A 57385-nucleotide genomic window follows, 5' to 3' on the forward strand; every position below is an offset into this window, starting at 1 on the left:
ACGGCGTCACCGATCCCCAACTCGGCGGCGCGATCGCGCAGGTTCTGCTCCCACCAACCACCACCGATGACGTCGAGATGGATGTCCGGAAGCGTAGGCCGCAGGGCTGCGACCGCTTCGAGTGCGTCCTCGATCTGCTTGTGGGGCACCAGCCGTGAGAGAACCGAGATGGTGGGACGCTCGGCCCTGGTGATCGATCCACCCGCGTCGACGCCGACGGGGAGCCGATCGGCACCGTTACGCACCACGGCAATTCGTTCGCGCTCGACACCGAGGTCCACCAATTCTTCCGCTGAGGGAAGCGACACCGTCAGATACTGACTACGTCGATGGGTGCGCGGTGACAATCGCGATTCGACCCACCAGCCGATCCGGCCGACGAGCTTGCCTGCCACCGGCCACTGTTCACGATGGCAGTGATGGACCAGAAGCGTGACCGGCGCACCCGCCACGGTCTTGGAGAAGAAGGGGATGCCGTTCTGAGTGTCGATCACCGCGTCGGGGCGAATGCCCTTGAGCGATCCGAAACCCAGACGTCCGGCGGCAATGGCGGCCAGAGCGCGGGGGTACACGCTGAAACGTCCACCGGCCCGGCTGATCGTGATGCCGTCTCGAACCTCCGACGCGGGCGCCCCGGGATACGACGCCGTCCGCAGCGTCACCTTGATACCGCGCTCGGCCAACTGGGATCCGACCTGCTCGAGGTAACGCTCGCTTCCACCGCCCTGGGGATGCCCGGTATCGCGCCAGCAGAGCAACAGAACCTCGCGCACGTGCGTTACTCCCTGAGTTGGTCGGTGGCCACCCCGGTTCGGGCGATCCTGCGGGATGCCCCGCCTGACCGGCCGGTAACCCTGCCGAACACCCTAACTGTTCGAGCGTCCGTATTGCCGCGCTCCTGACGGTGTTCGTGGACCGGGTGCCCCAGTGGCTAAAGTTGCTACCCGTGACCAAGCCCGCAGTGACCCGCATTTTCGGCCGACGGGCAACCCTGAAACGCTCGTTCGGCCTGCTCAGCGACTTCCGCCACGAGCAGTCCGCGCCCGACATCTTCTACGGCGCGCTCGCGCGCGACTCCGTCGAATTGATCTCGGACCTGCACGAAGGTCACACCGGACGATCCCTCGACGGTCTCACCGTCCTCGACGTGGGCGGCGGTCCGGGCTATTTCGCGGAGGTCTTCCAGGCCGCAGGTGCCCGCTACATTCCCGTCGAACCCGATCCGTCGGAGATGCACGCAGCAGGTCTGACGGTGGGCGGCGCGGTGCGCGGATCCGGTTTGGCACTGCCGTTCCTGGACTCGTCCGTGGACATCTGCTTCTCCTCCAACGTGGCCGAACACGTCAGCGAGCCCTGGCTGATGGCCGAGGAAATGCTGCGCGTGACCAAGCCCGGCGGCTTGATGGTTCTCTCGTACACCCTGTGGTGGGGTCCGTTCGGCGGCCACGAAACCGGACCGTGGCACGCGCTGGGGGGCGAGTACGCAGCCAAGCGGTACCTACGCAAGACCGGACGCGAACCGAAGAACAGATTCGGGGTCTCGTTGTTCAAAGTCGGCGCCACGGACGGCTTACGCTGGGCCCGTGGAACCAGCCAGGGCACATTGCTCGCCGCGATCCCGCGCTACCACCCGTCGTGGGCGTGGTGGATGGTCCGAGTCCCCGGTCTGCGGGAGTTCCTGGTGAGCAACCTCGTCGTGGTTCTCGAAAAGCGATAGCGACATGCGCCTCGCAGTCGACATCGGTGGTACCAAGATGGCTGCCGGGGTCGTGTCCGAGGACGGCCGCGTTCCCGTGTTCGACAGCGTTCCGACGCCGCAGACCGACCCGTGGGGATCCTGTGCGGCGCTGCTCGAACGAGTCGCAGACGGCCGAGAGGTCGACGGTGTCGGCATCGCGTGCGCCGGGCCGGTGGACACCGTCGCCGGCGTCGTCGCTCCCATCAACATCACCGAGTGGGCACAGGGATTCGAGCTCGTAGCGGGCGTCCGCAGCGTCTTTCCCGATGCCGGAACCGCCCTCGCAATGGACGGAGCCGCAGCGGCATTGGCGGAGTTCCACCACGGCGCCGGACGCGGAACCCCGAACCTCCTGAGCCTGGTCGTCTCGACGGGAATCGGCGGAGGAATCGTTCTCGGCGGTGAGATTGCTCGGGGTCGCACGGGGAACGCCGGTCACATCGGCCACATCGTCGTTCCAGGATCTGCCGAACCGTGCAGCTGCGGGGGCGTCGGCTGCCTCGAGACGGTGGCAAGTGGACCGTCCGCGGTGCGATGGGCTCGTAGCCAGGGCTGGTCGGGGAACACCGGCCGTGAACTAGCCGAGGGTGCACGCAGCGGCGACGCGATCGCCGTGGACGCGCTTCACCGTGCAGGCACGGCGCTCGGTGGCGCCATCGCCTCGGCGGCTGCCCTCCTGGACGTGGACCTCGCGGTGATCGGCGGCGGTTTCGCCCAGTCGGGTACACCGCTGTGGGAACCGATGCTCGACGCGGCTGCCCGACATGCCCGTTTGTCGTTCGTCGCCGGGCTCCGGATCGTTCCCGCCGAGCTGGGTGGCGCCGGAACTCTGACCGGTGCGGGCTTGCTCGCGCTCACCGCCGTTATCTGACACGCGTTCTTCCCCGATAAATCCGCAGGGAGTCCCACTAAACGGGTGCCACCTGTTCCCAATTTCTGTAACGTGTTTTAGTGTTCTGACTCACACCGTTACGGGCATCGCACGTGACGCCTACGGGAAGGAGGTGACCGTGAGCCCAGACGCTTCCTCATCTGACGTTGCCTCGACTGCTTCTTCGTCAGATGAAACCGAGCATCACGCCCAGGTCGCCCGACCGAGCGATTCCCTCCGCGACACCGAAGACCTCCGTGAGCGCCTGGAACGGTGGATGGCCGGCAAGGTGCCGAGCGGATCCACTGTGACCGTCGCCGACGTCACCTTGCCCGCAGCCAACGGCATGTCCAGCGAAACCATCCTCTTCGACGCCACCTGGGACGGCGAACATCATCCCTTGGTCGCTCGGGTGGCACCGACGGAATCGACCATGCCGGTCTTTCCTGCCTACGATCTCGAATCCCAGTTCCGCACCATGGCTCAGGTGCGCGAGCACTCGGCGGTACCTGTGCCCGCGGTGTACTGGTCCGAATCCGACCCGCACGCGTTGGGTGCGCCGTTCTTCGTGATGGAACGCATCTCCGGCGACGTGCCGCCAGACGTCATGCCGTACAACTTCGGATCGTGGGTCACCGAAGCGTCCCCCGAGCAGCGAAAGACCCTCCAGCGCAGCTCGGTCGACGTCCTGGCTAAGTTGCATGCCATCGACAAACCTGGTGAGCGTTTCGACTTCCTCCGACTCCCGAATTCGGGAACGACTGCACGAGAAGCATTCACGGCGCACATCGCCGAGCAGCGCGCGTACTACGAGTGGGTGGTCTCCGACGGGATCAGATCACCGCTCATCGAACGTGCCCTCGACTGGATCGAGGAGAACAATCCCGCGGACGATTCGCCGGCGGTGCTCTGTTGGGGCGACTCGCGCATCGGTAACGTCATGTACCAGGACTTCGCGCCGGTAGCCGTACTCGACTGGGAAATGGCAACTCTCGGCCCACGAGAGATGGATCTGGGCTGGATGGCGTTCCTGCACAGGTTCTTCGAGGACATCGCCGGACTGGCGAACCTACCCGGCCTTCCCGACTTCCTGAGACTGCCGGATCTCGCGCAGACCTACGCCGAGATCACCGGCCACACCCCACACGATCTGGAGTTCTACGTTACCTATGCCGCACTGCGTCAGGCGGTGATCATGTGGCGAATCCAGGCCCGCGCCATAGCCTTCGGCCAGTCGCAGCGACCCGAAGACCCTGACGACATGATCATGCACCGCGCTTCGCTCGCCGCGATGCTCGACGGTACCTACTGGGAGAGGTTGGCCTGACATGCTGTCACCGATGGACGACTACCCCGTTCACCAGATCGCCGAACCGATCCGTCACGTAGCCACCTCGGATCGAAACTTCTACGACCGCTACTACTTCAACTGCTACCCCACCGAATCCCCCGACGTGTTCCTCATCGTCGGACTCGGCCAGTACCCCAACCTCGGCGTCATGGACGCCTTCGCGGTACTGCGCCGCGGTGACGACCACATCGTTGCCCGTATGTCGAAGGCACTGGGCGCCGACCGTACCGACACCACCGTCGGACCTTTGCGCATCGAAGTGCTGGAAGGACTGCAGAAGCTCCGCGTCGTCCTCGAACCGGGCAGCGAATACGATCTCTCCTTCGACATCACCTTCGACGCCACCATCCCGGCGGCGCTCGAGCCCAAGCACTTTCGTCGCCAACTCGAACGGGTCACGTTCGACACCTCGCGCTTCCTGCAGACCGGAACCTGGACCGGATCGCTCACCGTCGACGGGGAGGAGTTCGCGATCGACCCGAAGACGTGGCGGGGAAACCGCGACCGCTCGTGGGGTGTGCGTCCGGTCGGTGAAGCCGAACCGCAAGGCAGACGCGCCGTCGACGGAATCCAGAACTTCTTCTGGATCTACGCGGTCATGCAGTTCGACGAGTTCACGATCTCGGTGATCATGCAGGAAGACGAGCAGGGCAGGCGCATAGTCGAAGAGGCCATGCGAGTGTGGCCGGACGAAATCAGGGACAACGAATGGCTCGGCCGGCCCGAACACGAACTGACGTTCTGCCCCGACACCCGCGACGTCACCGGAGCAACCATCACCTTCCACCGGCCAGGCGGTGAAGTCCTGACCGTCACCTGCGAACTGTTGCTGGCCAACTACATCGGAATCGGCACCGGCTACGGACTCGAACAGGACTGGCGTCACGGAATGTGGCAGGGCGAACTCGTCGTACAAGGGCTCCGCCACAAGGTCCACGAGATCGAACCGTTCCAACGCATGTTCTCCCCCGTCGACAATCTCGCGTCCTTCACTCTCACCGAAGGCACGAACACCAACACCGGCACCGGCCTTTTCGAGGTAGCCGCCATCGGACCGCACGAGAAATACGGATTCACCAGTTTCACCGACACCGCACAGGCAGACGACGCGTATGCCCTCGCGGCGACCGACAACACCGAGGAATGAATTGATGACTGACTACGACAAGCTCTACATCGGTGGAGCATGGGTGGCCCCGGCCACCGACCAGGTACTCGAAGTGTTCTCTCCCGCAACGGAGGAGCGCGTCGGCAGCTGTCCCATCGCAGCACCGGCAGACATCGACGCGGCCGTGTCCGCAGCCCGCGCGGCGTTCGAGGGACCGTGGTCACGCACCACCCCCGCCGAGCGCGGCGCGATCCTCGCCAAGGCCGCCAAGCTGATCGAAGAGCGCAGCGCGGAAATCAACCAGCTCATCTCCAACGAGATGGGCCAGCCGCCCGCCATGGTCGGCATGATGCAGCAGACCCCGTCGATGGCGACGCTGGGCTACTACGCCGAGCTGGCCGACAAGTTCGCGTGGGAAGAGAAGCGCACCGGCGCATTCGGGCAGACCAAGGTGACCCGTGAGCCCGTCGGCGTCGTCGCCGCCGTGCTGGCCTGGAACGTCCCGCTGTTCCTGGCGATCAACAAGCTGGCCCCCGCGCTGCTCGCCGGCTGCACCGTACTGCTCAAGCCCGCACCCGAATCCCCTCTCTCTGTCCACGTGATCGCCGAGATCTTCACCGAGGCAGGCGTTCCCGAAGGCGTCATCTCCGTGCTCCCCGGCGGAGCCGAGACCGGCGAATACCTGGTCTCTCACGCGGGCATCGACAAGATCACGTTCACCGGATCCAGTGCCGTCGGCCGCAAGATCGGTGCCATCGCCGCACAGAACCTCAAGCGCTGCTCCCTCGAACTGGGTGGCAAGTCCGCCGCGATCATCCTCGAGGACGCCGACATCGCCGCCGGAATGCCGATGCTCGTCATGTCCGGCCTGATGAACACCGGTCAGGCCTGTGTCGCTCAGACCCGAATCCTCGCTCCCCGTTCGCGTTACGACGAGGTCATCGAGGGAATGAAGACCGCCGCAGGCTTCATGACCGTCGGCGATCCGTCCGATCCCGCAGCACAACTCGGCCCGCTGATCTCCGAGAAGCAGCGCGAGCGCGTCGAGGGTTACATCGCCAAGGGTAAGGAAGAAGGCGCGCGCGTCGTACTCGGTGGTGGACGCCCCGCCGGCCTGGACAAGGGCTGGTATGTCGAGCCGACGATCTTCGCCGACGTGGACAACTCGATGACCATCGCACGCGAGGAGATCTTCGGACCCGTTCTCTCGGTGATCCCGTACGACTCCGAGGACGAGGCCATCAAGATCGCCAACGATTCGGATTACGGCCTCGCCGGATCGGTGTGGACCACCGACATCGATCACGGACTCGAAGTTGCCGCGCAGATCCGCACGGGTACCTACGCGATCAACTGGTACGCCTTCGATCCCGGATCACCGTTCGGTGGTTACAAGAACTCCGGTATCGGTCGCGAGAACGGACCTGAGGGTCTCGAAGCCTTCTGCGAGACCAAGTCCGTACTCATGCCGCCCGGCTACGTGGGCTGACCCACCCGGGAGTTGGCACCCTTTGCTGACAGTTGGCACCCGTTCCGACCTGCCGGAACGGGTGCCAGCCCCATGAAATGGGTGCCAACTCCCAGCGAATCCACAGATCCACCCGGTACCGTCGAAAACGAATCAGTCATCTCACAAAGGACATTCATATGCTCACCAACGCCATCAACGCTTTCCTCGCACTCTGGGGCAGCGCCTCCGTCGGCAGCAGTGGATACCAGATCCCGCCGGGAACCCTTCCCTTCGGTTCCTGAGACAGGACAACAGAACCCGCTGAGCGCACTTCGCGCTCAGCGGGTTCTCTGTTTCGCCGACCTATATCTACCGGTCCAGAACGTGATCCTCCAATTGATTCTCCTGACCTGCGACCAATGCTTCAGCGTCACCGGCGTCCACGTGCCCGAACCAGGTGCCGCCGGGGTTCGCGATCACCAACGGCCCCAGGTTGCACGGGCTCAGACAACCGGTTCCGGTCACCTTTGCCGAAGTGCCTTTGGCCGCCGCACTCATGGCCCGGTGAAGCGGTCCTGCTCCGTACGCCATACAGCGGGGGCCCTTGCACACCAACAGATGCCTATCGTGCTGCTCGATCACGGACCACGCCGGACTGCGATACGACGCCGGACTGGCAGTGATCGGCTTTCCGGCCGCGCCGAGTTCATCGATCACCTGCGCGGCCACCGCACCTTCGAGCGTTTCCGATTCGTGGAGCGTCACTTCCAGTTCGGCGTCGATTCGGGTTTCGCGCCAGTTCGCAACCGCCTTGCTTGTCCACGTGAGCAGGTACCGATCCCTCGGCACCGCAACTGGAATCAACACGACCTTGTCGACGTCATCGACATGGGCTCGATCGAGTTCCTCGTGAAGGCTCGGCGAGGAGACATCGAGGTACGCAATACGAACGTCGGCGTCGGTGCCGGCCCGAACAGCGTCGAACATCCGTCGCGCGGCCGACTCGTCCAGGCCGCTGACAGTCGGCCGTAAGACGACAATCACCCGACGCGAGCATTGGTTGTTGCTCATGCCGACGGCGCGGTTGTCCAGTCGATGCTGCTCGACGGAGCCAGCCCGAACTCTTCGATCTTCGCGCGCAACTGTTCCGCGCCGTAGATATTGGGGAACCCACTGGTGAACATGGCGAGCGGGAGTACGACGAAACGGTTCTGCTTGACTGCGTCGAGGTCACGCAGGCCTTCTCGGCTCTTGATCGCGTCGATCTTGCCCTGTACTTCGTCGGCACTCTTCTTGTAGTCCATGATCACGATGATGTCGGGTTCTGACTTCGCGACGGTCTCCCAGCTCGCTTTGAACCAGGTGTTGTCGACGTCGGCGAACACATTGGTTCCCCCGGCGACGTCGATGATTCCGTTGGGGGCTCCGTTGCCTCCGCTGGTGTACAGATCTTCTTCACCGCTGTCGTAGATCAGCACCTTCGGCTTGTCGGCGGCATCTGGCGCGGACTCCAGACGTGCCAAACGTGAATCCAATTCGGTCAATGCCTCGGCGGCGGTGTCCTCGGTTCCGAACAGCTTTCCGTAATTGGTCACGTCCGCACGAAGGGCATCCCACGGACCCATCGTGCCGAGCGCGGAATCCGCTGCGGCACTCTGCCGACAACTATCGGAGATCACATATGCATCGATGTTGTTGCTCTGCAGCGATTCCGGCGTCACACCGGAGGCTCCCTTGAACAAGCCACTGTAGGAGCCGACCACCAGGTCCGCCTGCTTACCCAGAATCGTCTCCATCGTGATCGTTCCGTCCAGGTGTGGGACATCCGCAATTCCAGGGCCGAACATCGACTCCATGACCGCGTCGTTGTTCGTGTTCAACACGACTGCCGCGAGACGATCCAAACCGCCGACTCGGAGAATGGTGCCGATATTGGCCGCATTGCTTGTCGCAACGACGTTCTCGATCGGAAGCTGGAAAGTGCTTTCGGTCCCGCAGTTCTCCAATGTCACCGAAGTCTTGTCTGCAGCTTCGTCCACCGGTGCAGTTGCCGAGCAGCCGGCAACTGTCAACAACGCTGTCGCGGCTACAACCGCACCGAACGACGCGCGGGTCTTGACATGTATCAAAGTGCACTCTCCGAAAATGATTGTTGTAGTTGAGAATTTCGTGATTCGAATACGAGGTGTGAACGGCCTGTCGCGGGGTTCACGAGCTCGAAAGTCTCGACGCCGAAGACAGTTGCCACCACCGAGGTGGTGAGTACGTCGGATGGATGTCCGAACGCCCTGGCCACTCCATCCGCGAGCACGAGCACCCGATCGCACACTGCCGCAGCCAAATCGAGGTCGTGCAGTGCCATGATCACCGTCCGGTCCAACGACCGGACCAGATCGAGCAGTTCGAGTTGATGCCGGATGTCGAGATGATTGGTCGGCTCGTCGAGGATGAGCACACCGGCATCCTGCGCGAGACCTCGGGCGAGAAACACCCGCCGACGCTCACCGCCGGAAAGCGTGTCCATCGAAGAGAACCGGTGCTCGATCATTCCGACCTCGCCCAGAGCACGATCGACGACGGCATTCTCGTGCTTTCCACCGACGCTCCAGGGCTTTGCATGTGGCGTGCGGCCCAGACTCACGTACTCGTGAACCAACAAATCGGCGGGGCTCTGCTCTTCCTGCGCCACAAAGGAAATGGCTTTGGCCCTCGACCGCGCGGACATCGCGTGCACGGACTCGCCGCCGACACGAATGTCACCGCCGGCGATCGGCCCGAGACCGGCGAGAGCACGCAAGAACGTCGACTTGCCCGAGCCGTTCGGACCAACCACGCCGACCACTGCGCCGGCGTCGGCCGCGATGTCGACGCCTTTGACGATGGTTCGACGGTCGATGCGGACAACGACTCCGGACGCGGTCAGCGCCAGGGCTCGGGCGCTCACGAACTGCCACCGAATCGGTAGCGCCGACGGCCGAGAAGCAGGAGAAACAGTGGGGCCCCGATCACCCCGGTCACCACGCTCAGCGGGATCTCGGTCGGCCGCAACGAGGTCCGCGCCACGACGTCGACCCATACCAGGAAGGACGCGCCGATCAGTGCTGCCGCCGGTAACACCACTCGATGTCTGGCTCCGACGAGCATGCGTGTGACGTGCGGTATGACCAAGCCTACGAAGGCAATCGCGCCGGACACTGCAACCATCGTGCCGACCAACGCTGCCAGCACGCCGAACAGCACGTTTCGCAGGGTTCGGACGGGAATACCGAGCGAAGCCGCGACGTCCGGTCCGGCCGCCAGCGCATCCAGCCAACCGTGCAGGGCGAACACCGCTGCCGTCAGCAGGAACACAACGATGACCGGCGCCCACAACTTGTCCCAGGATGCCCCGGCCAAACTTCCCAGGAGCCAGAACAATACGGACTGCGCGGCCTGGGAATCATTGGTACGCAGCACCAGAAAACTCGCGATCGCCGACAGGGCGGATGCGGTAACGGTGCCGGTCAGAACCAATCGCAGTGGAGTGATACCGCCTTGCAGCGTCGCGATGGTGAAGACGAGAATCGCAGCTCCCAACGCCCCGATCATCGCGCCGAAACTGAGCGCCCACACTCCCGCGCCGGCGAACAGTCCGGTGGTGATGACGGCGGTGGCACCGACACTCGCGCCGGACGACACTCCCAGCAGGTGGGGATCGGCAAGAGCGTTACGGACGAGGGTTTGCACCACCGCGCCGGCGACGGCAAGACCAGCGCCGACGGCCAGACCGAGCAGTACCCGAGGTGCTCTGATCCCCCACACGATCGCAAGTTCGGAACGCGTGACGGGTGGGCCTCCGAAGCGCGAGTGCACCACGTCCACCACAGTGGACACGGGGAGCATCTCGGATCCGAATGCCAACGCGCACACAGCAGAGAGCACGGTGACGACCAGCAGAGCGGGCAGCACGATACCCGGACTGAGCCGTCCTCGCGGCGCACCCGCCTTCGGCGGAGGCAGGTGGGTAGGTGGAGACAGAGCTCCGCCAACAGCATTCATGGTGTGACCGATCCATCCTCGTGGCATGACACAACGTCAACGAGGGTGGTATCTGGCTACGGTCGACGCAGGGACGACCTCACAGTGGCGGGACCGCGCCGGAATTGCACCGACTTCCCATTACCTCGATGATGACGTCAGAACCATAACGGACTGTGGTCACCATTCCGCACACCGGATCAGGATTCCGACGCGATCATCGATCTCGTCTGCCGCACGACGGCTTCCGTTCGCACTCGAAGTTCTTCGGGTGAATCCGATTCCAGCACAACCCGATGCACCTGACTGTCCACGGCAGTCACGGTCAGCCGCGATGTCAGCAACGCATCCTCCGCACTGAAACCGTGGCTCTGGAGGCACTCCGAAAAGCCTAGTACCAGTTGACGATTCATTTCTTCGACCTGCTCGATGAGCTCACGCGTACGCGGAACCTGATCGTAGAGCAGGTGAAAGAACTCTCGCGGCTTACTGTTCACTTCGACCGCGCACTCCACCAACATCCGGACGGCCTCGTCCGGGGAGAGCTCACGCTCGACGATGTCGGCAAGGCAGAGCGCAAAACTCTCCCGCGCAGCACTCACGTGACGGTTCGCCAACTCCGAGAGATCTCGTACTTGTCGCCGAAATACTGGTAGAGCGAGCCCACCGACACCCCTGCTTCGTCAGCGATCCGGTTGGTGGTCGCTGCGATGGCTTCCGAAGCGAAAACGCGAGTAGCTGCCTCCAGGATCGCGTCGTAGGTAGCCCTCGAGCGCTGCTGGGAGGGCCTTTTCCGCCGAGTCGACACGGTCCTCCGATGCGAGTTGTCAGCCGCGACGCCGATACCGAGAATTGTGTAGGTGACCAGCGCCGATTACTCGAAGTTTATGCCCGACCGGTACACCGACCACATGCCGGCGCCGACCCCGACGTGGTGGGAGTGGAACGGCAACACCGTCCACGTCGCACGGGCCGTGGTTCCAGACGCGCCGGTTCGTGTTCTCGGCATCCACGGCGCCGGCGGCTACTCGGGCGCGTTGTGGCCGTTCGCCGGGATCGGCGTGAAACTCGGAGCCGAAGTCCTCTTCCCTGACCTTCCGCTGTACGGCGACACCGTCGTAGCCGATCCCGCCGGCGTCCGGTACGAGCAGTGGGTCGATCTCCTCTGCGATCTCGTCCGGGCCGAGAAGGCAGCCGACGATCGGCCGCTGGTGTTGTTGGGAGCCAGCATCGGCGGTCTGCTGGCCTACGAGGTAGCCGCGCGGACCGGTCTGGCCGACGCCGTCGTCGCTACCTGCCTGCTCGATCCCTCGGATCCATCGGCCAGAGCTGCCGCGGCGCGGTTCGGCCCGATGGGTGTCTACGGCGCTCCCCTGATGCGGCGCACCGAACGACTGGTGGGCCGTATCCGCGTGCCCATCCGTTGGGTCGCCGACGTGGCGAACATGAGCAGCAATCGGGAGCTCGCAACGCTGTGCGCAACCGATCCGCGCGGTGGCGGTGTTCGGGTGCCACTCGGATTCCTCAGCAGCTACTTCTCGTTCGAGCACACCGCACCCGAAGCATTTCGGACGACGCCCGTTCTGCTCACCCACCCGGCCGACGACCGATGGACGCCACCCGAACTGAGCCTGCAGTTCCTCCGCCGCATCAACGCACCCACCGAATTCGTGATGCTGGACGGGTGCGGGCACTTTCCCGTCGAAGAGCCGGGCCTGACGCAGTTCCACGACGCCGTCGCCACACTGCTGCACTCCGTCGCCGAGCGTCACCGCACGAAACCGTCGTCACCCGCCTAGCCTGAGAATCGTGAGCACCGAAACGGAAGCATCGGCCGACGAGAGCACCACGACGGTCGTACTGGCGTTTGCGGCGAACGCGCTGATCGCCGGTGCCAAGACGGCGGCCGCCATCGTCACCGGATCTGCATCGATGGTCGCAGAGGCCACCCACTCCTGGGCCGATACCGGCAACGAAGTGCTGCTGCTGATCGCGAACCGCCGCTCGAAACGGGTTCCCGACCGAGACCAGCCACTCGGGTACGGCCGGGAGGCATACATCTGGTCAATGTTCGCCGCCCTCGGACTGTTTGCACTCGGCGCAGGTGTCTCGATCACTCATGGCATCCAGGAACTGTTCCATTCCGAACCGGCGTCCGACTTCGCTGTCGCCTACGCCGTCCTCGGCGTCTCGTTCATCCTCGAAGGCATCTCGTTCCGGCAGGCGTACAAACAACTCCGAAACGAAGCGTCCGCCGTGAACCGCGACGTCATGACCCAGGCACTCAACACATCCGACCCGACGACTCGGGCCGTGTTCGCCGAAGATGCTGCGGCACTTATCGGTTTGGTCATCGCGTTCGTCGGTGTTCTGTTGCACCAGGTCACCGGTTCGCCGATCCCCGACGCCCTCGGCTCCATCTTCGTCGGCATTCTCCTCGGGGTCATCGCAATCATTCTGATAGATCGGAACCGCCGCTTCCTGGTCGGCGAAGAGGCCTCACCGACGCTGCGGGCAGCAGCCGTCGAAGCTCTCACTCAACTACCCGAAATCAACCGAATCACGTTCCTACGCATGGAATACCTCGGGCCGCGGCAGGTCTACCTGGTGGCCAGCGTCGATCTGGTCGGTAACTACGCGGAATCCCGAGTGGCCCACACGTTGCGCGAACTCGAACGCTCACTCGAGCAGAGCCCACGCGTCGTGCGGGCGATCCTGACCCTCTCGACGCCCGAAGAACCGTCGATCGCAGTCTGAACTTTCGGCTGGGCGATAGGCTCTTTCGATGCGCGCACTGATCGTGATTCTGATGGTTCTGGGATTTGCAGTCGGGGGAATTCCCCTGGTGGGCAGTCTGATCGACGTGATGACCAGTCCTGACGACACCATTGTCTATCAGGGTGCGTACGAACCGATCCGGGGTGTGCAGATGAGTCGCGACTACGAGTCGAGCCTGGACATCTCCTACATGGCGCTCCCAGACAAATCGCCCCAGTGGTTGATTCTCGCCTGCTACCCCCTGATCGGAGCAGCACTGGGCGCTCTGACGGCGGCCGTACTGGGACGTCTCGGGTGGCGCCTGACACGCGCCTGAGCAGACGCCGATGGCCACCCGTCGTCTACACGAGGGGTGGCCATCCGAGGAATACGTTCAGATGTACATCGCAGGGTCGATGTAACTGTTCGGGTCCACCAGTTTTTCCTTGGTGGTCCGTGGCCGCGCCACCGCCGGGATACCCGTCGCGATGGATTCGGCCGGAACATCTCTGGTGACAACGGCATTGGCGCCGATAGCGCTACCTTCACCGATGACGACAGGTCCGAGGATCTTGGCACCAGCGCCGACGGTGACCCGGTCTCCCAGCGTCGGGTGACGCTTGACCTGTTCGAGCGAGCGACCACCGAGAGTGACGCCGTGATAGAGCATCACGTCGTTACCGACCTCGGCCGTCTCCCCGATCACGACGCCCATGCCGTGATCGATGAAAAACCGCCGACCGATGGTGGCACCGGGATGAATCTCGATGCCGGTGACGAAGCGTGTCAGCTGCGAGAGCACTCGCGCCGGGCCGCGTAGCGCAGGGACGGCCCACATGCGATGTGCAACCCGATGCGCCCAAATAGCATGCAGCCCTGAATAAACGAGCGCGTTCTCCACATTGCTGCGCGCGGCAGGATCCTGACCGCGCGCAGCCTGCAGGTCCTCGCGAATTGTCCCGAGGATACTCACAAGTCTCAGTCCCGGATGTGTTCGAACAGCGGGGTGGAGATGTAACGCTCGCCGAAGTCGCACACGACAGCCACGATCAGCTTGCCGGCGTTTTCCGGACGCTTCGCCAACTCGAGTGCTGCCCAGACGATGGCGCCGGACGAGATGCCGCCCAGGATGCCTTCCTTGGTGCCGAGTGCGCGAGCGACCTCGATGGAATCGGGGAACGAGACGTCGATGATCTCGTCGTAGATCTCGCGATCGAGGACGTCGGGCACGAAGTTCGCGCCGATTCCCTGGATCTTGTGGGGGCCGGGCTGGCCACCGTTGAGGATCGGCGAGTCGATGGGCTCGACGCCCACGATCTTGACCTCGGGCTTGTACTTGCGAAGGGTGCGTCCGACGCCGGTGATGGTGCCGCCGGTGCCGATGCCGGACACGAAGATGTCGACGGCGCCGTCGGTGTCGGCCCAGACCTCTTCGCCCGTCGTTGCCTCGTGGATGGCCGGGTTGGCCGGGTTCGCGAACTGGCTGGCCGAGACAGCGTTCTCGGTCTGCTCGACGATTTCCTTGGCCTTGGCGACCGCACCGGCCATGCCCTCGGATCCCGGGGTCAGCACGATCTCGGCGCCGTAAGCACGCAGCATCACGCGACGCTCGGTGGACATGGTCTCGGGCATGGTCAGGATGACCTTGTAGCCACGAGCAGCACCGACCATGGCGAGTGCGATACCCGTGTTACCGCTGGTTCCCTCGACGATCGTGCCACCGGGCTTGAGTGCTCCGGACTTCTCGGCGGCGTCGATGATCGCCACGCCGATCCGGTCCTTGACGCTGTTGGCCGGGTTGTAGAACTCGAGCTTGACGGCGACCTGTGCGCCCAGGCCCTCGGTCAGACGGTTGAGCCGCACGATCGGGGTGCGCCCGACCAATTCGGTCACGTTGTTGTAGATCCCGCTCATATCTGGTCCTCCTGAGGATCGAGTGTGTCGACCCGCTCGCTGATCACTGCTTTACGGCTGAACTGCTTAACGGCTACAGGCAAGGGCATACAGACGACCGATGCCGCATCGGTTCATCAAATTGAACCAATGCGGCATCAGGCCACTACATACGGGGGCGGTTTATCAGGCCAACCGCTGCTTCAGAGCTTCGAACTCGTCGCGAATGCCGGTCGGCAGCTTCTCGCCGACGAAGTCGAACCACTCTTCGATGAGCGGGATCTCGGCCTTCCACTCGTCGATGTTGACCGCGAGGGCCTCGGTGATGTCGGCGTCCGACACGTCCAGGCCTTCGATGTCGAGTGCCGATCCGGTGGGAACGACGCCGATCGGGGTGTCGATACCGGCAGCCTTGTGCTCGATACGCTCGACGATCCACTTCAGGACGCGAGAGTTCTCGCCGAAGCCTGGCCACAGGAAGCGTCCGTCGTCGCCGCGGCGGAACCAGTTGACGTAGAAGACCTTGGGGAGCTTGGACGCGTCCGCGGACTTGCCGAGGTCGATCCAGTGCTGGAAGTAGTCACCGACGTTGTAGCCGAGGAACGGCAGCATTGCCATCGGATCGCGGCGAACCGTACCGACCTGGCCTTCGGCTGCTGCGGTCTGCTCGGAGCCGACCGTTGCACCCATGAAGACGCCGTGCTGCCAGTCGCGAGCCTCGGTGACCAGCGGAACCGTCGTCTTGCGGCGTCCGCCGAACAGGATTGCCGAGATCGGCACGCCCTTCGGGTCGTCCCACTCGGGAGCCATGATCGGGCACTGCGACATCGGGGTGCAGTAACGCGAGTTGGGATGAGCCGCATGGGTGCCCGACTCGGGCGTCCACTCATTGCCCTTCCAGTCGATCAGGTGCTGCGGGTCGCCTTCGAGGCCTTCCCACCAGACGTCACCGTCGTCAGTCAGAGCGACGTTGGTGAAGACCGTGTTGCCCTGGTCGATGGTGCGCATGGCGTTGGGGTTCGAGGACCAGTTGGTGCCGGGAGCCACGCCGAAGAAACCGAATTCCGGGTTGACGGCGTACAGCTGTCCGTCCTCACCGAAACGCATCCAGGCGATGTCGTCACCGAGGGTCTCGGCGCGCCACCCGGGGATGGTCGGCTGGATCATCGCGAGGTTGGTCTTGCCACAAGCGGAGGGGAATGCCGCCGCGATGTAGTAGGCCTTGTCCTCGGGCGAGATGAGCTTGAGGATGAGCATGTGCTCGGCCAGCCAGCCCTCGTCGTGCGCCATTGCCGAGGCGATACGCAGCGAGTAGCACTTCTTGCCCAGGAGAGCGTTTCCGCCGTAGCCGGAACCGAAGCTCCAGATCTCACGATCCTCGGGGAAGTGGGTGATGTACTTGGTGTCGTTGCACGGCCACGCGACGTCTTCCTGGCCTTCGGCCAGCGGAGCGCCCAGCGAGTGCAGCGCCTTGACGAAGAATCCGTCGGTGCCGAGCTTGTCGAGAACCTTGCTGCCCATGCGGGTCATGACGCGCATGGATACGACGACGTACTCGGAATCGGTGAGCTCGACGCCCAGCTTCGGGTCCTCGGCGTCGAGGGGGCCCATGCAGAACGGCACGACGTACATGGTGCGTCCACGCATGCAACCGCGGTACAGGTCACCCATGAGGGTGCGCATCTCCGCCGGGTCCATCCAGTTGTTGGTGGGACCTGCGTCGATTTCTTCCTTCGAGCAGATGTACGTACGCGATTCGACTCGCGCGACATCGGACGGATCGGAGTTGCCGAGGAAAGAGTTCGGCTTCTTCTCGTCGTTGAGGCGGGTGAAGGTTCCTGCCTCGACCAACTTCGTTGTCAGTCGGTCCCATTCTTCGTCCGAGCCGTCTGCGAAGACGACGCGATCAGGCTGGGTGAGTTCGGCAACCTCTTGCACCCATGCAAGCAGTTCCTTGTGCTGCGTGGGGGGCGTGCCGTCAGTTCCATTGAGACCGGGAATGGTCGCTGAGGTCATCAAACTCTCCTGGGGTGAGCCGGAACCGGGTTCTCGTGACACCGGATGCGAACTGCAGCGCCCCGATACCAGTCGATCCCGGTGTCCCCCTCTCGACGGGGTCCAGCCGCGTCATCCACTCACGTGGATTTCACGGACGCCGGGTGTCCTATGTATTGAGGTTAACGCTGGCTGTTCACCTGCAGGTAATCGGGTGCGGTCAGAAATGTCACAGAAACGATTCAGTTGGTGTGTTCAGGTGCCTACCCGGCGCTCAGAGCACATAAACGGAAGCTTTTCAGAGCGCTCCGGCATCGATTTTCTGCCACACGAGGGCGCCTTCGTCGTCTCGACTGCATTCCCAGGCCGAGTAGTCGCCGTCCGAGTCGATCATCGTGAGGCGATCGGCGCTACCGTCGCGATCGAAATCGGACACGATCACGACGGCGTCGTCGGAGTGGACGACACGGCTGTCGACCGTTCCGTCACCGTCCAAGTCGAAGGCGTCGAAGTTCAGGTCGCCGGCATCGACCGGTCCCGACGCGGGCCCGAAGGTCTCGGGCTCGATACGCCCAGGATCGAGCGCTTCGGCTTCGTGCCCGTCGATGTGTCCGGCCGTGATCAGAAATGCTTCCATTACTCCCCCTACTGGATGGTGACCTACTGCTTCGGCAACCCCTACCGAAACCGTCCGCTCAGTATTACCAGACCCCGACGATCAGTCGTGGCCGAAATTGCCGCACTGTGGAGAACTCTGCACTCGCGAAATGATCAGTAGGCGGTGTTCAAAACGGCGAGGTCGCGCTCGCACGACGCGAGCTGACCCGATCTGGCCGCGGCGAGCTCACGAAGTTCACCGTCGATCTCCACGATTCGAGCCTGCGCCGACGCCAACTGCTCGCGACTCTCCGCCATGATCGCCGCTCCCAGATCCGCCTCGGCCTCGAGCAGCACGCTCTGCACTCGCTGCTCCCACTGAGCGCGAACCGCCGACATCGATTCGACGATCCACGACCTGGAGTGGGCACGATCGGCCGTCAGCCCGCGAGTTCGCGCCAACCACCACGCCGCGGCGCCACCCAGAATCAACGTCACGGGGATACTTGCGAACTCCAAGGCCGGAATCATTTCCAGCGGAGTCACTGCGATACGGCCGAGGCCGAGACCCGCGGACGCGCCGACAAGAATTGTCACCCGGTCCTCGTTTCCGCGCTGACGGCCCGGCAGGCCCTCCGGAATCTGCGGGGAAGGCATGTATCCGTTCGTCCCCGCAGATTCCACCGCTGCCGCCATCGCGGCGTCGAACACCCGGGTGTGGTGGTCGACCTCGTGCTGCAGTCGCGTCGGCACGCTGCCCAATTCGGCTCGCGAGGCCGTGTCGACCCAGGCACGTGCCCCGGCGACCGTCGCCCGGGTTGCCTCGGCGATTTGTTGTGACAGATCCCCGCGCGCTCGTTGCAGTCGGCTTCGCACCTGCACCAGGCGTTCGCCTCGCCGGCCGTCACGGTCTGCGAGCAGCTGCGATCGCTCTGCCCGCAGTTCGGCACCAGGAACACCGTCACGTAGATTCCGGATCTCCATCTCGATCATCCGGCGCGTCTGTGCGATGACTCCGGAATCCGAACCACCTGCTTCCCTCTCCCGTGCCGCCCGGCTCACGACCGCAACGAGTGACTGCTCCTGACCAGGCGCAATCGGGACCACGGGAGCCTGCGCAAAAGCGGTGCAGTGCGAAGCGAGAATCTCGGCATCACGCCGGCGCACCGCCTGCCAGTCTCGATAGACGTCGACGCGGGTCAGCGCCACCACCACCGGGGTTCCGCTCGCCGCAGCGTCGCCGAGGAGAAGGAGATCCTCGCGTCCGATCACACTGGCGGCGTCGACGACCAGAAGTACGACGTCGGCGTCCACCTCGCGTGTCACTGACGAACAATCATCCGAAGCATCGAACATCTGCGCGACGTCTTCCCGTCCACACCTTGGTGGACCGACAACGTAAATGCGAGTGCCACTGGATGTTTCGGCGGCGACCCGACGACCCGGATCGGATGCCGGATTCCATCGCTGCACCACGCGCAGCACCGAATCCGGAAGTACCGAAACGCTATTCATCGGTCACCGCCGGGGCAGAGCGATCGCCTCCGAGCTGCGCCCACCGACGCACATACCCGCGTCGAATCAGTGAGACCCGTTGTTGCGGACACTGTTCCGACTCGTTCATGAGCTCGCTCCACCACCGGCTGCACGTGCCCGCGTCGTCAGCAGTCCGAGGATCGGGAGGTTCGCCTTGACGCAGGGCTCGAATTTCGGGGCTCATCATCGCCGCCGCGGCGCCGAACAACACCGCGGAGTCCGAACTCAGATACAACTCGATCTCGTCCCTGCCCGCAGCGCTGCGCGAGGCAGATCGCCTCAGCGCCGGGCCGATCTGCTCGACCCGGCCCCACCACTGCGCCTCCAGAACAGGTCCGAGAGCCGCGAACAACTCTTCGACGCCGCGCCCGGTCAGTGTCTCCACCGGAACCGTGGGCACGCCGACGTTCTCCGAGATTTCCGCCGCCCGTCCCAGCGCCTCGTCCCAGCGCGGACCGAACAAGTCAGCCTTGTTCGCAGCGACGACCACACGATCGGAAACTCGAGCAATGGCTCGGCCGTCGACGTCGCGGACCGCGTCGACCACCACGTAGACAACGCAACGACGACCCAGATCGGGGTTCGACGTTCCAGGGACATCGAATGCCCTCGACTCGGTCACCACAACCGGTGCGCCGACAACTCTGCGCGAGAACCGGTCGTCGCGCCTCAGGATTCGCGCCAACGACGACCGCCCCACCCCGGCCCGTCCGGCGACCACCAGCTCGAGCGGCGCAGTCAGCGATCCGAGCACCGAGTGGACCGCCTCTGCGGCTCCCGAATCGATCGACGTCAGCCGATATGCCAGAGCGCGCAGCTGATCGATCGGCTCCGAGCAGGCGTCGTCGATCGATTCTGCGGGCAACATTCGTGACCACTCACGGCATGCAAATCCTGTGTTCATCCCCACCCCACGTCCCCATCGTGTCGGTGAGATTCTGTCAGGTTCTCGGCAAGGACGGCAGGTGACACCGCCCTTTCGCCGACAGTCCGAAGTCGACGGTTTCAGGACTTTCCGTGGAAAGTCTCAACTCAAACTTCAGACCCGTCTGCGCTAAACGGGGGTCATGCGTGACAATGGGTTCGTGAACGAAGCCGATCAGCATGCACCGCAGACCCCTGACACGGGGCAGACGGACCACACCAAGGGGTCCCGTCTCCATCCGAGAGTGACCAGCTTTCGCTCTCGCCGGGGTGCGCTGACCGACGCACAGCAGCAGGCTTGGGACCGTCAGTGGCCGCTCATCGGCGCCGACGTCTCGGACACACCGCTCGATGCGAACGCCTGGTTCGGACGTGAAGCACCCCTGATCATCGAGATCGGTTCGGGTACCGGCACCGCGACGGCCGCAATGGCCAAGGCGGAACCGCACGTGAACCTGATCGCGATCGAGGTGTACCGCCCAGGGCTCGCGCAGCTTCTCCAGCAGGTCGAACGCGAAGAAATTCCCAACGTCCGCGTACTGCGCGGTGACGCGATGGACGTACTCGAGAACATGGTCGCCCCCGAATCGCTGACGGGCGTCCGGGTGTTCTTCCCGGATCCGTGGCCCAAAGCCCGACATCACAAGCGTCGCCTCCTGCAGGGGCCGACGTTCGCGCTGATCGCCAACCGTCTCAAGCCTGGCGGAGTGCTGCACGTGGCAACCGATCACGCCGAGTACGCCGAATGGATCGAAGAAGCCGGCAATGCCGAGCCGCTGCTGACCGCACTCGACTGGGAGTCTCCGATGACCCACGAGCGTCCGGTCACCAAGTTCGAGGACAAAGCCCATAAGGTCGGAAGTGCAATCACCGAGCTTATATGGGGGAAGATCAGAGCATGAGCGTCAGCGAACAGCTATCCGACGACGTGACGTCGTCGGAATCTCCTCTCGACTTCGGTCGTGACTCCCGCCACCCCAAGCGGGTGCTTCTGGTCTGGGACGCCCCTAACCTCGACATGGGCCTCGGCGCTATCCTCGGTGGCCGGCCTACCGCCGCCTACCGGCCACGATTCGACGCTTTGGGTCGTTGGCTGCTCTCTCGCACCGCCGAACTGTCCGCACAGAACAGCGGCACGCTCGAGCCTGAAGCGACCGTCTTCACCAACATCGCGTCCGGCAGCGCCGACGTCGTTCGTCCTTGGGTCGAAGCCTTGCGTAACGTGGGTTTCGCGGTGTTCGCCAAGCCGAAGGTCGATGAAGACAGCGATGTCGATTCGGACATGCTCGAGCACATCGCGCTCCGGTACGGCGAGGGCCTCGCCGGAATCATGGTCGCCTCCGCCGACGGCCAAGCGTTCCGCGAACCTCTCGAGGACATCGCAGCAACCGGTATCCCGGTCCAGGTTCTCGGGTTCCGTGAACACGCCAGCTGGGCTGTGTCGTCCGATATCTTGGACTTCGTCGATCTCGAGGACATCCCAGGTGTCTTCCGTGAGCCTCTGCCACGGGTAAGCCTGGACACCCTGCCCGACGAGGGCGCCTGGTTGCAGCCGTTCCGACCGCTTTCTGCCCTGCTCATCGGGCGAAAAAGTGTTGCCGAGTAGGAGTTGATCAGTGTTCGCCAGCTGGGGAAGCATCGTCTATCGAGCCCGCTTCACCGTCATCGCTGTCATGGTGGCGGGGCTCCTCGGGCTCGCTGCGTACGGCCTGAGCCTGCAGGATCATCTCAGCCAGAGCGGCTGGGACGATCCGGGGTCGGAATCGGTAGAGGCTGCCAAACTCGCTGACGGCACGTTCGGACGCAGCACGACGGGTGACGTTCTGGCGCTGTACACGGCGCCGGAGGGCAAGACCGTCGACGACCCCGAGTTCCAAGCGAAGGTCATCGACAATCTGCAGCGACTCGTCGCCGACAACCCCGACCAGATCATGAAGATCAACGGCTCGTACTTCAAGGTCGACAACGGTCTCTCGGTGGCGGCCCTGGCGGACAAGACCAAGCAACACGCGGTCACCAGCATCGCGATCGCCGGAGACAACGACACCGCGGTGTCCAACAACTTCCGCGACATCGAGTCGCAGTTCTACATCGACGGCGTCGACGTGCAACTCGCCGGCCTGCAACCTGTCGCGAATTCGCTCAACGACACGATGGCCAACGACATCAAGCGCATGGAAATGCTCGCGATTCCTGCTGTCGGTGTCCTGCTGTTCTTCGTCTTCGGTGGCGTCGTCGCTGCTGCCCTCCCGTTGATCGTCGGCGGTCTGACCGTCATCGGCGCCAACGGCATCATTCGACTGATCACCAACTTCACCGAGGTCAACGCGTTTGTTGCGCCCGTGGTCTCTCTGGTCGGTCTGGGTCTCGCGATCGACTACGGACTGTTCATCGTCAGCCGTTTCCGAGAAGAGATAGCCGAGGGGTACGACACCCCGACCGCAGTACGCCGAACGGTCATGACGGCGGGTAGAACGGTCATGTTCTCGGCGACCATGGTTGCCGTCAGCCTCGGCGGTCTGCTGTTGTTCCCGCAAGGCTTCCTCAAATCGGTGGCTTACGGCGCCATTGCTGCCGTCATGCTTGCCGCGATCTCGTCCATCACGATTCTTCCCGCGATTCTCGGCATTCTCGGCAAGCGGATCGACGCGCTGACCTTCAAGAAGCTGCGCCAGACCAAGACCAACGAGGAAATCGAGAACGGTTTCTGGGGCAAGCTCACCCGCTGGGTCATGCAGCATCCGCTCAAGGTCGCGGTCCCGATCGTCGCGGCTCTACTGCTGATGATCATTCCGCTGACGGGCATCAAGTTCGGCGGTATCAACGAGACGTACCTGCCCCCGGACAGCCCCACGCGTGTCGCGCAGGCGCAGTTCGACGAACTCTTCCCGGGCAATCGCACCGAGCCCGTTCGACTCGTCATCGAGGGAGCCGACAACACCACTCTCGGTCAGATTTCCAAGACCGCAAATGCTGCGCCGGGTCTGGTCGAGAAGTTCACCCCGGAGGTTGCGACGAAGGACGGTGTCAACGTCCTCAAGGCCGGTCTGACGGAGCGGAACGAAGCACGTCCCACCATCGACTATCTGCGGTCCGCGGACTGGCCCGAGGGCACAACTGTGCTGGTCGGCGGTACTCCGGCCATCGAGCAGGACAGCGTCGACGCATTGCTCGATCGTCTGCCGCTGATGGTCGTATCCGTCATCCTGCTGACGACCTTGCTGATGTTCTTGACGTTCGGCTCGCTCGTCCTGCCCATCAAGGCCGCATTGATGAGCGCGCTCGGACTGGGTTCGACGCTCGGAATCTTGACCTGGATCTTCATCGACGGGCACGGTTCCGGTCTCTTGAACTTCACGCCGGGACCGATCATGTCTCCCGTCCTGGTGTTGATCATCGCGATCGTCTACGGCCTGTCGACCGACTACGAAGTGTTCCTGCTCTCCCGCATGGTCGAAGCGCGAGCGCAGGGCGCGAGTACTACCGAATCCATCCGTATCGGCACGGCACATACCGGCCGGATCATCACCGCTGCCGCACTGATTCTGATCGTGGTCACCGGCGCATTCGGCCTGTCCGATCTGGTGATGATGAAATACATCTCCTACGGCATGATCTCCGCGCTGATCATCGACGCGACTCTCATCCGAATGTTCCTGGTCCCCGCGACCATGAAACTGCTCGGCGACGACTGCTGGTGGGCTCCGGCCTGGATGAAGCGGATCCAGCAGAAGATCGGGCTGGGCGAGCCGATCCTCGACAACGAGCTGGTACTCGCGAACGTCCCGCAGATCGCGCCTGTCGGTGCGATCGCCGGACCGGGGCAGCCGCGCAAGATCGAAGCGGCCTCGCGGGTCATGCCGCCGCCTGCCCCGGCTGCACAGCCGGAAAGCGGACCTCGCGTTCCCGATCCTCTCACCGAGCCCATTCCGCTCAGCGAAATGGCGATCAAGGCACCCAACACGGAGGCTCCCGCCGCGGAGAAGCCGGCACCGCGACGTCGTCTCGATATCGGGAGTGCAGCCAGCGCCCCCCAGAACCTGATCGAGGCACCTGTACCCAATCCCTCGTACCGGCCGCAACCGAATGCCAGCGACAAGCGCAGAAACCCCACGCCCGCTGCGCCGGCCGAGCGTCCCATCGAGAGTTGGTTGTCGGACCTGCGGGCCCGGGAACAGACTCCCCCGGCCTCACGTCCACTGCCGGTGGTCCGGACGCCTTCGCGGACAAACGGTTCGGCGACCAACGGTGCTGCCAGCAGCAGTTCAGGCTCCAACGGCGCGAGCCGGAACGGCTCCGCAAACGGTGCTACCAACGGCTCTGCAACAAACGGTTCAGCCCCGACCTCGGTGGAGGCGACCCCCCAGTCGCCGCCTCCACCGACCGCTCCGGAGCGTCGTAACGGGGTTTTCACGGATTCGCCTTCGCCTACCAACGAGCCCCGAGTCTCGGACGCCACCCCTGACGGCGACGACAACGCCACCGGCAGGCACCGGCCTGACGACGCAGGCGCCATCAGCGTGAGCGAGCTCATCGCTCGCCAGAAGCGAAGCTGACCTGCTCCTGCTCCTGCTTGGCGAAGGCTCGTGCATAACGTGTCCCGACCAGCAGGAGCAGCAAGCCGACCACCAGGAAGGCAACGCTACGCACCAGCCCACTGAGTGTGGCCAGGTCGAAGAGGAACAGCTTTGCCACGGCCGCACTGGTGAGAGCAAGCCCGGCTCCGAGCAAGACGCGAGCGTGCTGGCGGTTGTTCAATCCGAGCACCAGCGCTGACGTGGCGGCAAGCATCCACACGATGGTTGCAACACTGTGCCCGGCAACGAATCCGGTTGCACTGTCGAAAATTTCGACGCCGGATGAGACGAGCGCGCACGTCACCGCGTAGAGGACACCGAACCCTGCGGCCGCCCATAGAACCGCCGCGTTGGAATCGGCAATCAACTTCAGTCGGTGAATCGCCCAGACCAGCATCACCACCGCGCCTATCGCCGTCAGGCTCGAGAGCGCCGTGATCGCACCGAGTTGCATGGATGCGGCGCGAGCGGTCGTCAACGCTTCCGGCGGAACCGTCGTGAGGTATCCGATCGATCCGATTGCCGCAAAGGCGGTTCCGAGCGCGAAGACGAAGCGCGAACCCGCATACAGCGAGACTCCGAGGAAGATCATTCCGACCGTGAGGATCAGCGGTACGACCAGAGATTCAGTCGCCCCGGAGAAGCAGCAGAGCAACAATGCGAGGGCGCCGGTTGCGCCCAGTCCGAATCGCAGTTGCGTCGGCAAAGGCTTGGCCGCCGCTGCAGCCGAAAGAAGTAGTGCCGCAGCAATTCCGTACAGCACTGCGGATTCGGTGCGCCCGAGCACGGCTCCGACGCACATCAGCGGAAGGGACGAGACGACAAAGGTAGCGGCGGACCACGCCCCTGCAATGCCGTCACGCGAGGGCGAACCCGTCCACTGCATAACCATCGCGCAGCCCGCCCCCACGATTGCAACCACGCCGGCACTGATCACCAATTGCACTGCACTGTTACCGGATTCGCCGAAGATGGACTCCGACGCTATCGCTGCGAGCAGTGCGAGAACCACCGGTACGGTGCGCGCCATGCCCAGGTACTTCCAGTCACGACCGAGCTGGGCGGAGAATGTCGCCGACTGGATCGCGAAGAGGAAACCGATGAGGGTCAACGATATTCCCGACGTCAACACGGGAGCCAGCAGCGCTGCTCCCAGAACGATCATGAGCGCCAGCGATTCGGAATCCCACTTCACGGCGAGGGCAACGCCGGCTGCGGCGATTCCGAAGGCAATCACCACCGCGAGCGGCGTCGTCACCCAACCGTAGAGAACGGAGGCTGCGACGACATCGAGATACATCCCTGCAAAACCTGTGGCAGCCAGGGCAATTGCCCCCACTTTGCCTCCTGGCCGTCCGTGGACCCGCACCCCGGCAAACACCAAGGCGCCGGAAAGGAGCGCACCGCCGAGCACCCGCAGCGGAGGTCCGAAGAATCCGGCCTGCGCTGCAAGTACCAGCAGCATCACGACTCCGATCAGTGTGACGGCAACACCGGCCGCGGCCAGGAGTCGACTGATGACACCGTCGCGTTGCCACCAGGGCTGGCGAGGTGCCGCAACCGGATACGTCGGCGGCTGCCACGCGGGCACGCTCTGCTGAGGACGCATTGGAGGCACCTGTGGCGCCGGAGATGCGGGTGCCGGAACTACCGGCATGGGCGGGGTCGCAGTAGCCGAGGACAGCTGAGTCTGCAGGATCGACAGGTTCTGGCCCATGTGACGCAACTGCCGGCCGATGCTGTCGCACTCGGCCGAGAGGGCGGTCACCAGTCGCGGATCGACGGCGGAAAAGCTCGGTGTGGTCATGGCTTCGAGCTTGCTGCGTGGCCGAACCGATCAGATGAGTAGTACTACTCGATCAGCCTGGGGACTTCTCGTACTCAACTGAGGACAACTTCGACTGACAGCACCCTCGACTGACAGGGCACTAACGCCGAGGTGCCGCGTTCCGCAATCGTTCGGACAGAAGCCGACCCGAAGTGTGAAGCGGAGCGGGATCCTGACGCGCCCGAGCAAGGACCAGCGCGCCCTCGAGTGCGGACAGAGCGAGAATTGCCTCGGACTCGGCGTCTTCGCGGGACCAACCGTCTGCCTCGAGGCGCTGAGCCAGCAGTGCGAGCCACGAGTTGTACCCGTCCGCACAAGCACCGCGGATGACCTCGGATTCGGTTGCGGCATCCAGTGTTGCCGTAGCCAAGGCGCATCCACGTTCGTAGTCCGAATCCGACAAACGCGCAGCCAATGCGGCGGCGAATGCCGAGATCGCGGTGGCTGCATCGGGTGAGCTCTCCAGCAGGTGCCGGATGAAATCGGCCATTGCCTCGCCACGTCGCCTCAGAGCCTCGCCTGCGAGTTCTTCCTTGCCGCCGGGAAAGTGAAAGTACAAGGAACCTTTGGTAGTCGCACTAGCCGAGAGAACTTCCGACACCCCCGTTCCGGCGTAGCCCTTCCGCTGCAACAAATCGGCAGCGGCATCGACCAACAAATCTCTCGTAGACATACGTTCAATATACCGATCAGTACACATATCGACAACACTTGAAGTGCATAAATTGCCAAAACCTTGCATCACTAGACCGATTGGTACATGATTCGGGAATCAACAAACCGGAGCACGGCCAACGACGTTCACGACGGCAAAGGACCAAATCGATGTCACCGAATTCCCCGAACAACACCACCACGACCGTCCTCGGACCGGACGAAGACCTCGCCGGGACCCTCGCGGCCACCGGCGTCCGGATGATGGTTCGTAACAAACAAACCGAGGGAGGTTTCTCTCTTGTACAACACCGCATCGCTCCGCATTCGATGACCTCACCGGTCCATCGCCACAGCCGGGAAGACGAGTACACGGTGGTTCAAAGTGGCCGCGTCGCAGCGATGGTCGGAGACGAGGTCGTCTACGCGGAGACCGGCGCCATGATCTTCAAACCGCGTGGCCAGTGGCACGCCGTGTGGAATCCCGACGACGCTCCAGCGCGGATTCTCGAAATCATCACGCCCGGAGGAATGGAAGACCTGTTCGAACTGATGCCGAAACTACTGGCCGAAGCAGGTTCCGCCGCGGAATCGGTTGCAGCGCGGGTAGAAGCAGACTTCGGGATCGAATTCGATCTCGTTGCCACCGCCGAGATCGCACAGACACACGGTGTGGGATTCGGCATCGAAAGTCACTGACCGACTGTCAGCACCTACCGATCGAAGGAAGATTCATGCTTGTACTCACCGGAGCAGAAGACCTCAGCGCCAACCTGAACCAAGAGCTGGGCGTCAGCGACTGGCACGATGTCACCCAGGAGTCCATCGACGAGTTCGCCCGGGTCACCGGCGACGATCAGTGGATTCACGTCGATGTGGATCGCGCGAAGGAGTCACCGTTCGGCGGAACCATCGCGCACGGCAACTACACGCTCTCACTCGGCCCCAAGTTCTCGTACGCAATGTTCTCGCTCGAAGGTTTTGCGTTTGCTCTCAACTGCGGATTCGACAAGGTCAGGTTGCCTGCTCCGCTTCCGGTCGGCTCTCGTGTCCGCATGCGCGCGACGTTGAGCAAAGTCGAACCGATCAACGGCGGTGTCCAGATCACGGTGACGCAGACGTTCGAACGAGAACACGGTGACAAGCCCGTGTGCGTCGCCGAGATGTTGACCCGCGCGTATCACTGAAAGGTCAGGAGCCGAACATCTTTCGGATCGTGGTACCGAAGGGATGCTTCGCGGTGACACTGCCGAATCGCACCTTGCCGTGCACCACCAGATGCAGCGGGCCCATCTGTGGGCCGGACCGAACCTTGTTCGACGCGCTTCCCCCGACTGCCTCGACACCGTTCATGTCCACCGTCGCCTCTTCGGGAACGATCAGTGAAATCGAGCTGGCGTAGTCGTCGATCGAGATGTTCACGACCTGCGTCTGCATCACCGCACGCGTGAAATCGATAGTCACACTGGACATTCTGGTGTCGACCACGACAGCTGGTGGAACGATCCAGGCACCGTTCCGCGTCACCGTCGCCATTCGTCCACGGATCACGGCAGCATTTGCCGCTCCGTAAGTACCTACAACCGGAGCCCCGACGGGAGCGCGGTAAGGCGGGCTCGGGTGAACCGGCGGCGGTTGGGGTTGGTACGTCGGCGCCGGGTAGGGCTGGCCTTGGTACATCGGCTGACCCGCATTGGGATACGCGGGTGGGTCGTAGTCGGAGATCAGTGTGATGCCCGGAAGATCGGCGAGAACCGAGTTGAGCTCACCTCGTGTCTTTGCGGCCAAGGCAGTGTCCATGCGCTCGGTGAACTCACCGAGCGAGAGCATCCCTTGACCGACAGCTTTCTGCAGCAGCTCGCCGACATGCTCTCGTTCGGCATCGGATACGCGTAGATTCCTGGCCTCCATGATTTCCAGGATAAACGTTATTCGAGACCTTGTTCTATCGCGTATCGCGTGAGCTCGACGCGATTGGCCAACTGAAGCTTCCGAAGCGTTGCCTGCACATGGTTTTCGACGGTCCGGTGGCTGAGCGAGAGCCTCGTGGCGATCTGTTTTGCGCTCAGCCCCTTGGCGACAAGACGGAGCACTTCGGTCTCACGGTCGGTGAGCCGAGGCAGCTCGGGTGCGCGATCGTCGGCCGGTGCCGTCGACATCCGGCGGTACTCACCGAGCACCAATCCGGCGAGGCCGGGGGTGAAGACGGCTTGTCCGTCGAAAGTCGCTCGCACGGCCTCGAGCAGTTCCGCCACCGAAGCACTCTTGACCAGGTAACCCGACGCTCCGGCTTTGACCGCGTCGAGGACGTCGTCACGTTCGGCAGAGGCCGAAAGCACCAGTACCTTGCTCTTCGGCGAAACCTCGAGAACTGCGGTGGTGGCGTCGGCACCGTTTCCGTCCGGCAGGTTCATGTCCATCAGAACCACCGCCGGTTGCACGGCGGCGGCCCGGCGGCGCGCACTCTCGACACCCTCCGCCGTGGCGCTCACGGTGAAGCCGGCAGCTTCGAGGTCCCGGGAGACACCGTCGCGCCACATCGGGTGATCGTCGACGACCATCACCGTCACCGGATTCTCGCCATGTTCGTCAGCCACGCTCACTTTTCCCCTTCGGAACGTTGATCTCCCATTCGGTGCCCTCCCCCGGCCCGGTTTGCAGGACTGCAGTGCCGCCGAGCACCTGCACTCGGCCGAGAATGGACTTCGATACTCCCATGCGGCCTTCGGCTTCGGCCTGCGCCAAGCGACCCTCGGGGATTCCGACGCCGTCGTCGCGGATGCTGACGATCACCTCGTCCGGCAAATCTTCGAGCAATACGTATGCCTTCGCCGCGGGCCCGGCGTGCAGCCCGACATTGGACAGAGCATTGTCGACGATGGCTGCCAGTTCGATGGCTCGATCACGCTCGATCACGACGGGGTGCGCGGGCGTCGACACCGACACTGACGTGCTTGCCTGCGTGGTCAGCAGCGGACACAGATCCACTGTCTGTCCGCCGACGTCTGCCGCGGCGCCCGAAACCTGCTCGGAGATCAGCATTCTCAAGGCGACCTCCTGCTCACCGGCCAGAGCAGCCAGTTCAGCTGCCTCGCCGCCGAGTGCCGCACCTCGCCTGCGCACCATCGCCAGCACCTGCAGAACGCCGTCGTGTACTTCGCGTGCCAAACGCTCGCGCTCTTCGGTGGCCGCCGCCAGACGGACGGCTTGCTCGAGTTGTCGATGCGAGCGCCGAGCGGTGGTGGTGGCCAAGCCCAACGCCAGGCCGACCGATACGAGCACGGGAGCCGTCGCATCGCGCCAGAGGTCCAGGTTGACCTGGTCGCGGATGATCGCGCTGGCCGCCGAGATGACAACTCCGGACGCCATACCGAGCCACGGCCCGCCGAGAATTGCCGCGGAGATGACCGCGTTGGTGGCCCACAGCGTGGTGGGCAGCGTCTGGTGATTCTGATACCACTCGTGGTCGGAGACCAGCCTCGTCGACGCCATCAGCAACATGACGACCACCTGATCGGCGATCACCACCTGATACCGCGGCAGCTTCTTCCCGAACAAAGCACCGGATGTCCCGAGCAACAGTGCCGACACCCCGGTCCACACGGCCATCAGAGCGACGAAGAACCAGCTGAGCCGAGAGTTGGTGTAGTCGGAGGCCGAGGCGAGCTGGTAGCTGATCGCGTACACCAGCGTGACGAGCCGAAATGCCTGCGCCGCCCGCCACAGCGGGGCATCAGGGTCGGTGTCGACGCCCGACGCCTCGCGAACGGTCGGCTGATAGTGCAGCCGACGACGGCGGGTGGGCTCAGTCATCGGGAGGAGTGGGGTTCACGATGCGAGGCTCGGCGCGCGGCTCGTCGGGTTCGGCGGGGAACAGTGGGGTTTCCGGATCTTCGACGTGCAGTTCGGCGTACGCGATGTCCGGGTCGTCGGCGAGGAGGGAACGAATAGCGGTATTCAGGACCGCGACGATCGGAACAGCCAAGAGCCCGCCGACGATTCCAGCGAGAACGATGCCCGTTGTAATGGCGAGAACGACTGCCAGCGGATGCAGGCGAACAGCGCGACCCAACAACAGCGGTTGCATCACGTGCGCTTCGAGCTGCATGACGCCGATGATGATGCCGAGGACAATCAGCGCCGTCAGGAAACCCTTCGTGACCAGAGCGACAAGCACCGCGAGAAAACCGGTCAGAAATGCACCGACGATCGGAATGAACGCGCCGATGAACACCAACGACGCCAGCGGCAGGGCGAGCGGCACCCCGAGGATCGCCAGGCCGGCACCGATACCGATCGCGTCGGCGGCGGCAACCGCGACCGTGGCGCGCACGTAGCCGATCAGCGACCCGAAACCTGCAGAACCGGCGATCCGTACGCGACGACGCGCGTCGGTGGGAACGATCCGGGTGACGAACTGCCAGATCTGATCGCCGCCGTAGAGGAAGAAGATGAGAGTGAACAGCGTCAGCAATGCCCCGGTGAAGATCTCGCCGATGACTGTCGCCGTGGTCAAAGCGCCGCTGGTCAGGGACTCACGATTGGATTGCACCGACTTGACGACCGAATCACCTGCCTGGCGGATCTGATCCTCGCTGAAGTGCAGCGGACCGCTGGTGAGCCAGTTCTGAATTTGCGTGACGCTGGCCGTGAACTGGTCGGTGAGCTGGGGCAACCCGTCGATGAACTGCTCGACGACAAACGTCATGATTCCCGCGACCAGTCCGATCGAGGCAAGCAGAACGACGATGACGGCTGCCGAGCGGGGAACACCCCACACCTGTAGCCGATCGACAATCGGGATCAGCAGAGCTGATGCCAGCAGAGCCAGCCCCACCGGGATGAGCACGGTTTCGAGGCGGAGTACGACGTACCCGAGAACCAACAGTCCGGCGAAGATCACAATGAGGCGCCACGACCATTCCGCAGCGATGCGCACGCCGGGATGCACCGCCCGAGCGTCGGCGGAGATGGGTTTGTTCATCCTCGATGCTCGCTCCGCACGCCCCCTGTTTGCGTTCACATCGCGAGCCTAACCGGCCCGGCCGACACAGGTGAGCGGACGAATAATCGGACGCGCGTACCAACACTTCGACCTCTGCCAGCTAAATTGAACCCTGTGCGGGCCTCATACAGAGCAATAGCGGTGACCATCCGCAGCCGGTGGCCCCTCTATATGCTCTCCATGCTCGCAGCCAATCTGATCGGCGCGGTACTGGTCTTTGCCTTCGTCCGGTACGGCGTGCCGATCCAGGAGTCCGACGCGATAGTTGCCGACCGGGTCCGCAACTTCGCGATCTTCGGCGTGTACCTGGCATTCGCCGGCGCCGTCAGCCTTACGGCGGCGGCGATGATGTTGAAGTCGGTCATTCGCTGGCGGCTGCGCGGGGGTCCACCGACGAGGTCCGAGCAGATGGCGGCACTGCACGCGCCGCTTCGCCAGGCCATCGTCCACCTGGTGCTGTGGATTCTGGGCGGCATCATCTTCGTGTTCCTGACCATCACCGAGATGCCCGGTCTCGCGATCGCCGTGATCGTGACGGTCTGCATGGCCGCGACCACGACCTTCGGGTTCACCTACATGCTCGGTGAGCGCATTTTGCGTCCGGTCGCCGCCCAGGCCTTGAGCGAGGGCGAATTCGATCGGACCATGGCGCCTGGCGTCGGAACCCGGCTGGCGATGACCTGGGGACTCGGCACGCTGATGCCCGTCGCAGGCATCATCTTGCTGTGCTCGACGCAGCTCACGACCGATCTCGAGTTCTCCCCCGACTCGCTCGCGTGGGCGATCCTGCTCATCTCGATCATGGCGATCGTGCAGGCCTTCGCGCTGTCGATGCTGACGGCTACCCAGATCTCCGATCCGATCCGCCAACTGCGACGCGCCATCGAGCGGGTGCAGCGCGGCGCCACCGACGTACGCGTCGAGGTGTTCGACGGCAGTGAGATCGGTCGGCTGCAGGTCGGCTTCAACCGCATGATGAAAGAGTCCGACGAACGTCGTCTGCTGCGTGAGCTGTTCGGTCAGCACGTCGGCGAGGACGTGGCCCGGCGCGCGTTGAAGTTCGGTACCGAGCTGGGCGGCGAAACTCGATTCGTGGCAGTTCTGTTCGTCGACATGGTCGGATCCACCGGTGCCGCGGCCGAGCGCCCGCCGGGTGAAGTGGTCGAACTGCTCAACGAGTTCTTCCGTGTGGTCGTCGACGTCATCGATCGTCACCATGGTTTTGTCAACAAGTTCATGGGTGATGCAGCGCTCGCCATCTTCGGTGCACCACTCGATCGACCCGACGCTCCGACGGCAGCCCTCGCTGCGGCTCGCGAGCTGCGGTTCAAGCTCAACGACATCACCGGCCTCGACGTCGGAATCGGTGTGAGCGCGGGGCTCGCGGTCGCCGGCAACATCGGTGCTGCCGAACGTTTCGAGTACACCGTGATCGGTGATCCGGTCAACGAGGCGTCACGGCTCACTGAGCTCGCGAAACTTCGGCCCAGCCGGGTGCTGGCGTCGACGAGCGCGTTGTACTTCGCCGACGAAGAGGAACAGGCCGAGTGGGAACTCGGCGAGCAAGTCCAACTGCGTGGGCGCCGACGACTGACGCATCTGGCGTGGCCCGAAAAGTATCCAGAGGTCGATCCGGATCAAATTGGTTAGGGTGAGTCGATGGCTCAGCCTGGAAACACCCCACGGCGACTGAGACGACCACGCTCGCCCGTGGCCGAGACCAGTCGGGCCAGAGGGCGCTTCTGGTGGCTGAAGTGGGTGCTCGGGATAGCACTCATCGCCCTCCTGATAGTCGAAGGCGCATATCTCTGGCCCAGGCTAAGTGAGGCCTGGCGGGTCCTGACCGAAATCCATTGGGGTTGGGTGGCCGCGTGCGTCGCGGCCCAACTCATTTCACTCAGCGGTTACGCGTCCGTTCAACAACGTCTGCTCAATGCCGCTGGTGTGGTTGCCGGTCACCTCAAGAACCTCTCGGTCATCTATGCCAGTACGGCAATGGCGCTGACGTTGCCTGCGGGCCAGGTCTTCTCCACTGCGTTCACGTACAAGCAGACTCGAAAGTGGGGCGCTACACCGGTTGTCGCATCCTGGCAGTTGGCGATGTGCGGTGTCATCGCCGCCGCGACTCTGGCACTACTCGGCGCTACCGGCGCGGCGGCGTTCGGCACCAAGGTCAGCCCGGTGACGCTGACGATTTCGCTCGTCGGCATGGCAGCACTGTTTCTGGCGTTGCGATACATAGCCCAGAATCCCGGCAGCATCGAGCGCATCGGGCACCGAGTTCTGGCGCTGTACAACCGTTCTCGCAAGAACCCGACCGGGCGCGGTATGCACCGTTGGTCCGAAATCCTCAAGCAACTGGATTCGGTCGAGCTCAGCCGCACCGACTCGGTCATCGCATTCGGGTGGTCGGCCATCCATCGTGTCGCCGATGTCGCTTGTTTGGGTTTCGCATGCTGGGCGGTGGGCGCGGAACCCTCCTTCGCGGGGCTCCTGATTGCCTTTACCGCCGCCAAAGCAGTCGGCAGCATTCCGCTGCTGCCCGGCGGGCTGGGCTACGTGGACACCGCACTGATCACCGCGCTGACGATCGCCGGTGCCAGTGGAGCGCAGGCAATTGCGGCATGGTTTGTATATCGGATGGTCAGCTTCGTCGGGGTCGCTGTCGCCGGTTGGATCGTCTTCTTGATCACTTTCCGTGCAACCCACCACGAAGACCTCGAGATGGACCTCGAGTTCGAACGCCGCGAACAGCCGGGCGTCTAGCGTCGCAACGCTGCCGCCATGTCGTCGAGGTGTGCCCGGCTGATCCGTACGGCTGCCTCCGCGTCGCCGGCTTCGATGGCGTCCACCAACATTCGATGCTCGTCCGCATCGGGCTGGCTGTGGGGATGCAGGTCCAGAACCGCGATCAACTCGATCAACGCAGCCCGCAGACGCGGTACAAAGGTCTCGAAGAGTTCCGACAGCACGGGATTGTGTGCCGCGTCCACCACTGCTCGGTGGACGGCGATGTCGGCGTCGACGAACGCTGCGTCGCCAGAGTGCGCTGCGGCAGTTCTACCGTCGAGCGCTTGCCGCAGAGCCGCGACGTCAACGGCATCGCGCCGCTGCGCAGCGAGGCGAGCTGCTTCGATCTCGACCGCGTTGCGCACCTCGACGACGTGAAGGATCGCCTCGGCTTCGAGCACTCGGGGCCACTGATCCGGAGGCGTCGTACTCCGTAGGAAGACCCCGGCGCCCTGCCGCGATTCGAGCATGCCGAGGCCCGCGAGAGTCCGCACTGCTTCCCTGATAGTGGACCGCCCGATACCCAACTGCGCAGCAAGAGTGGTTTCACCTGGAAGTTTGGCGCCGACTTCCCATTCACCGCTCACGATCCGCGCGCGTAGCAACTCCGCGGCCTGGTCGGTGAGCAGCCGACGCTCGACGATCGGGGACACGTGAACTCCTCAGGTTGTCTGATAAGTAATTTCGTTCTAGTGTAGCCCGCATGGCTACAGGAGCACTCCTTCTCGACTGCCGCGGCGGGGCCTGAAAGACCGGCACCCCTCCGCGGGGTTTCGCCATGCCGGTCTCTCGACTCGACCGCAGGAGAAACCGAAGATGAGTACTACCCGCGCCAACCGCTGGAACAACCAGAAGCCGTCACCCATGCCGTCCGAGCGCTATCGCGCCGCGTGGGATCGCGTCGACATTCCGACTTTCGAGCGGACGTGGCCGTCCAATCGCACCACCGCGGCGCCCCTGTGGGTGCCCGTCGATCTGCGTGACGGCAACCAAGCCCTCGCAGAACCGATGGACCCCGAACGCAAGCGTCGAATGTTCGAACTGATGGTGGCGATCGGCTACAAGGAAATCGAGGTCGGCTATCCCTCTGCGAGCCAGACCGATTTCGATTTCGTTCGCGACCTGGTGCGCTTCGATCTCGTTCCCGACGACGTCACCATCGTCGTATTCACCGCCGCGCGTACGGATTTGATCGAACGGACATATCAATCGATCGAGGGGCTGCCTGACGCGGTTGTCCACATGTACACAGCGACTGCGCCGACGTGGAGAAACGTCGTTCTCGGCAAGGAGCGAGAAGAGCTGCACGACATGATTTTCCGCGCCGCGCAAGACGTTGCTCGTGGCGGCGAAGGCCACGACGGCTGGCGATTCGAGTTCTCACCCGAGGTCTTCAACCTCACCGAACCCGACTACATCCTGCAGGTCTGCAACAGTCTCACCGAACTCTGGGACGCCAGCCCCGATCGCCCGGTTATCCACAACCTGCCTGCCACAGTCGAAATCGCCACCCCCAACATCTATGCCGATCAGATCGAATACATGCACCAGAATCTGGCCCGACGCGATTCGGTGATCCTCTCGGTCCACCCGCACAACGACCGCGGCACCGGCGTTGCGTGCGCCGAACTGGCAGTGCTGGCCGGCGCGCAGCGCGTCGAGGGATGCCTGTTCGGCAACGGCGAGCGGACGGGCAACGTCGACCTGGTCACGCTGGGGCTCAATCTGCATGCACAGGGCGTCGATCCGGAAATCGACTTCTCCGACATCGACAAGATCCGTCGAACGGTGGAGTACTGCAACAGAATTCCCGTCCACGAACGCCACCCGTACGGCGGCGATCTCGTGTACACGGCATTTTCCGGAACCCACCAGGACGCGATCAAGAAGGGCTTCGCGCATCACTACGAGAGCGCGGAGGCTGCCGGCGTCGATCCGGGATCGGCGCCGTGGGCGGTCCCTTACCTGCCGATCGACCCCGCCGACGTCGGCCGCGACTACCAGGCGGTCATTCGTGTGAACAGCCAGTCGGGCAAGGGCGGAATCGCATATCTGCTGCAGACCGAGTACGGGGTCGAACTCCCCCGGCGCCTGCAGATCGACTTCGCCTCGCGGGTGCAGCTCGAAACCGACGACTCGGGCACCGAAATGACTGCCGACCAACTGTGGAAACTGCTGCTGCGCGAGTACGGGTACAACGGAGGAGTGCGTCGGTACTCACTGGAACACACCGCCGACGGTGATCAGCTGTTCGTTGCCATCGATCGCGACGGGCGCGAGGTCACCGCCGCGGCCAGTGCGTCCGGGCCGGTCGAGGCATTGAGCAAAATCCTGACCGAACAGGGCTCGGCCGTCGAGGTTGTCTCGCTCACCCAGCATTCACTGCCCCGCAACCCGAATTCTTCCGGGAGTGCGAATTCGGCAGTCACCATTGCAGAGTGCGTGGTGAACGGTGAAGGACGCTGGGGCATTGCGGTGCATCAGTCGGTGACAGCGTCGGCGCTTCACGCGGTCTATGCCGCAAGCACAAACACTGTGATGCAGCTCACATGATCTTGCGGAAGGATTTCCTGGGGTCCATAGTTGAAGCTACAAGAACTTGAACATTCAACTACTTATTCAGGAGCTTCCATGACCACCGCAACCTTGCCCGCATTGACCGCCGGAACCTGGGTCATCGACACCGTCCACTCCACTGTCGGATTCTCGGTTCGCCACCTCATGGTTTCCAAGGTTCGTGGAACGTTCGACGAGTTCTCCGGAACGATCACCGTTGCCGAAGACGGAACCCCGGCCGTCGAGGCCGAGATCTCCGTGGACTCCATCAACACCAAGAACGAGCAGCGCGACGGCCACATCAAGTCCGCTGACTTCTTCGACGTCGAGAAGTTCCCGAAAGCCACCTTCAAGTCCACCGCAGTGCGATCCAAGGGCAGCGACTTCGTCCTCGCCGGCGACTTCACGCTCCACGGCGTCACCCGCGAGGTCGAGCTGAACCTCGAGTTCAACGGCGTCAACCCGGGCATGGGCCAGGGCCCCGTCGCCGGATTCGAGGCCACCACCGTCATCAACCGCAAGGACTTCGACATCTCCATCGAGATGCCCCTCGAAGGCGGCGGAGCAGTTGTCGGCGACAAGATCACGATCACCCTCGAGATCGAAGCCGGCCTCCAGGCCTAACAACACTGTGCGCCTTTATTAACCGCCCGCGGTTAATAAAGGCGCACAGTCGTATGGTGTGAGCGTGAAGAAGTACGCACCATTCCTGCTGATCGACGCCATTCTTGTCATAATCTTCTGCGCGATAGGGCGCCGTACCCACGAAGAAGCCAATGCGCTCGCCGGTCTGGCGAAGACATCCTGGCCCTTCCTGACCGGCCTGGTGATCGGATGGGCTGCCACGTTCGCGCTCTACCGCGACAAGTTCAACGCCGTTCTCCTTGTTCCCACCGGCGTTGTCGTTTGGCTCGGCGCCGTCGTCATCGGGATGATCCTGCGAGTGTTGAGTGGCCAGGGCACCCAGTTCAGCTTCATCGTCGTCGCGACGCTGGTCCTCGGCGCGTTCCTTCTCGGTTGGCGCGCACTCGCTCCGCTGGTAGTGAAAATCCGCACCAAGTCGTAACCAAACTCCACGGCTCGGAACCACCCGAAATGCCCGAGCACGTAGGACACTTTTCGGATGAGCAACACTACGGAGCCCGTCGAACGTAGCGAGAAGGAAGACCGGGGGTTCTTCGGCCAACCCTTTGCGCTGGCGAACCTGTTCGGCGTCGAGATGTGGGAGAGGTTCTCCTTCTACGGGATGCAAGGCATCCTCATCTATTACCTGTACTACAGCGTCAGCGACGGCGGCCTCGGCATCAGCCAGGCGGCAGCGACCAGCATCGTCGGCGCGTACGGCGGCACCGTCTACCTGTCGACGATTCTCGGGGCGTGGGTGGCCGACCGACTGCTCGGCTCCGAGCGCACGCTCTTCTACAGTGCTTCGCTGGTGATGGCCGGCCACATCGCACTGTCGGTTCTTCCCGGCATGTGGGGTGTCGGCGTCGGCCTCGTCATGGTCGCCTTCGGCAGCGGCGGCTTGAAGGCCAATGCGACCTCTCTGGTCGGAGATCTCTATTCCGAACAGGATGTTCGCCGCGACGCCGGATTCTCCATCTTCTACATGGGCATCAACATCGGCGGTCTTGTCGGTCCGCTGCTCACCGGAGCCGTCCAGGACGCCTGGGGATTCCACGCCGGTTTTGCTCTCGCTGCCGTCGGCATGGCGCTCGGCCTGATCCAGTACACGCTGGGCCGCAAGCATCTTCACGGAATCGGTGCCGAACCAGGCAACCCGTTGCCCGCGGACAAGCGCGCACTCTACATCGGGATCGGCATTGCCGCGATCGTCGTCGTCGCGGTCGCCTCCGTCACCGGCTTGATCACGGCGGACAACATGTCCGACGTCGTTGTCGGACTCACGATCGTCGCGTCGGTCGGTTACTTCCTCCTCATGCTCACCAGCAAGAAGGTCACCAAGGTCGAACGCAGTCGAGTCTTTGCGTTCATCCCGATGTTCATCGCGAGCGCGGCCTTCTGGTCGCTGTTTCAGCAGCAGTTCACCACCGTGCCGGTGATCTCAGACAAGCTCCTGGACCGCAATCTCTTCGGTTGGGACTTCCCGCCGACGTGGGTACAGTCGATCAATCCGGTGTTCATCATCATCTTTGCCGGGGTGTTCGCAGCGATGTGGACCAAACTCGGTGACCGTCAGCCGTCGTCGCCGATCAAGTTCGCGCTCGGTACCGGCACGATGGGTCTGGCGTTCCTGGCGTTCATCCCGATCACCGGGGGCGGACCGAACAGTGCACCGCTCCTCGGCCTTGCCGGTGTGCTTCTGCTCTTCACCTTCGCCGAACTCTTCCTGTCCCCCGTCGGCCTTTCCCTTGCAACCAAACTCGCGCCCGAGCATTTCCACACTCAGATGGTGGCGTTGTTCTTCTTGTCCGTTGCATTGGGTTCTTCGATGGCGGGAACCTTGGCCGGTTACTTCGACATCGACGACAGTCGCCCGTTCTTCCTGATCATCGGTTTCTCGTCGATCGGAATCGGAGTGATTCTTGCTCTTGCCTCGCCGTGGATCAAGAAGCTGATGCAGGGCGTGAAGTAGACGGGCTCACTTCACCCACAACCACAGAGCCAACACGAATCCCGCTATCGCTACTGCCACACGCAGTACCGATGGCGGGATTTTCTTGACGACGGGCGGGCCACACCAACCTCCGGCCAACGCGCCGAGCGCCATCGCCAACGCGGCCACCCAATGCACCTGTCCGGAGAAGGCGAAGATGAGTGCAGCCACAAGATTGGCGATGCCGAGAAAGAAACTCTTCAGGATCGTTGCACGCCACACCGTTTCGGAAGTGAGGATGAGCGTCGCAGCCAGGAAGATGACGCCGGCACCGGCACCGAAATAGCCGCCGTATACCGCGACGGCGAACAGTGCTGCGGAGTAGATTCCGGGGCGGTCGCCGCCGCCGGACAACTCACGAATCTTCGGTTGCAGCAGCAGCGCGAGCGAGGCGAACACGACCATCGCCGGCACAACGGATTCGAACGAACCTTCCGGTGCCAACCACAGGATGAGGGCACCGATGATGCCACCGGCCGCCGAATAGAGAGACCAGCGAACAAGTTTCGGACCGGTATCGGCAACTTCACGGGACGAGTTCGCCAACGCTCCGACGCCGACGGCCACCAACGCGACGGTATTGGTCATGTTCGCGCTGACCGGTGAGAGCCCGACGCTCAGCAGCGCCGGATACGAAACGATCGATGCAAGACCGGTGACAAAACCGACTAGACCGCTGAAGAATCCCGCTACGACGAGGAAAAGGAAATCGAGCAGGTTCACGAACCAGGAATCTACTCGCGGTGCCCGGTACTACTTGTCGGCAGGCTTGCCGAGTTCCTGGAAGAGCTTGTCCGTCATCTGCATTGCTCGATCGCCGCCGTCGGCGTCTGCGACGAACACTGCGAACGCGAAGTCTCCGCGTGATCCGTAGAACCAGCGATCGTCACCGCTCGCTGCACCGGCCGCCATCATGTCCGGGTACCCAGCCAGTCCGCCGGCGCCTCGCATGGCGTCACGCAGACGATTGTTGACGTCGCCGGGCAATGCCGTCGGCGTGACGTCGGCGGTAGCCGGTTGTCCGAAGACCATCATCGGCATCGGGGCACTGCCGCGGGCGATCGATGCCGCGAGCATCGCCATTCCGAACGGAGTTACCGTCGGTGCGCTCGCGTCGTTGGACGTCTTGTTGGCCATGACGTTGTTCATCGCCTGGTCCACGCCGGGGCGGTTCGCGGCAAGCACTGCTGTCTGCTGTTCGAGTCCCTGAATGTGGAAGCCGTTGCCGAGTCCGAGTTGCTGCCCGGTGTCGGCCAACTGTTCGGGTGACACAGATCCGGGGTCGACGCCGTTCTGCATCGACGATGCGAGACGGACCAGATCGAGGGCGCCGCCGGCCGGGCGCAACCCGGTGAAGGCGATCGGGCCCTGTTCGATGGCCTGATTGTTCTGTGCGGCAGCCAGAATGGCGCCGTCCGACGGGCGGATCGCGACGATGGCCGCAGGAGTACCTGCACTGACGACAGCTTCGATCGCGGCGAGTTGAGCGTGCGAATCGAGGGTCGCGGCGACGTCGGGGCCGGGAGGTCCCTGGAAGCCGGCTTGCTTGATCGGGAATCCGTTGGGCTCGACCAGATTGACCGCCCAGCCGGCGGTGGCGTCGCGATTGGCCTGCCACACGGTCCGCAGTGGGTCCAGCAACGGCGAGTTGATGCGACGGTCGGAGGCGATCAGCTTGGGTGTCTTGACCACGACGACACCGGGGATCGCAAAATCGCTTTCCAGGTAGGCGTAGTCGGGATCGCGGAGCAGTACGGCGGTGACGGGCTTGCCGGGGTTTGCGGCGAGGTCGGCCAACATCGACTCCGAAGTGACCAACGGGGCGACAGGTTCGAGCACCGTGGCGAGGCGACGAGTGGTGTCGACGGGGTCCGGCATGGTGGCCGGGTCAAGAGTGATCGCGTTGATGGTCTGCTCGTTCATGAGCAGGGTGCCGGTGCTGTCGACTACCTTCGGCGGCGCTGCGTCCGTGCGGGTGTACGAAACGGTGCGACCGTTGCCGAGGTCGGGGACGAGGACCGACGGGTCCCAGGACACACGCCAGCCGACCGACAGATCACGAACCTCACCCTGCGACTGGTAGCTCCAGTCCTTGCCTTCGCCGAAGTTCCAGGACGCGTCGAGTGTGAAGAGTCCGGAGTCGCTACCCAGATCCATGACCTGAGCGACGTCGAAGTCGGTGGACTTGGCGGCCAGTCCGTCGAACATCTGCTGGATCGACGGCCGCGCCGCGTTGGGGTACGACGTGAGCGCCGCAGCAGCTTCGGCGTCGTGGTTGTTGAGGGCGGTGACGAAGTCCTCCACCACCGAGGCGGCGTCGGATTTCTTCTCCCCACCGATGACACACGACGCGAGCGCCACTGTCAGAACGACAGCAGTTATCGACGCAACGACATATTTTCCACGACGGTTGTGCTGTCCTCCGGGCCCCATGCATGTAACTCTTTACTTCTGTCACACGAGTAACAAGCACGGGATGCCTACGAACGTGTCACGGTTGAGCTACGACGGTGTGATCCAACTGCAACGGAAAACAGGTTTCAGCGCAGAAAAGTGCCCGCTACCTGCACTGCAGGCGAAGAGCTGTCCGCACCCGCGATGAATACCGCAAATGCGAGGTCTCCCTTGATTCCGACAAACCACCCATGTGCCGGGCCACCCTCGGTTTCGGCCGTGCCGGTCTTGCCGAGAAGCCCCGGAATGTCCTGCAACGACGTCGCCGTACCGCCTGTGACGGTCTCGCGCATCATCACCCGCAACTGTTCGGTCACCTCCGCGGGAGCCGGTGCAACGGTCTGATCTGCCACGCCGGGCTGTCCCTTGACCAACATCGGCGCGGGTGTCGTTCCGTTGGCGATCGAGGCCGCCACGAGAGCCATCCCGAAGGGCGTGGCGGTCACCGTGCCCTGTCCGATCGCGGACTCGACGCGTTCGGCGGGGGTGTTCGCGTCAGGGACGTTGCCCGTCACCGTCGTGAGTCCGGGGGTGACGTAGTCGACGCCGAGCCCGAACTGCAGCGCCGCTTTGTGCAGAGCATCGGCGGGCAGACCGACGGCCATCCTCGCCATTGTGGTGTTGCACGACTTCGCGAACGCGGTGTGCAGCGGAACCGATCCGAGGTCGAACTCGTCGTCGTTGGGAATCTGACGGCCCTCGATGTTCTCGGTACCCGGGCACGGCAGAACGGTGTCCGGTGTAGCGACGCCGGCTTGCAGGGCCGCGGACGTCGTCACGGTCTTGAACGTCGAACCCGGTGGGTACAGGCCGGTCAGAGCGATCGGGCCCTGTGCGTCGGCGGGGGCGTTCTGGGCCACCGCCAACACCGCTCCGGTCGACGGCTGCAGCGCAACGATCGCCGCCTGTTGTGTCACCCCGGCGAGCGCATTCTCGGCCGCGAGTTGCATCGGTCGGTCGATCGTTGTCGCGATGTTCGGAGCAACCGGCCCGTCTTGGCCGGCGACGGTGGTGACGGTTCCGTTCTGCTTCACCTGCTGTACCGCCCAGCCCGCGGACTTGTCCTGCCCCTCCTGCCACAGATCGGACAACCCACTGAAAGTCGGCGACGCCAGAGTTTTGTCCACCGAGAGCAGCCGAGCCTGCGGCGCCAAGCTCACTCCGGGAATCGCCGCCAACCTCTCCTCGATCGGTGCAAGATCCTCGGCCCGCAAAGTGATTGCGGTGACCGGCTTCCCACTTGCCGACGCAAGATCGCCGCTCAGCGATGCCGCCGTGATCGTCGGTGCGACGGGCGAGAGAAGGGCCGCCACGGCTGCCGTGTCCACCGGGGGCACCGCGGCGGAATCGAGATTGACCAACGTCACCACCTGCTGCTCCATGATCGGCTGGCCCGCCGCGTCCAGCACCGACGGCGGAGCACCGGTGGTGGGTGTGTAGCGCAAGGTCGTCGAGGAGGTCAGGTCCGGAGCCAACAGCGCCGGGTCCCACTGAATCAGCCAGTTGTCCCCGCTTTTCGACGCGTTTCCCTGCGTCGAGTAGTTCCAGTCCTGACCTTCACCGAACTTCCACGCCGCATCGAGTGTGAACTTCCCCGCAGAATCACCGGACTCGGTGGCGTCGGAGACGGTGAATGTTCCCTCGTCCTTGCCCAGCCCGTCGATCAGAGCCGAAATCGCAGTCGACGCCGCCCCCGGATCGGTGGTCAGGGCTGCCGCCGCTTGCACGTCATCGGACGTGAGCGCGGAGGCGAACTCCTCTGCCACTGATTTCGGCTGGTCAGGGCCAGAACTGCAGGCAACTACCGATCCTGCGGCCAATACCCCCAGAGCCACGGCAGCCACGGGACGACGGAAAGTTCGGAAGCTCTGACGAGCGTGTGAAAGGCGCACGACTCCGATCATGCCCGAATTTGTGGCGCCAGTTCGACTATCGGTGTAATCATGTAATCAGTGCAATAAACGCACGACACACTCCACCAACTCTCCGAGGAGAACGCCATGAAGAACTCACAAAACTCCGGCGACCGCAGGTTCGGCCGTCCCGGAGGTTGGCAACAGGCGTCGGTTCCCGACGCGAGTGATGCGTCCGACTGGTTTGCCGGTCGACTTCCAGATGACTGGTTCACCGGAACGGCCGACGTCCAGGTCGACCGCGAAGAAATCGTCGTGATCGGTGAACTCCCGGCAGTCGACGGTGGCGAGGCCGCCGCGGACGGAAGGATCTCACGCTTTCGCGAAACCACGCGCGCCGACCGGATGCGCATCGCCGACGAGGCCGAGGCTCGCTACGGGCGCAAGGTCGCCTGGGGTGTACGTCTGGACGAAAAGACCGTCCTGTTCACACATCTCGCAGTTCCGGTGATGACACGACTACGTCAGCCCGAACGCAAGGTTCTCGACACTCTGGTGGACGCGGGTGTTGCTCGTTCGCGAGCGGACGCCCTCATGTGGACAGTCCGGTTGGCGGGCAAGCACAGCGAACAATGGCTCACCGAACTCCGCGAAGCGATGTCGAAGGTCGACGACCTCCGATCCGAGGGTCCGAAAATCTGAAGGCCCGAAAATCCGAGGGCCCGAAAATCCGAGCACCGAACACTGACGAGACCGACAGCACAGAATAATTCGATTGCACGGGACCGTTCGAGTGTTCTAACCTGGAACACGAATCATTCCCGACAGAACAGGAAACGGGCCGTTGCTCCTCTAGAGGTTCATCACGCGAAGGCACTCGCACCCATCAGCACTTGCTGAGCCGGGCGCACAGTCCAAGCACCCTCTGGAGTACTCATGACCCAATCCCATCTTTCTCTGTCGCTCTCGGATCTCACCTTCATCTGGCCGGACGGCGAATCAGTCTTTTCCCACACCAATTTTGTATTCCCCAGTGGCCGTGTCGGTCTCGTGGGACTCAACGGATCGGGAAAGTCGACTCTGCTGCGATTGATCGCAGGAGAGCTCTCACCGGAATCCGGATCCGTGACCGCTTCCGGCGAGGTCGGCTACCTCCGTCAGGACATCACACTCGATCCGAGCGTTCGGGTGGATGACATCCTCGGTATCCACGAACTCCGAAACGCATTGCACCGCATCGAAACCGGCGACGGCTCCGAATCCGACTTTGCGCTCGTGGACAACAACTGGGATATCGAGGAGAGCGCTCTCACCACCTTGCATCGACTCGGCCTCGAGAAGGTGGTTCCGGATACCGCAGCATTGAGCCGAACTGTCGGCACCCTCTCCGGCGGAGAGACCGTCCTACTCGGTCTGACCGCAACGCTGCTGAAGAATCCACAGGTACTGCTCCTGGACGAGCCGACCAACAACCTGGATCGCGACGCTCGATCACGAGTTCATGCTGCAGTCCAACAGTTTCCGGGAACCGTGCTGATCGTCAGCCACGACCGGGAACTGCTCGACACCGCGGAGTACACGATCGAACTACGTCGGGGGGATCTACGCGTGTTCGGCGGCAACTACTCGCACTACCAGGAGGTCGTGACCGCTGAGCAGGAAAACGCACTCGCCACCGTTCGCGACGCCAAGGCCGATCTGGCAAAGCAGAGCCGCGAGCTGATCGACGCTCGAACGAAACTGGACCGGCGTAAGCGCTATGGGCAGAAGATGTTCGAGAACAAGCGGATGCCGCCGATCATCGCGCAGACACGAAAACGTCAGGCCCAAGTTTCGGCGGGAAAGCTGGCCCTCAACCATATCGGGAAGGTGGACGAGGCCAAGTCTGTCCTGTCGGAGGCAGAGGAACTCCTTCGAGACGATCGCGAGATTCGTCTGGATCTGCCTGCTACAGAGGTTCATCCGGGGCAGCAGGTTGCGCGGCTCGACGAGGTGACGTTGCAGAGCGGCCAAGTGGTATCGCTCCAGATCACCGGACCGGAGCGGATTGCGATAGTGGGACGCAACGGAATCGGCAAGACGACGTTGCTCGATGCACTCGCCGCGTCGACTCCGTTCGTAGCCTCTCGTGCGCTCCCCCAACGTCTCGACGTGTTCGACGAGGACCTCTCGGTGGCGGACAACGTCGCTTTGGCCGCGCCACACGCGACAGCCGAGGCAATTCGTGGGCAGTTGGCACGGTTCCTTTTCCGGGGAACGGATTCCGACGTATCGGCATCTGCGCTCTCCGGCGGTGAACGATTGCGCGCGGCGCTAGCGACGATCCTTCTGGCCGAACCCGCGCCCCAGCTGCTTCTTCTCGACGAGCCGACAAACAACCTGGACTTACCGAGTCTCGCTCACCTCACGCAGGCACTTTCCGATTTCCGCGGTGCCATGGTGGTGGTGAGTCACGATCTGCCGTTTCTGCGCGACATCGGCATAACGCGGTGGATCAGCATGGACGAGACTGGTATTCGAGACATCGATCCCGAGTAGGCCGACGGTTGACGCTGTCGGTGCTCGACGGTCTGGCCTACCGTGGGGCGATGTGCCTTCACCTCGACGCAACCGCCGCGCTGTCGCTCGCAGGTTGGGTTCGCGAAGAACCTACTCGATCGGCCTCTGCCCCAGTTCCGCAACCACTGGTCGGCGGTTGTGACCAACTCGTAGTGTGGGCGAGTTCCTTCTCCGTACTTGCCAGTTCCGACGACCAGGTGTGGTTTCTCTCGGCGGAGAACTATGCCGGTGGCGTTGGCGTCAGCGATGAGGCGTTTCCCTGGAATGCGTTCCGGCACGAGAGCCTGGCGGTCGCTTCCGGGCCGGCGGAGCGCGCGGCGATCAACGCCTTCTGGTCCACTCACCTCCCGGTCCTGCTGTCGGTGCGCAATGGGTACGAGTACTTGGCGCTCGCACCCGACGGTCAGGTTGTCCGTGGAGGAGAGCCGGAGTTCGAGGAGGTCACCATCGTCGCCGCTGATTTCGAGGCTCTGATTCGGGGCATAGCCGCAGGCGTCAGCACTGCAGACCCCTCAACCGATGCATTGCTTGGAACAGTGGGTACTGCCCCGCCGGGCAGTGACCGGTAGCTCTGAGGGAGGCCGAGTTGACGGCCCGACTGTTCGTGAGAGTCCACGCCATCCGTCGAATGGGTCCGGACGACTACTCGAGTTCACGTGCGTAGCAACTGGCACCCATACTGGACGGGTGTTGCACGACGTGAGAAATCCGGTGGACGGTGCGCGGATCACCTATCAGATCGTGGGCGATGGCCCACCCCTGTTGATGGTGCACGGCACAGCGTTGTCGCGCTCCATCTGGCGTGGCTTCGGGTACGTCAAGGCACTTCAGGAGCAATATCGTCTGATCCTCGTCGACATGCGGGGTCACGGACGCAGTGACAAACCACACGACTCCGATTCGTATGCAATGGATCTGGTGGTCGGCGATCTCCTGGAGATCCTCGACACGGAGTCTCCGTTCGAGCCGGCACACGTCCTCGGATACTCGTTCGGCGGACGTTCGGTGATGTCGCTGACAGTCGAGCACTCCGAACGGGTGCGATCGCTGACCGTCGGGGGCGGTAGCAGCCGACCGATGACGGGCGCGTTCGACGCATTGTTCTTCCCGGGTTGCATCGACGTACTCGAAAGCGGCGGTATCGAGGGATTTCTGACCGGTTGGGGCGTGAGGCGCGGCAAACCGGTGGATCCTCAGACTGCGACTGCCTTCCGAATCAATGATGCCATCGCGCTCGCTGCCTACATGCGCCGCGCAGAGAAGGAGCACGGCATCGACGACGCCGTGCTGCAACGGATCACCACACCGGCGTTGTTGTTCGTCGGATCGAGAGATCGCGAGCGCCTGCCGGATACCGAGCATCTCGCGTCGCTGATCCCGGACAGTGCCTTGACTGTGATCGAAGGGGCTGACCACGCAAGCGCAGTCGCAGACTCCGATGCTGTACTGCGTGCGCTCATTCCGTTCCTGAGCCGACAGTAGTCCGCCTTCAACCTCTCGCTACTGCGATGTGAGCACTCTCGACTCCAACGCGGTCACCGGTGGTTGCCGCAAGTCCAAGCGCCTCAACAACTGGGCATTCGCGGCAACGACCACAGTGGATACCGACATCAGGATTGCTCCGACCTCCATCGGCAGCACGAACCCGACGGGCGCCAGTACTCCCGCAGCGAGGGGAACCGAGATCGCGTTGTATCCCGCTGCCCACCAAAGGTTCTGAACCATCTTGCGGTAGGTGGCGCGGGAGAGCTCGATGACCGAGCTCACCGAACGCGGATCATCGCTGGCCAGAACAACTCCCGCCGACGCGATCGCCACGTCGGTTCCGGCACCGATCGCGATGCCAACATCCGCCTGGGCGAGTGCCGGCGCATCGTTGACCCCGTCACCGACCATCGCCACGCGGTGGCCCGCAGCCTGAAGCCGAGATACCTGCGCTCCCTTGTCCTGCGGAAGCACTTCGGCGAAAACTTCGTCGATCCCGAGCCTGCGAGCCACCGAATGGGCCACGGCCTCCGCGTCTCCGGTGACCATGGCCACCCGCACACCGCGAGCATGGAGGGCGTCGACGGCCAATGCTGATTCCGGGCGAATCTCGTCGGCCAATGCCAATGCGCCGATTACCTTCTCGTCACGCACTACATGCAGGACGGTCGACCCGTCACTGAGCCACTCTTCGGTCCCCGGGATCGCGGTGGCCCCGACCGATCGCAGCATCCCCGGTCCGCCGACACCGACGCGTGCACCGGCGACGTCCGCAGCAACCCCGATCCCGTTGTGCGCCTGAAAGTCGGAACCCGAAGTGAATTCGAGCGACAACTCCCGCGCCGCCGCGACGACGGCGCGCCCGAGTGGATGTTCGCTGTCGAACTCGACGGCAGCCGCTGCGCTGAGAACGTCGTCATCGGAATACCCGTCGACACCGCGTACACCGACCACTGCGGGCTCCCCCTTGGTGAGAGTGCCGGTCTTGTCGAAGAGAACGGTGTCTACGTTACGCATCGCCTCGAGGGCCATGCGGTCGGTGATCAAGATCCCAGCCCGAGCCGCCCGTTCCGTCGCGATCGAGACGACCAGTGGAATCGCCAACCCGAGCGCGTGCGGGCAGGCGATCACCAGAACGGTGATCGTCCGGGTGACTGCGCTCTCCGGGGTGCCCCAGATACTCCAGGCGATCGCGGTCAGCACTGCCGCGCCCAGTGCGTACCAGAACAGCAGAGCAGCGGCCTTGTCCGCCAACACCTGCGCGCGACTCGACGAGTTCTGGGCTTGTTCGACCAGGCGCCGGATACCGGCGAGCGCGGTGTCTTCTCCCACGGCGGTGACTCGAAGCCGAAGTGCCGAGTCGGTGGCTACCGTGCCGGCCACCACCTGATCTCCGACAGTCCGGCGGACGGTCTTCGACTCGCCTGTAATCATGGATTCGTCCATGTCGGCGCTTCCCTCGACCACCGTTCCGTCCGAGGGAACACGGGCCCCGGGACGAACTATCACCAGGTCGCCGGTCGCCAGAGCTGCGGTGGGCACGGTTTCCACCGATTCCCCCACCACCCGTTCTGCCTCGTCGGGCAGCAAAGCGGCAAGTGAATCCAAGGCGCTCGATGTCTGACTGAGCGAACGCATCTCGATCCAGTGGCCCAACAACATGATCACGATCAGAAGCGCGAGCTCCCACCAGAAATCGAGAGTGTGATCCACCCAGTGCAGACTCGCAGACCATGACGCGAAGAAAGCCACGGTGATCGCGAGCGCGATCAACAGCATCATTCCCGGCTGCCGAGAACGGATTTCGGCAACAGCGCCGGCGAGGAACGGCTTGCCACCCCAGAAGTACATCACCGTGCCGAGTACCGGTGAGATCCATTCCACCAGAGAGTTTTCCGGCAGTGTGTACCCGACCAGATCAGCGAACATCGCGTCTGCCGCAACGACCGGAACCGCGATGACCAGCATGACTGCAAACAACGTCCGGAACTGTGCGACGTGATCCCCGTGACCACCGTGTGCCCCATGCTCCATCTGGCCATGGCTCATCTCGCTATGGTCCATCTGGCCATGGTCCATCTGACTGTGATCCATGTGGCGGTCATCCCCTCGCGTGTGATTGCAGCACAGCACCGGTCAAGCCATCAGCCTCGAACGTATGCCCAGGTAGCCACCCGAGCAAGGTCACGCGGCCAAGGCCTCCTGTTCAACTCCCCTTCAACATCGCTTCCATCTGAGTGATTTCCGCCTGCTGACCGGCAATGATCGCTTCTGCCATCTTCTCCGCCGACGGGTCGAGCCCGTTGTCGAGTTCGGTCTGGGACATGGTGATGGCACCCTTGTGGTGCTCGATCATCATCGTCAGCCACAACTTGTCGAACTCCGCGCCACTGGCATCGGTGAGGGCGGTCATGTCGTCGGCCGACATCATTCCCGGCATCTCGGCCATCCCGACGCCGTGTCCCGCGTGCGCCGACTCATCCATGCCCTCCATCGAACTCGACGAAGGCTCGGGGCGTCCCCACTCCGTCAACAATTCGGTCATCTGAGCCATCTCCGGGCCTTGCGCTGCCTCTATCTGCGCTGCAAGAGAGAGAAGTTCGGCATTGTCGGTTCGACCGTCGACCATTCTGGCCATGTCCAATGCCTGCGCGTGATGCGGGTACATCCCTTCGAGAAACTCGATGTCGGCAGCATTGACACCCGAAGGAATCTCCGACTGTGCTGCAACACTGGTTGTTTCGGAGGAATGGTTGATGCTCTCCCCGGAGTTGTCCGAGCATCCGGCAATCAACAGTGCTGCCGCTGCCACAACCGGAACGAACCGCGCGGCGCTCTTCCTGACCGTCAAAGACATGTATTCACTCCCGAGAATTGATTCTGTTCGATATGCACTGCACCACAATTGATTTGACAAGAGTGCTGCACATGCACAGTTGCCACGTTACCGGCGAAAATCCACCGCGAAGCCCGATAACCGGCTCGAACAGGCTTCCTTCATCGAATCTTCACAGTCGAGTGGAAACCACCACGCGCCAGCAATGCAGACACGCAGTCGACTAACCTCGGTCTGATGAGCGCCGAACTACGACCTGGCGAGGAACCGGGGCGCGTTCTTGTCGTCGACGACGAGACTGCCCTCGCCAAGGTTGTCGCCAACTATCTGACACGCGAAGGATTCACCGTGCGCCTCGCCCACGACGGGCCGAGCGCGGTACGTTCGGTGCGCGAATTCGAGCCCGCGCTGATAGTGCTCGATCTAATGCTCCCGGGCTTCGACGGCATGGAAGTCTGCCGACGAATCCGTACCTTCTCTGATGCGTACATCCTGATGCTGTCCGCCCGCGGTGAAGAGTCGGACAAGGTGACGGGTCTGGCGGCCGGCGCAGACGACTACGTGGTCAAACCCTTCGGCCCCCGCGAACTGGTTGCGCGAGTGAAAGCACTGCTCAGACGGCCACGCGCGTCGAGTTTGCTGCCAAAAGTGCTGCCGACGCCTCCCGGTCTCGACATCGACGTCCTCGCCCGCACCGTGCATGTCGACAACCACCCTGTCGATCTCACTCCCACCGAGTTCGCGTTGCTCTCCGCGCTTGCATCCCGACCCGACGCTGCCTGGAGTCGGGCCGAGATCATCGCCTCGGTGTGGGGCTCGTCCTGGTTCGGGGACCAGCACATCGTCGACGTCCATGTGCGTGCATTACGCCGCAAACTCGGCGACGACGCGACCGATCCTCGGTTCATCAGAACCGTCAGGGGCGTCGGATACTCCCTGAGGTCGTCATGAACGCGGTCGTCATGAACGGGGTCGTCATGAAGAAACTCGGGCTACGCGGAAAACTGCTGCTGGCGCAGCTTGTCGTCCTGTTCGTCTCCTGCCTCGCCATCGCCGCAGTCGCCATTGCCGTCGCTGCCCCGCTCTTTCACAACCACCTCATGATGGCCGGCATCGAAGACTCGAATGCCCGTACCCACACCGAAGAGGCATTCGCTCAGACCATGACCATTGCACTGTTGTGCGGGATCGCGGTCGCACTGGTAGGCGCAGGCATCGCCGCGGTCTACATCGTCCGACGCATCACGGCCCCGATCTCAACGCTGGCGGAGGCGGCGCAAAGCGTCGCAGACGGGAACTTCGACGTGACTATCGGCAGGTCCGACGTAGATGCCGATTTCACGCGTCTCGAAACTGCCTTTGCCGACATGGCGGCACGCCTTGATCATTCGGATCGGGTCCGCAAACGCCTGCTTGCCGATCTTGCCCACGAATTACGCACTCCGGTATCGACTTTGGCTGCGTACGTGGACGGCATCGAGGATGGCGTCCTCCCCACGGACAACTCTTCATGGTCGGTCATGCGCGATCAACTCGAAAGACTGCGTCGGCTCTCTTGCGATCTGGCGGACGTCTCCGCGGCCGACGAACACGCTCTCGAACTCGATCGCCGAGACGAGAAGATCGACGACATCGTTTGCAGCGCAACGGCAGCAGCGGCGCCACGTTTCGCCGATCGTGGAGTCGAATTGACGACCGCGCTACCTCCGCAACCGATCACGGCCGAGGTCGATCGCCAACGAATCGAACAGATCCTCGCCAATCTGCTCGAAAACGCGTTGCGGCACACTCCGAGCGGAGGTTCGGTGACGGTGACACTCGCACGGGAAGGTGACCACCTCTCGGTGTCCGTCACCGACACCGGTGACGGAATTCCCGCAGACCAACTCGAATCAGTCTTCGACCGTTTCCATCGCGGTGATCGATCCGACGGTTCCGGTTTGGGGCTCACGATTGCGCGCAGCCTCGCGCTCGCACACGGCGGCGATCTGTCGGCGCTCCGAAACGAGCAACCTCTCGGCAGCACGCTGATCCTCACCTTGCCGACAGGTTTCAGGCTGCCGCTTTGAACGGATCGTGCTCGGCGATCAGCTTCTCGAGTCGAGCCTCGTCCACTCGAACCCTGACTGTGGATGCCTCCTGCTGATCACGAATCACCTTGGCCAACGTGAACGTACTGGTGACCAAGAACAGCAAGGACATTCCGAGAAATCCGCGTTGCCACGCATCGATCGGAAGATACGCAATTCCGAGGAGGGTGCCGACAAAACTGACGGCAAAGGCTATTCCGGCCTGAAGATAGAAGGCTGCAGTGGTCTTCGAGGGTGTTGTCGGTGTGCTCATGCTTCGAAGTCTGCTCGCCCATCCCGGCACTCGGATGCGTAGTCCTACTCGAGTGCGCACGGTACTTCCCCGGCAAAAATCAGATGCCGTCACCCATCCTGGTGGATAGTCTCGGTCCCGTATCCGGAGTTGTTCCAGAACAGTCAGACGGCAGGAGTGATCGATGACCCGCAGACATATAGCCATGGTGAGCATTCCGGCACCGGGCCACGTCAATCCGAGCCTGGCGATCATCGCGCGTCTCGTCGCCGCCGGTCACCGCGTCACCTATGCCAACGACGAGTCGATGCGTGAGATCATCGAGGCGACCGGGGCCGAATTCGCACCGTACGTCTCCACGCTGCCCAGCCTCGTCCCTTCTCCCGACGGCGCCGAACCCGAGAAGAGCTGGGACGGGGATCTGATCGATCAGTTGACGATTTTCCAAGATGATTACGAGTCGATGCTGCCGCAGCTACGCCGAATCTACGAAGACGATCGCCCTGACCTCTTTCTCTACGACATCGCCGGCATTCCGGCACGAATACTGGCTCAGCAGTGGGGCGTTCCCATCATCCAGTTGTCGCCGACGTACGTTGCCTGGGACGGTTACGAAGCCGACGCCGCACCGATGTACGACGAAATTCGTTCCGATCCGAGAGGCGTCGACCTGCTCGATCGGGAGACCCGGTTCTTCCGCGCCGAAGGCGTCGAGGTCGATCCACGTGAGTTCACCGGACGCCCACCCCGTGCAATCGTGCTGATCGCAGAATCGATGCAGCCCAACGCCGATCGCGTGAACCGCGACGTCTACACGTTCGTCGGCCCCGCACTCGAACCGAGCAGTCAACCTTGGGTGAACCCGGATCCCGAACGCAAGCTCTTGTTGATCTCGCTGGGTTCAGCATTCACCGATCATCCGGATTTCTACCGCACCTGCGTCGAGGCTTTCGGCCAGATGGACGGCTGGCACGTCGTCCTCCAGATCGGAAAGCAGGTGCAGATCTCAGATCTCGGGCCATTGCCCGACAACGTCGAAATACACCGTTGGGTACCGCAGTTCGCAATTCTGCAGCAGGCCGACGCGTTCGTGACCCACGCGGGTATGGGCGGATCCAGCGAGGGACTGGTGACCGGGACACCAATGATCGCAGTGCCGCAAGCCGTCGATCAGTTCGGCAACGCCGACTCGCTCGTCGACGCCGGTGTCGCAGTACGCGTCGACAGCGCTACCGTCACGGCAGTAGAGCTTCGTGAGGCGCTGACTCTGGTGAGCGCCGACGAGTTCCGCCGACGCAGCGCGGAGTTGGCAGAAGAACTCGCAGCGGCGGGCGGTGTGTCCCGTGCCGTCGAATTGATCGAAGCCGCTCTACCCGGCAGCGGGCCCGGATAATGTCTGCTACCAGTGCCAGGCGTCGCCGCCCACGTTCTTGATGGTTCGCTGCAGCACAGTGATGGTGGTGACAAACTCCTCTTCGGTGATTCCCTGCATCCGCTCTTCCTGCAGCATCTGCTGTACCCGCGCGGCGCGATCGAACTGCTCGGAGCCCGCATCAGTCGGGCGAAGGACAGACCCGTCTTCGCGCGCCCACCCCAGTTCGAGGGCAGAGTCGACGGCGTCATCGATCACGTCGGTGGATTCGTTCGGACCGATCGTCCGCAAGAGGACAGCGCGCTCCACCCCTTCAGGGTGCAGCGAAAGTTGGTGCAGGACCCACCACCCCGGCTGGGTGACGCCGATCGCTTCGAGTGCTCCGCGCGTGCGCGTGCGAATCGCTTCACCGGCTCGCGCGGTCCAGAATCCGATCGGCTGGTTGGCCGGTGGCTGCATCGCTTGTTTGTTCATGCACACGACGATAAAACCTCAACGGAAGTTCAGGTCAACCACCAGCGAGATGAAGTTCTACATATGTTGCGTGATTGCTCGGCCGATAATGCGGGCGGCGTCGGGGAACTCACCCGGGTTCGGTCCGGCGTAGTTGAGCCGCAAGAACTTTCCAGTCGGTTCTGCCGGGAACCAATCGTCACCGGCCCCGACGATGACGCCGGCCGACCGGCAGTCCTGCACCACGCGTTCGACGTTCGTGGTGTCCGGGAGCCGAAGCCAGAGGTTGAGTCCGCCTTTCGGTACGGCGTCGAGGTGAGCGTCCGGCGCGTGCTCGCGCAGACTCGACACGAGGAGGTCGCGTCTGGCCTCCAGTTGGTGACGAAGCCTGCGCAAGTGCGTTCGCCAGGCCGGTTGGGTCACGACGTCGAGCGCTACCGCTTGCAGCATCCCGCTGACATACATCGAATCTGCCTGTGTATCAGCCAGAATCCGCTCGTACGCCGGCCCCCGAGCGATCAATCCGGCAACTCGCACCGATGGGGACACGCTCTTGGTCAGCGCACGAAGGTAGACGACGTGACCGCTGTCGTCTCGTGCAGCGATGGGGCTGGGATCTGCGGTGATTCCGAAGTCGAGCGCCGAACTGTCCTCGATGAGGAATGCGCCGTGCCGACGGACGGTGTCGAGAACCTTGTCAGCCAACGACGGCGACCACAGCGCTCCCGTCGGACTCGCGAAGCTCGGTTGTGCGTAGAACGCACGGGCACCGGTCTGTTCGAATGCACGCGAAAGCTCTTCAGGATCAGGCCCGTTGGCGCCGCTGGAAATCGGAATGACCGTGACTCCAGCCTGCGCGGCGGCCAGGATCGCTCCCCAGTAGGTCGGCGATTCCATGAGCAACGGACGTCCCTCCCCCACCAACGCGCGAAAGGACGTCGCAAGCCCACCCTGACTGCCCGGAAGTACAACCACGTCGTTCGGCCCCGGCGGAGTGATCCCGGCAGGAGTGGCGGAACCCAATTCGGAGGCAAACCAGGACTGCAGTTCCGGAAGCCCGGCAGCGAGGGGCCGATTGAACACGGCGTCGGTTCGCGTCGCCCTGGTGAAGGCTGCACGAACCAGACCTTCCGGCAACAGCTCTCGGGCCGGATAGCCGGAATGCAGCGCGATCACGTCGTTGGAGGTGGACTGCAGCGCCATGGGCAGCTGCAGACGATAGTTCGGCGATCCAAGCGCCGCTGTCTGCCACCCGTAGTCGTTGGGTCGCACGACGCGCGCCGCGCGCACGAAGGTCCCCACACCGGGACGAGCCTCCACAACCCCCTGAGATACCAGTGTTCGCAGCGCCTTCTGCACGGTGACCGGACTCGCCCCGTGCAGGCTGACGAGCGACCGAGTGGACGGAAGCTTCGCGCCTGGAGGAGCCGTCGCGATCCACTCACGCAAGGCTGCGACAATCCTCGAACTGCTATCATTGGACATGTCGAATCATAGTAGCGCTACTCCTCTTTCGCCGCTAGCGCTATCGCGAATCAATGTCCGTTTCCAGACCGAACCCTGAGGCGCCCTTCTCATCTGAAACACAACTCGCCCACCCGAACCGGAGGTACGTAACCGCGTGAACACACCCATCGATCAGGCCCGCAAGCTCGAGAATGTCAGGTACGACATCAGAGGGCGAATTCTCGACAAGACCGAAGAACTCGAGGATCAGGGACACACGATCCTGCGACTCAACGTCGGCAATCCGGCCCCCTTCGGGTTCGAAGCTCCGGACGAAATCA

Annotated in this window: 55 protein-coding genes and 1 riboswitch (2 of these 56 only partly in view); of the genes, 27 read left to right on the forward strand and 28 right to left on the reverse strand. The window is 63.2% G+C overall.

Annotated features, from left to right (window positions below):
• A protein-coding gene (locus tag ASU23_RS27730) for a glycosyltransferase family 4 protein (RefSeq protein ID WP_058039147.1) crosses the window boundary here: on the reverse strand, positions 1–773 show its 5' portion. Its footprint begins 442 nt before the window's first position; only the first 773 of its 1215 coding nucleotides appear in the window; it begins with the start codon at positions 771–773; its stop codon lies beyond the left edge, outside the window.
• Positions 774–946: 173 nt separating this feature from the next.
• Here ASU23_RS27730 and ASU23_RS27735 point away from each other — a divergent pair, with 173 nt between their 5' ends.
• The 5 genes from ASU23_RS27735 to ASU23_RS27755 all read left to right on the forward strand — a co-directional run bounded on the left by ASU23_RS27735 (position 947) and on the right by ASU23_RS27755 (position 6557).
• Positions 947–1717 carry a bifunctional 2-polyprenyl-6-hydroxyphenol methylase/3-demethylubiquinol 3-O-methyltransferase UbiG gene (locus ASU23_RS27735; RefSeq protein WP_003945692.1) on the forward strand — a complete coding sequence of 257 codons (771 nt, stop codon included), beginning with the start codon at positions 947–949 and terminating at the stop codon, positions 1715–1717.
• 4 nt (positions 1718–1721) lie between these two features.
• A complete protein-coding gene (locus ASU23_RS27740) occupies positions 1722–2609 on the forward strand; it encodes an ROK family protein (protein WP_007734524.1) in 888 nt (295 codons plus the stop codon).
• 139 nt (positions 2610–2748) lie between these two features.
• Complete coding sequence (locus ASU23_RS27745) at positions 2749–3936, forward strand: phosphotransferase family protein (protein WP_058039297.1); 1188 nt, start codon at positions 2749–2751, stop codon at positions 3934–3936.
• A gap of 1 nt (position 3937) precedes the next feature.
• Positions 3938–5107 carry a hypothetical protein gene (locus tag ASU23_RS27750; RefSeq protein WP_058039148.1) on the forward strand — a complete coding sequence of 390 codons (1170 nt, stop codon included), beginning with the start codon at positions 3938–3940 and terminating at the stop codon, positions 5105–5107.
• A 4-nt stretch (positions 5108–5111) separates the two neighbouring features.
• On the forward strand, positions 5112–6557 hold the full coding sequence (locus ASU23_RS27755; protein ID WP_003945530.1) for an aldehyde dehydrogenase: 1446 nt from the start codon (positions 5112–5114) through the stop codon (positions 6555–6557).
• Between the two features lie 330 nt (positions 6558–6887).
• Here the strand turns inward: ASU23_RS27755 and ASU23_RS27760 are convergent, their stop codons facing one another.
• The 6 genes from ASU23_RS27760 to ASU23_RS35000 all read right to left on the reverse strand — a co-directional run bounded on the left by ASU23_RS27760 (position 6888) and on the right by ASU23_RS35000 (position 11343).
• Positions 6888–7589 carry a (2Fe-2S) ferredoxin domain-containing protein gene (locus tag ASU23_RS27760; RefSeq protein ID WP_058039149.1) on the reverse strand — a complete coding sequence of 234 codons (702 nt, stop codon included), beginning with the start codon at positions 7587–7589 and terminating at the stop codon, positions 6888–6890.
• Positions 7586–8647, reverse strand: coding sequence for an ABC transporter substrate-binding protein (locus tag ASU23_RS27765; RefSeq protein ID WP_058039150.1), 1062 nt, complete (start codon positions 8645–8647; stop codon positions 7586–7588). Before ASU23_RS27765 ends, ASU23_RS27760 begins: the two co-directional genes overlap by 4 nt.
• Positions 8644–9462: an ABC transporter ATP-binding protein gene (locus ASU23_RS27770; protein WP_058039151.1), complete on the reverse strand. Its 819-nt coding sequence runs from the start codon at positions 9460–9462 to the stop codon at positions 8644–8646. Before ASU23_RS27770 ends, ASU23_RS27765 begins: the two co-directional genes overlap by 4 nt.
• Positions 9459–10466: an iron ABC transporter permease gene (locus tag ASU23_RS27775; RefSeq protein ID WP_047269567.1), complete on the reverse strand. Its 1008-nt coding sequence runs from the start codon at positions 10464–10466 to the stop codon at positions 9459–9461. Before ASU23_RS27775 ends, ASU23_RS27770 begins: the two co-directional genes overlap by 4 nt.
• A 115-nt stretch (positions 10467–10581) precedes the next feature.
• Positions 10582–10719: riboswitch (cobalamin riboswitch) on the reverse strand.
• 16 nt (positions 10720–10735) lie between these two features.
• Positions 10736–11137 (reverse strand): TetR/AcrR family transcriptional regulator, encoded by a 402-nt coding sequence (locus ASU23_RS27780; protein WP_172827106.1) that lies wholly within the window; start codon positions 11135–11137, stop codon positions 10736–10738.
• Positions 11134–11343, reverse strand: coding sequence for a TetR/AcrR family transcriptional regulator (locus tag ASU23_RS35000; RefSeq protein WP_172827107.1), 210 nt, complete (start codon positions 11341–11343; stop codon positions 11134–11136). The genes ASU23_RS27780 and ASU23_RS35000 overlap by 4 nt, the downstream gene beginning before the upstream one ends.
• A gap of 52 nt (positions 11344–11395) precedes the next feature.
• On the opposite strand from ASU23_RS35000, the gene ASU23_RS27785 reads away from it, so the two are divergent.
• From ASU23_RS27785 to ASU23_RS27795, 3 genes are read left to right on the forward strand one after another with little or no spacing between them, the layout of a single operon-like run.
• Positions 11396–12334, forward strand: a complete 939-nt coding sequence (locus tag ASU23_RS27785) for an alpha/beta hydrolase (RefSeq protein ID WP_007734503.1) — start codon at positions 11396–11398, stop codon at positions 12332–12334.
• Positions 12335–12344: 10 nt separating this feature from the next.
• Complete coding sequence (locus ASU23_RS27790; RefSeq protein ID WP_058039152.1) at positions 12345–13292, forward strand: cation diffusion facilitator family transporter; 948 nt, start codon at positions 12345–12347, stop codon at positions 13290–13292.
• 28 nt (positions 13293–13320) lie between these two features.
• Complete coding sequence (locus ASU23_RS27795) at positions 13321–13629, forward strand: hypothetical protein (protein ID WP_058039153.1); 309 nt, start codon at positions 13321–13323, stop codon at positions 13627–13629.
• Positions 13630–13686: 57 nt separating this feature from the next.
• On the opposite strand, the gene epsC is transcribed toward ASU23_RS27795, so the two are convergent.
• From epsC to ASU23_RS27825, 6 genes are all read right to left on the reverse strand, one after another.
• Entirely contained in the window at positions 13687–14265 is a 579-nt protein-coding gene (gene epsC / locus ASU23_RS27800) for a serine O-acetyltransferase EpsC (protein ID WP_003945907.1), read from the reverse strand.
• 5 nt (positions 14266–14270) lie between these two features.
• On the reverse strand, positions 14271–15206 hold the full coding sequence (gene cysK, locus ASU23_RS27805) for a cysteine synthase A (protein ID WP_058039154.1): 936 nt from the start codon (positions 15204–15206) through the stop codon (positions 14271–14273).
• 165 nt (positions 15207–15371) lie between these two features.
• Complete coding sequence (locus ASU23_RS27810) at positions 15372–17201, reverse strand: phosphoenolpyruvate carboxykinase (GTP) (RefSeq protein ID WP_003945806.1); 1830 nt, start codon at positions 17199–17201, stop codon at positions 15372–15374.
• 277 nt (positions 17202–17478) lie between these two features.
• Entirely contained in the window at positions 17479–17817 is a 339-nt protein-coding gene (locus tag ASU23_RS27815; protein WP_058039155.1) for a DUF6802 family protein, read from the reverse strand.
• Between the two features lie 134 nt (positions 17818–17951).
• Entirely contained in the window at positions 17952–19103 is a 1152-nt protein-coding gene (locus tag ASU23_RS27820) for a hypothetical protein (protein WP_231915004.1), read from the reverse strand.
• A 181-nt stretch (positions 19104–19284) separates the two neighbouring features.
• Entirely contained in the window at positions 19285–20217 is a 933-nt protein-coding gene (locus ASU23_RS27825) for a GTPase domain-containing protein (protein WP_228401924.1), read from the reverse strand.
• A gap of 163 nt (positions 20218–20380) precedes the next feature.
• Here ASU23_RS27825 and trmB point away from each other — a divergent pair, with 163 nt between their 5' ends.
• From trmB to ASU23_RS27840, 3 genes are read left to right on the forward strand one after another with little or no spacing between them, the layout of a single operon-like run.
• A complete protein-coding gene (gene trmB / locus ASU23_RS27830) occupies positions 20381–21139 on the forward strand; it encodes a tRNA (guanosine(46)-N7)-methyltransferase TrmB (protein ID WP_037132323.1) in 759 nt (252 codons plus the stop codon).
• Positions 21136–21843: an NYN domain-containing protein gene (locus ASU23_RS27835; protein WP_003945733.1), complete on the forward strand. Its 708-nt coding sequence runs from the start codon at positions 21136–21138 to the stop codon at positions 21841–21843. Before trmB ends, ASU23_RS27835 begins: the two co-directional genes overlap by 4 nt.
• Positions 21844–21853: 10 nt before the next feature.
• The gene (locus tag ASU23_RS27840; RefSeq protein ID WP_058039156.1) at positions 21854–24793 is read left to right on the forward strand and encodes an MMPL family transporter; all 2940 of its coding nucleotides are present in this window, start codon (positions 21854–21856) and stop codon (positions 24791–24793) included.
• On the opposite strand, the gene ASU23_RS27845 is transcribed toward ASU23_RS27840, so the two are convergent.
• The gene (locus ASU23_RS27845; RefSeq protein WP_058039157.1) at positions 24768–26621 is read right to left on the reverse strand and encodes a DUF2339 domain-containing protein; all 1854 of its coding nucleotides are present in this window, start codon (positions 26619–26621) and stop codon (positions 24768–24770) included. The two genes, ASU23_RS27840 and ASU23_RS27845, sit on opposite strands and share 26 nt — an antisense overlap.
• 121 nt (positions 26622–26742) lie before the next feature.
• Entirely contained in the window at positions 26743–27315 is a 573-nt protein-coding gene (locus tag ASU23_RS27850; protein WP_042920278.1) for a TetR/AcrR family transcriptional regulator, read from the reverse strand.
• Positions 27316–27467: 152 nt separating this feature from the next.
• On the opposite strand from ASU23_RS27850, the gene ASU23_RS27855 reads away from it, so the two are divergent.
• Positions 27468–27995: a cupin domain-containing protein gene (locus ASU23_RS27855; RefSeq protein WP_007734488.1), complete on the forward strand. Its 528-nt coding sequence runs from the start codon at positions 27468–27470 to the stop codon at positions 27993–27995.
• 35 nt (positions 27996–28030) lie between these two features.
• The gene (locus ASU23_RS27860; RefSeq protein ID WP_003945664.1) at positions 28031–28483 is read left to right on the forward strand and encodes a MaoC family dehydratase; all 453 of its coding nucleotides are present in this window, start codon (positions 28031–28033) and stop codon (positions 28481–28483) included.
• A gap of 4 nt (positions 28484–28487) precedes the next feature.
• Here ASU23_RS27860 and ASU23_RS27865 read toward each other — a convergent pair whose 3' ends face one another.
• Genes ASU23_RS27865 through ASU23_RS27880 form a run of 4 tightly spaced genes read right to left on the reverse strand, consistent with a single transcriptional unit; the run spans position 28488 to position 32280 of the window.
• Positions 28488–29207 carry a DUF1707 domain-containing protein gene (locus ASU23_RS27865; protein WP_007734485.1) on the reverse strand — a complete coding sequence of 240 codons (720 nt, stop codon included), beginning with the start codon at positions 29205–29207 and terminating at the stop codon, positions 28488–28490.
• A gap of 17 nt (positions 29208–29224) precedes the next feature.
• Entirely contained in the window at positions 29225–29857 is a 633-nt protein-coding gene (locus tag ASU23_RS27870; protein ID WP_047269712.1) for a response regulator transcription factor, read from the reverse strand.
• A gap of 28 nt (positions 29858–29885) precedes the next feature.
• Complete coding sequence (locus tag ASU23_RS27875) at positions 29886–31109, reverse strand: MacS family sensor histidine kinase (RefSeq protein WP_058039158.1); 1224 nt, start codon at positions 31107–31109, stop codon at positions 29886–29888.
• The gene (locus ASU23_RS27880) at positions 31102–32280 is read right to left on the reverse strand and encodes an AI-2E family transporter (protein ID WP_007734480.1); all 1179 of its coding nucleotides are present in this window, start codon (positions 32278–32280) and stop codon (positions 31102–31104) included. The genes ASU23_RS27875 and ASU23_RS27880 overlap by 8 nt, the downstream gene beginning before the upstream one ends.
• 192 nt (positions 32281–32472) lie before the next feature.
• On the opposite strand from ASU23_RS27880, the gene ASU23_RS27885 reads away from it, so the two are divergent.
• Together ASU23_RS27885 and ASU23_RS27890 are read left to right on the forward strand one after the other, a co-directional pair.
• On the forward strand, positions 32473–33951 hold the full coding sequence (locus tag ASU23_RS27885) for an adenylate/guanylate cyclase domain-containing protein (RefSeq protein ID WP_003945952.1): 1479 nt from the start codon (positions 32473–32475) through the stop codon (positions 33949–33951).
• A gap of 9 nt (positions 33952–33960) precedes the next feature.
• On the forward strand, positions 33961–35067 hold the full coding sequence (locus ASU23_RS27890) for a TIGR00374 family protein (protein WP_058039159.1): 1107 nt from the start codon (positions 33961–33963) through the stop codon (positions 35065–35067).
• Here the strand turns inward: ASU23_RS27890 and ASU23_RS27895 are convergent.
• On the reverse strand, positions 35064–35744 hold the full coding sequence (locus ASU23_RS27895; RefSeq protein WP_007734477.1) for a FadR/GntR family transcriptional regulator: 681 nt from the start codon (positions 35742–35744) through the stop codon (positions 35064–35066). The genes ASU23_RS27890 and ASU23_RS27895 overlap by 4 nt on opposite strands.
• A 163-nt stretch (positions 35745–35907) precedes the next feature.
• Here ASU23_RS27895 and ASU23_RS27900 point away from each other — a divergent pair, with 163 nt between their 5' ends.
• The 4 genes from ASU23_RS27900 to ASU23_RS27915 all read left to right on the forward strand — a co-directional run bounded on the left by ASU23_RS27900 (position 35908) and on the right by ASU23_RS27915 (position 40243).
• On the forward strand, positions 35908–37644 hold the full coding sequence (locus tag ASU23_RS27900; RefSeq protein WP_058039160.1) for a 2-isopropylmalate synthase: 1737 nt from the start codon (positions 35908–35910) through the stop codon (positions 37642–37644).
• Between the two features lie 78 nt (positions 37645–37722).
• Positions 37723–38271 (forward strand): YceI family protein, encoded by a 549-nt coding sequence (locus ASU23_RS27905; protein WP_003945643.1) that lies wholly within the window; start codon positions 37723–37725, stop codon positions 38269–38271.
• Positions 38272–38335: 64 nt separating this feature from the next.
• Positions 38336–38713, forward strand: coding sequence for a DUF3054 domain-containing protein (locus ASU23_RS27910; RefSeq protein WP_003945710.1), 378 nt, complete (start codon positions 38336–38338; stop codon positions 38711–38713).
• Positions 38714–38770: 57 nt separating this feature from the next.
• A complete protein-coding gene (locus tag ASU23_RS27915) occupies positions 38771–40243 on the forward strand; it encodes a peptide MFS transporter (RefSeq protein WP_003945468.1) in 1473 nt (490 codons plus the stop codon).
• Positions 40244–40249: 6 nt separating this feature from the next.
• On the opposite strand, the gene ASU23_RS27920 is transcribed toward ASU23_RS27915, so the two are convergent.
• From ASU23_RS27920 to ASU23_RS27930, 3 genes are all read right to left on the reverse strand, one after another.
• Positions 40250–40987: a sulfite exporter TauE/SafE family protein gene (locus ASU23_RS27920; protein ID WP_003945554.1), complete on the reverse strand. Its 738-nt coding sequence runs from the start codon at positions 40985–40987 to the stop codon at positions 40250–40252.
• A 30-nt stretch (positions 40988–41017) separates the two neighbouring features.
• Positions 41018–42697: an NTF2-like N-terminal transpeptidase domain-containing protein gene (locus ASU23_RS27925; RefSeq protein WP_042452630.1), complete on the reverse strand. Its 1680-nt coding sequence runs from the start codon at positions 42695–42697 to the stop codon at positions 41018–41020.
• Between the two features lie 107 nt (positions 42698–42804).
• Positions 42805–44622 carry a penicillin-binding transpeptidase domain-containing protein gene (locus ASU23_RS27930; RefSeq protein ID WP_058039161.1) on the reverse strand — a complete coding sequence of 606 codons (1818 nt, stop codon included), beginning with the start codon at positions 44620–44622 and terminating at the stop codon, positions 42805–42807.
• Positions 44623–44718: 96 nt separating this feature from the next.
• On the opposite strand from ASU23_RS27930, the gene ASU23_RS27935 reads away from it, so the two are divergent.
• From ASU23_RS27935 to ASU23_RS27950, 4 genes are all read left to right on the forward strand, one after another.
• Positions 44719–45273: a hypothetical protein gene (locus tag ASU23_RS27935; RefSeq protein ID WP_003945732.1), complete on the forward strand. Its 555-nt coding sequence runs from the start codon at positions 44719–44721 to the stop codon at positions 45271–45273.
• 234 nt (positions 45274–45507) lie between these two features.
• Positions 45508–47109, forward strand: coding sequence for an ABC-F family ATP-binding cassette domain-containing protein (locus tag ASU23_RS27940; protein WP_058039162.1), 1602 nt, complete (start codon positions 45508–45510; stop codon positions 47107–47109).
• Positions 47110–47117: 8 nt separating this feature from the next.
• Positions 47118–47699 (forward strand): hypothetical protein, encoded by a 582-nt coding sequence (locus ASU23_RS27945; RefSeq protein ID WP_228401920.1) that lies wholly within the window; start codon positions 47118–47120, stop codon positions 47697–47699.
• Positions 47700–47841: 142 nt separating this feature from the next.
• On the forward strand, positions 47842–48612 hold the full coding sequence (locus ASU23_RS27950; protein ID WP_058039300.1) for an alpha/beta fold hydrolase: 771 nt from the start codon (positions 47842–47844) through the stop codon (positions 48610–48612).
• A gap of 18 nt (positions 48613–48630) precedes the next feature.
• On the opposite strand, the gene ASU23_RS27955 is transcribed toward ASU23_RS27950, so the two are convergent.
• On the reverse strand, positions 48631–50679 hold the full coding sequence (locus tag ASU23_RS27955) for a heavy metal translocating P-type ATPase (RefSeq protein WP_228401919.1): 2049 nt from the start codon (positions 50677–50679) through the stop codon (positions 48631–48633).
• Between the two features lie 142 nt (positions 50680–50821).
• On the reverse strand, positions 50822–51472 hold the full coding sequence (locus ASU23_RS27960) for a DUF305 domain-containing protein (protein WP_007734459.1): 651 nt from the start codon (positions 51470–51472) through the stop codon (positions 50822–50824).
• Between the two features lie 216 nt (positions 51473–51688).
• Here ASU23_RS27960 and ASU23_RS27965 point away from each other — a divergent pair, with 216 nt between their 5' ends.
• The gene (locus ASU23_RS27965) at positions 51689–52402 is read left to right on the forward strand and encodes a response regulator transcription factor (RefSeq protein ID WP_007734457.1); all 714 of its coding nucleotides are present in this window, start codon (positions 51689–51691) and stop codon (positions 52400–52402) included.
• The gene (locus tag ASU23_RS27970; RefSeq protein ID WP_082661488.1) at positions 52399–53520 is read left to right on the forward strand and encodes a cell wall metabolism sensor histidine kinase WalK; all 1122 of its coding nucleotides are present in this window, start codon (positions 52399–52401) and stop codon (positions 53518–53520) included. Before ASU23_RS27965 ends, ASU23_RS27970 begins: the two co-directional genes overlap by 4 nt.
• On the opposite strand, the gene ASU23_RS27975 is transcribed toward ASU23_RS27970, so the two are convergent.
• Positions 53504–53794 (reverse strand): YiaA/YiaB family inner membrane protein, encoded by a 291-nt coding sequence (locus tag ASU23_RS27975; protein WP_003945505.1) that lies wholly within the window; start codon positions 53792–53794, stop codon positions 53504–53506. The genes ASU23_RS27970 and ASU23_RS27975 overlap by 17 nt on opposite strands.
• Positions 53795–53957: 163 nt before the next feature.
• Here ASU23_RS27975 and ASU23_RS27980 point away from each other — a divergent pair, with 163 nt between their 5' ends.
• Positions 53958–55166, forward strand: a complete 1209-nt coding sequence (locus ASU23_RS27980; RefSeq protein WP_058039164.1) for a macrolide family glycosyltransferase — start codon at positions 53958–53960, stop codon at positions 55164–55166.
• A gap of 6 nt (positions 55167–55172) precedes the next feature.
• Here the strand turns inward: ASU23_RS27980 and ASU23_RS27985 are convergent, their stop codons facing one another.
• Together ASU23_RS27985 and ASU23_RS27990 are read right to left on the reverse strand one after the other, a co-directional pair.
• The gene (locus ASU23_RS27985) at positions 55173–55619 is read right to left on the reverse strand and encodes a MarR family winged helix-turn-helix transcriptional regulator (RefSeq protein ID WP_007734451.1); all 447 of its coding nucleotides are present in this window, start codon (positions 55617–55619) and stop codon (positions 55173–55175) included.
• A 57-nt stretch (positions 55620–55676) separates the two neighbouring features.
• The gene (locus tag ASU23_RS27990) at positions 55677–57083 is read right to left on the reverse strand and encodes a PLP-dependent aminotransferase family protein (protein WP_042452643.1); all 1407 of its coding nucleotides are present in this window, start codon (positions 57081–57083) and stop codon (positions 55677–55679) included.
• A 136-nt stretch (positions 57084–57219) separates the two neighbouring features.
• Between ASU23_RS27990 and ASU23_RS27995 the strand changes: the two genes are divergently transcribed.
• Positions 57220–57385, forward strand: the 5' portion of a protein-coding gene (locus tag ASU23_RS27995; protein ID WP_003945423.1) for a pyridoxal phosphate-dependent aminotransferase. Its footprint extends 1055 nt past the window's final position; only the first 166 of its 1221 coding nucleotides appear in the window; its start codon is at positions 57220–57222; the stop codon falls past the right edge of the window.

The sequence above is a fragment of the Rhodococcus sp. KB6 genome (assembly GCF_001445685.1).
Taxonomy (GTDB): domain Bacteria; phylum Actinomycetota; class Actinomycetes; order Mycobacteriales; family Mycobacteriaceae; genus Rhodococcus_F; species Rhodococcus_F qingshengii.

What these genes read in the sequence shown, in the direction of transcription:
- ASU23_RS27755 (WP_003945530.1), top strand. Translation starts at nt 5,112, where the DNA reads ATGACTGACTACGACAAGCTCTACATCGGTGGAGCATGGGTGGCCCCG.
- ASU23_RS27750 (WP_058039148.1), top strand. Translation starts at nt 3,938, where the DNA reads ATGCTGTCACCGATGGACGACTACCCCGTTCACCAGATCGCCGAACCG.
- ASU23_RS27870 (WP_047269712.1), bottom strand. Translation starts at nt 29,857, where the DNA reads ATGGTCGTCGACGATCACCCGATGTGGCGCGACGGTGTCTCCCGGGAC.
- ASU23_RS27885 (WP_003945952.1), top strand. Translation starts at nt 32,473, where the DNA reads ATGCTCTCCATGCTCGCAGCCAATCTGATCGGCGCGGTACTGGTCTTT.
- ASU23_RS27850 (WP_042920278.1), bottom strand. Translation starts at nt 27,315, where the DNA reads ATGTCTACGAGAGATTTGTTGGTCGATGCCGCTGCCGATTTGTTGCAG.
- ASU23_RS27970 (WP_082661488.1), top strand. Translation starts at nt 52,399, where the DNA reads ATGAACGCGGTCGTCATGAACGGGGTCGTCATGAAGAAACTCGGGCTA.
- ASU23_RS27795 (WP_058039153.1), top strand. Translation starts at nt 13,321, where the DNA reads ATGCGCGCACTGATCGTGATTCTGATGGTTCTGGGATTTGCAGTCGGG.
- ASU23_RS27890 (WP_058039159.1), top strand. Translation starts at nt 33,961, where the DNA reads ATGGCTCAGCCTGGAAACACCCCACGGCGACTGAGACGACCACGCTCG.
- ASU23_RS27905 (WP_003945643.1), top strand. Translation starts at nt 37,723, where the DNA reads ATGACCACCGCAACCTTGCCCGCATTGACCGCCGGAACCTGGGTCATC.
- ASU23_RS27865 (WP_007734485.1), bottom strand. Translation starts at nt 29,207, where the DNA reads ATGGAGGCCAGGAATCTACGCGTATCCGATGCCGAACGAGAGCATGTC.
- ASU23_RS27930 (WP_058039161.1), bottom strand. Translation starts at nt 44,622, where the DNA reads ATGATCGGAGTCGTGCGCCTTTCACACGCTCGTCAGAGCTTCCGAACT.
- cysK (WP_058039154.1), bottom strand. Translation starts at nt 15,206, where the DNA reads ATGAGCGGGATCTACAACAACGTGACCGAATTGGTCGGGCGCACCCCG.
- ASU23_RS27845 (WP_058039157.1), bottom strand. Translation starts at nt 26,621, where the DNA reads ATGACCACACCGAGCTTTTCCGCCGTCGATCCGCGACTGGTGACCGCC.
- ASU23_RS27985 (WP_007734451.1), bottom strand. Translation starts at nt 55,619, where the DNA reads ATGAACAAACAAGCGATGCAGCCACCGGCCAACCAGCCGATCGGATTC.
- ASU23_RS27960 (WP_007734459.1), bottom strand. Translation starts at nt 51,472, where the DNA reads ATGTCTTTGACGGTCAGGAAGAGCGCCGCGCGGTTCGTTCCGGTTGTG.
- ASU23_RS27825 (WP_228401924.1), bottom strand. Translation starts at nt 20,217, where the DNA reads ATGAACACAGGATTTGCATGCCGTGAGTGGTCACGAATGTTGCCCGCA.
- ASU23_RS27935 (WP_003945732.1), top strand. Translation starts at nt 44,719, where the DNA reads ATGAAGAACTCACAAAACTCCGGCGACCGCAGGTTCGGCCGTCCCGGA.
- ASU23_RS27875 (WP_058039158.1), bottom strand. Translation starts at nt 31,109, where the DNA reads ATGACTGAGCCCACCCGCCGTCGTCGGCTGCACTATCAGCCGACCGTT.
- ASU23_RS27975 (WP_003945505.1), bottom strand. Translation starts at nt 53,794, where the DNA reads ATGAGCACACCGACAACACCCTCGAAGACCACTGCAGCCTTCTATCTT.
- ASU23_RS27915 (WP_003945468.1), top strand. Translation starts at nt 38,771, where the DNA reads ATGAGCAACACTACGGAGCCCGTCGAACGTAGCGAGAAGGAAGACCGG.
- ASU23_RS27740 (WP_007734524.1), top strand. Translation starts at nt 1,722, where the DNA reads ATGCGCCTCGCAGTCGACATCGGTGGTACCAAGATGGCTGCCGGGGTC.
- ASU23_RS27835 (WP_003945733.1), top strand. Translation starts at nt 21,136, where the DNA reads ATGAGCGTCAGCGAACAGCTATCCGACGACGTGACGTCGTCGGAATCT.
- ASU23_RS27900 (WP_058039160.1), top strand. Translation starts at nt 35,908, where the DNA reads ATGAGTACTACCCGCGCCAACCGCTGGAACAACCAGAAGCCGTCACCC.
- trmB (WP_037132323.1), top strand. Translation starts at nt 20,381, where the DNA reads ATGCGTGACAATGGGTTCGTGAACGAAGCCGATCAGCATGCACCGCAG.
- ASU23_RS27925 (WP_042452630.1), bottom strand. Translation starts at nt 42,697, where the DNA reads ATGGGGCCCGGAGGACAGCACAACCGTCGTGGAAAATATGTCGTTGCG.
- ASU23_RS27855 (WP_007734488.1), top strand. Translation starts at nt 27,468, where the DNA reads ATGTCACCGAATTCCCCGAACAACACCACCACGACCGTCCTCGGACCG.
- ASU23_RS27965 (WP_007734457.1), top strand. Translation starts at nt 51,689, where the DNA reads ATGAGCGCCGAACTACGACCTGGCGAGGAACCGGGGCGCGTTCTTGTC.
- ASU23_RS27990 (WP_042452643.1), bottom strand. Translation starts at nt 57,083, where the DNA reads ATGTCCAATGATAGCAGTTCGAGGATTGTCGCAGCCTTGCGTGAGTGG.
- ASU23_RS27940 (WP_058039162.1), top strand. Translation starts at nt 45,508, where the DNA reads ATGACCCAATCCCATCTTTCTCTGTCGCTCTCGGATCTCACCTTCATC.
- ASU23_RS27880 (WP_007734480.1), bottom strand. Translation starts at nt 32,280, where the DNA reads ATGAACAAACCCATCTCCGCCGACGCTCGGGCGGTGCATCCCGGCGTG.
- ASU23_RS27815 (WP_058039155.1), bottom strand. Translation starts at nt 17,817, where the DNA reads ATGGAAGCATTTCTGATCACGGCCGGACACATCGACGGGCACGAAGCC.
- ASU23_RS27860 (WP_003945664.1), top strand. Translation starts at nt 28,031, where the DNA reads ATGCTTGTACTCACCGGAGCAGAAGACCTCAGCGCCAACCTGAACCAA.
- ASU23_RS27980 (WP_058039164.1), top strand. Translation starts at nt 53,958, where the DNA reads ATGACCCGCAGACATATAGCCATGGTGAGCATTCCGGCACCGGGCCAC.
- ASU23_RS27810 (WP_003945806.1), bottom strand. Translation starts at nt 17,201, where the DNA reads ATGACCTCAGCGACCATTCCCGGTCTCAATGGAACTGACGGCACGCCC.
- ASU23_RS27955 (WP_228401919.1), bottom strand. Translation starts at nt 50,679, where the DNA reads ATGGACCATAGCGAGATGAGCCATGGCCAGATGGAGCATGGGGCACAC.
- ASU23_RS27760 (WP_058039149.1), bottom strand. Translation starts at nt 7,589, where the DNA reads ATGAGCAACAACCAATGCTCGCGTCGGGTGATTGTCGTCTTACGGCCG.